The sequence below is a fragment of the Herminiimonas contaminans genome (assembly GCF_015645465.1).
GTDB classification, from domain to species: Bacteria; Pseudomonadota; Gammaproteobacteria; order Burkholderiales; family Burkholderiaceae_D; genus Oxalicibacterium; species Oxalicibacterium contaminans.
Map to the genome: position 1 here is coordinate 113,897 of NZ_JADOEL010000007.1, position 52,370 is coordinate 166,266.

The 52,370-nt window shown below is 54.9% G+C and carries 50 protein-coding genes, 1 pseudogene and 1 riboswitch (1 of these 52 cut by a window edge); of the genes and pseudogenes, 25 read left to right on the top strand and 26 right to left on the bottom strand.

Annotated features, from left to right (window positions below; all coding sequences use genetic code 11):
- The 6 genes from IXC47_RS10685 to IXC47_RS10710 form a co-directional block, all read left to right on the top strand.
- Positions 1 to 780, top strand: the 3' portion of a protein-coding gene (locus IXC47_RS10685; protein WP_195875626.1) for a PQQ-dependent sugar dehydrogenase. 360 nt of this gene lie to the left of the window's left edge; 780 of the gene's 1,140 nt are visible here — the last part of the coding sequence; its start codon lies beyond the left edge, outside the window; it ends in the stop codon at positions 778 to 780.
- Positions 781 to 846: 66 nt separating this feature from the next.
- Complete coding sequence (locus IXC47_RS10690) at positions 847 to 1,125, top strand: hypothetical protein (RefSeq protein ID WP_195875627.1); 279 nt, start codon at positions 847 to 849, stop codon at positions 1,123 to 1,125.
- A gap of 13 nt (positions 1,126 to 1,138) precedes the next feature.
- A complete protein-coding gene (locus IXC47_RS10695) occupies positions 1,139 to 1,333 on the top strand; it encodes a DUF1653 domain-containing protein (protein WP_175624358.1) in 195 nt (64 codons plus the stop codon).
- A 97-nt stretch (positions 1,334 to 1,430) separates the two neighbouring features.
- Positions 1,431 to 2,114, top strand: coding sequence for a response regulator transcription factor (locus IXC47_RS10700; RefSeq protein WP_175624359.1), 684 nt, complete (start codon positions 1,431 to 1,433; stop codon positions 2,112 to 2,114).
- Positions 2,104 to 3,348: a sensor histidine kinase gene (locus IXC47_RS10705; protein WP_195875628.1), complete on the top strand. Its 1,245-nt coding sequence runs from the start codon at positions 2,104 to 2,106 to the stop codon at positions 3,346 to 3,348. Before IXC47_RS10700 ends, IXC47_RS10705 begins: the two co-directional genes overlap by 11 nt.
- A 97-nt stretch (positions 3,349 to 3,445) precedes the next feature.
- Positions 3,446 to 5,155, top strand: a complete 1,710-nt coding sequence (locus IXC47_RS10710; protein ID WP_407651110.1) for a phosphoethanolamine transferase — start codon at positions 3,446 to 3,448, stop codon at positions 5,153 to 5,155.
- Positions 5,156 to 5,159: 4 nt separating this feature from the next.
- On the opposite strand, the gene IXC47_RS10715 is transcribed toward IXC47_RS10710, so the two are convergent.
- Positions 5,160 to 6,260 (bottom strand): acyltransferase family protein, encoded by a 1,101-nt coding sequence (locus tag IXC47_RS10715; protein ID WP_175624362.1) that lies wholly within the window; start codon positions 6,258 to 6,260, stop codon positions 5,160 to 5,162.
- A 198-nt stretch (positions 6,261 to 6,458) separates the two neighbouring features.
- Here IXC47_RS10715 and IXC47_RS10720 point away from each other — a divergent pair, with 198 nt between their 5' ends.
- Positions 6,459 to 6,944, top strand: coding sequence for a hypothetical protein (locus IXC47_RS10720; RefSeq protein WP_195875630.1), 486 nt, complete (start codon positions 6,459 to 6,461; stop codon positions 6,942 to 6,944).
- 30 nt (positions 6,945 to 6,974) lie between these two features.
- Here the strand turns inward: IXC47_RS10720 and IXC47_RS10725 are convergent, their stop codons facing one another.
- The 8 genes from IXC47_RS10725 to IXC47_RS10760 all read right to left on the bottom strand — a co-directional run bounded on the left by IXC47_RS10725 (position 6,975) and on the right by IXC47_RS10760 (position 15,146).
- Entirely contained in the window at positions 6,975 to 7,229 is a 255-nt protein-coding gene (locus tag IXC47_RS10725; RefSeq protein ID WP_230089501.1) for a hypothetical protein, read from the bottom strand.
- Complete coding sequence (locus tag IXC47_RS10730; RefSeq protein WP_195875631.1) at positions 7,207 to 7,962, bottom strand: PIG-L deacetylase family protein; 756 nt, start codon at positions 7,960 to 7,962, stop codon at positions 7,207 to 7,209. Before IXC47_RS10730 ends, IXC47_RS10725 begins: the two co-directional genes overlap by 23 nt.
- Positions 7,962 to 11,090: an efflux RND transporter permease subunit gene (locus IXC47_RS10735; protein WP_195875632.1), complete on the bottom strand. Its 3,129-nt coding sequence runs from the start codon at positions 11,088 to 11,090 to the stop codon at positions 7,962 to 7,964. Before IXC47_RS10735 ends, IXC47_RS10730 begins: the two co-directional genes overlap by 1 nt.
- A gap of 8 nt (positions 11,091 to 11,098) precedes the next feature.
- On the bottom strand, positions 11,099 to 12,289 hold the full coding sequence (locus IXC47_RS10740) for an efflux RND transporter periplasmic adaptor subunit (RefSeq protein WP_195875633.1): 1,191 nt from the start codon (positions 12,287 to 12,289) through the stop codon (positions 11,099 to 11,101).
- A 32-nt stretch (positions 12,290 to 12,321) separates the two neighbouring features.
- On the bottom strand, positions 12,322 to 13,776 hold the full coding sequence (locus tag IXC47_RS10745) for an efflux transporter outer membrane subunit (protein WP_195875634.1): 1,455 nt from the start codon (positions 13,774 to 13,776) through the stop codon (positions 12,322 to 12,324).
- Entirely contained in the window at positions 13,773 to 14,507 is a 735-nt protein-coding gene (locus IXC47_RS10750) for a CerR family C-terminal domain-containing protein (protein ID WP_407651109.1), read from the bottom strand. The genes IXC47_RS10745 and IXC47_RS10750 overlap by 4 nt, the downstream gene beginning before the upstream one ends.
- 143 nt (positions 14,508 to 14,650) lie before the next feature.
- The gene (locus IXC47_RS10755; protein ID WP_175624369.1) at positions 14,651 to 14,809 is read right to left on the bottom strand and encodes a hypothetical protein; all 159 of its coding nucleotides are present in this window, start codon (positions 14,807 to 14,809) and stop codon (positions 14,651 to 14,653) included.
- A 136-nt stretch (positions 14,810 to 14,945) separates the two neighbouring features.
- Positions 14,946 to 15,146, bottom strand: coding sequence for an oxidoreductase-like domain-containing protein (locus IXC47_RS10760; RefSeq protein WP_195875636.1), 201 nt, complete (start codon positions 15,144 to 15,146; stop codon positions 14,946 to 14,948).
- 162 nt (positions 15,147 to 15,308) lie between these two features.
- Between IXC47_RS10760 and pnuC the strand changes: the two genes are divergently transcribed.
- From pnuC to IXC47_RS10775, 3 genes are all read left to right on the top strand, one after another.
- Entirely contained in the window at positions 15,309 to 15,917 is a 609-nt protein-coding gene (gene pnuC / locus IXC47_RS10765; protein ID WP_195875637.1) for a nicotinamide riboside transporter PnuC, read from the top strand.
- A complete protein-coding gene (locus tag IXC47_RS10770) occupies positions 15,914 to 16,438 on the top strand; it encodes an AAA family ATPase (RefSeq protein ID WP_195875638.1) in 525 nt (174 codons plus the stop codon). The genes pnuC and IXC47_RS10770 overlap by 4 nt, the downstream gene beginning before the upstream one ends.
- 78 nt (positions 16,439 to 16,516) lie before the next feature.
- Positions 16,517 to 16,936 carry a hypothetical protein gene (locus IXC47_RS10775; RefSeq protein WP_195875639.1) on the top strand — a complete coding sequence of 140 codons (420 nt, stop codon included), beginning with the start codon at positions 16,517 to 16,519 and terminating at the stop codon, positions 16,934 to 16,936.
- On the opposite strand, the gene IXC47_RS10780 is transcribed toward IXC47_RS10775, so the two are convergent.
- The 6 genes from IXC47_RS10780 to IXC47_RS10805 form a co-directional block, all read right to left on the bottom strand.
- Positions 16,879 to 19,068: a TonB-dependent siderophore receptor gene (locus IXC47_RS10780; RefSeq protein ID WP_195875640.1), complete on the bottom strand. Its 2,190-nt coding sequence runs from the start codon at positions 19,066 to 19,068 to the stop codon at positions 16,879 to 16,881. The two genes, IXC47_RS10775 and IXC47_RS10780, sit on opposite strands and share 58 nt — an antisense overlap.
- 60 nt (positions 19,069 to 19,128) lie before the next feature.
- Positions 19,129 to 19,232: riboswitch (TPP riboswitch) on the bottom strand.
- Positions 19,233 to 19,362: 130 nt separating this feature from the next.
- A complete protein-coding gene (locus IXC47_RS10785; protein ID WP_195875641.1) occupies positions 19,363 to 19,659 on the bottom strand; it encodes a hypothetical protein in 297 nt (98 codons plus the stop codon).
- A gap of 63 nt (positions 19,660 to 19,722) precedes the next feature.
- Complete coding sequence (locus IXC47_RS10790) at positions 19,723 to 20,250, bottom strand: GreA/GreB family elongation factor (RefSeq protein ID WP_195875642.1); 528 nt, start codon at positions 20,248 to 20,250, stop codon at positions 19,723 to 19,725.
- Between the two features lie 85 nt (positions 20,251 to 20,335).
- Positions 20,336 to 21,433 (bottom strand): DNA glycosylase AlkZ-like family protein, encoded by a 1,098-nt coding sequence (locus IXC47_RS10795; RefSeq protein ID WP_195875643.1) that lies wholly within the window; start codon positions 21,431 to 21,433, stop codon positions 20,336 to 20,338.
- 73 nt (positions 21,434 to 21,506) lie between these two features.
- Entirely contained in the window at positions 21,507 to 21,692 is a 186-nt protein-coding gene (locus IXC47_RS10800) for a 4-oxalocrotonate tautomerase (RefSeq protein ID WP_011979267.1), read from the bottom strand.
- Positions 21,693 to 21,726: 34 nt separating this feature from the next.
- A complete protein-coding gene (locus IXC47_RS10805) occupies positions 21,727 to 22,485 on the bottom strand; it encodes a class II aldolase/adducin family protein (RefSeq protein WP_195875644.1) in 759 nt (252 codons plus the stop codon).
- Between the two features lie 328 nt (positions 22,486 to 22,813).
- Between IXC47_RS10805 and ahpC the strand changes: the two genes are divergently transcribed.
- Positions 22,814 to 23,377 carry an alkyl hydroperoxide reductase subunit C gene (ahpC, locus tag IXC47_RS10810; protein ID WP_175624378.1) on the top strand — a complete coding sequence of 188 codons (564 nt, stop codon included), beginning with the start codon at positions 22,814 to 22,816 and terminating at the stop codon, positions 23,375 to 23,377.
- A gap of 94 nt (positions 23,378 to 23,471) precedes the next feature.
- Positions 23,472 to 25,067 (top strand): alkyl hydroperoxide reductase subunit F, encoded by a 1,596-nt coding sequence (gene ahpF, locus IXC47_RS10815; protein WP_195875645.1) that lies wholly within the window; start codon positions 23,472 to 23,474, stop codon positions 25,065 to 25,067.
- Positions 25,068 to 25,136: 69 nt separating this feature from the next.
- Here the strand turns inward: ahpF and IXC47_RS10820 are convergent, their stop codons facing one another.
- Positions 25,137 to 25,502 carry a hypothetical protein gene (locus tag IXC47_RS10820; protein WP_195875646.1) on the bottom strand — a complete coding sequence of 122 codons (366 nt, stop codon included), beginning with the start codon at positions 25,500 to 25,502 and terminating at the stop codon, positions 25,137 to 25,139.
- A gap of 194 nt (positions 25,503 to 25,696) precedes the next feature.
- Between IXC47_RS10820 and IXC47_RS10825 the strand changes: the two genes are divergently transcribed.
- Both IXC47_RS10825 and IXC47_RS10830 read left to right on the top strand, forming a co-directional pair.
- A complete protein-coding gene (locus tag IXC47_RS10825; protein WP_195875647.1) occupies positions 25,697 to 26,638 on the top strand; it encodes a GGDEF domain-containing protein in 942 nt (313 codons plus the stop codon).
- A 139-nt stretch (positions 26,639 to 26,777) separates the two neighbouring features.
- Positions 26,778 to 27,497 carry an OmpW/AlkL family protein gene (locus IXC47_RS10830; RefSeq protein WP_195875648.1) on the top strand — a complete coding sequence of 240 codons (720 nt, stop codon included), beginning with the start codon at positions 26,778 to 26,780 and terminating at the stop codon, positions 27,495 to 27,497.
- Positions 27,498 to 27,500: 3 nt separating this feature from the next.
- On the opposite strand, the gene pncB is transcribed toward IXC47_RS10830, so the two are convergent.
- Positions 27,501 to 28,694: a nicotinate phosphoribosyltransferase gene (pncB, locus tag IXC47_RS10835; RefSeq protein ID WP_195875649.1), complete on the bottom strand. Its 1,194-nt coding sequence runs from the start codon at positions 28,692 to 28,694 to the stop codon at positions 27,501 to 27,503.
- Positions 28,695 to 29,018: 324 nt separating this feature from the next.
- On the opposite strand from pncB, the gene IXC47_RS10840 reads away from it, so the two are divergent.
- The 3 genes from IXC47_RS10840 to IXC47_RS10850 all read left to right on the top strand — a co-directional run bounded on the left by IXC47_RS10840 (position 29,019) and on the right by IXC47_RS10850 (position 32,611).
- Complete coding sequence (locus IXC47_RS10840; protein WP_195875650.1) at positions 29,019 to 31,001, top strand: methyl-accepting chemotaxis protein; 1,983 nt, start codon at positions 29,019 to 29,021, stop codon at positions 30,999 to 31,001.
- A 166-nt stretch (positions 31,002 to 31,167) separates the two neighbouring features.
- Positions 31,168 to 32,307, top strand: coding sequence for a DSD1 family PLP-dependent enzyme (locus tag IXC47_RS10845; RefSeq protein ID WP_195875651.1), 1,140 nt, complete (start codon positions 31,168 to 31,170; stop codon positions 32,305 to 32,307).
- Positions 32,308 to 32,386: 79 nt separating this feature from the next.
- Positions 32,387 to 32,611, top strand: a complete 225-nt coding sequence (locus IXC47_RS10850) for a hypothetical protein (RefSeq protein WP_175624386.1) — start codon at positions 32,387 to 32,389, stop codon at positions 32,609 to 32,611.
- Positions 32,612 to 32,684: 73 nt separating this feature from the next.
- Here the strand turns inward: IXC47_RS10850 and IXC47_RS10855 are convergent, their stop codons facing one another.
- From IXC47_RS10855 to IXC47_RS10880, 6 genes are read right to left on the bottom strand one after another with little or no spacing between them, the layout of a single operon-like run.
- Positions 32,685 to 32,912 (bottom strand): hypothetical protein, encoded by a 228-nt coding sequence (locus tag IXC47_RS10855; protein WP_175624387.1) that lies wholly within the window; start codon positions 32,910 to 32,912, stop codon positions 32,685 to 32,687.
- A 46-nt stretch (positions 32,913 to 32,958) separates the two neighbouring features.
- Positions 32,959 to 34,350, bottom strand: a complete 1,392-nt coding sequence (locus IXC47_RS10860) for a heavy metal sensor histidine kinase (protein ID WP_175624388.1) — start codon at positions 34,348 to 34,350, stop codon at positions 32,959 to 32,961.
- On the bottom strand, positions 34,347 to 35,030 hold the full coding sequence (locus tag IXC47_RS10865) for a heavy metal response regulator transcription factor (protein ID WP_175624389.1): 684 nt from the start codon (positions 35,028 to 35,030) through the stop codon (positions 34,347 to 34,349). Before IXC47_RS10865 ends, IXC47_RS10860 begins: the two co-directional genes overlap by 4 nt.
- A 39-nt stretch (positions 35,031 to 35,069) precedes the next feature.
- Complete coding sequence (locus tag IXC47_RS10870; RefSeq protein WP_195875652.1) at positions 35,070 to 36,497, bottom strand: efflux transporter outer membrane subunit; 1,428 nt, start codon at positions 36,495 to 36,497, stop codon at positions 35,070 to 35,072.
- On the bottom strand, positions 36,494 to 37,753 hold the full coding sequence (locus IXC47_RS10875; protein WP_195875653.1) for an efflux RND transporter periplasmic adaptor subunit: 1,260 nt from the start codon (positions 37,751 to 37,753) through the stop codon (positions 36,494 to 36,496). The genes IXC47_RS10870 and IXC47_RS10875 overlap by 4 nt, the downstream gene beginning before the upstream one ends.
- Before the next feature lies 1 nt (position 37,754).
- Positions 37,755 to 40,958: an efflux RND transporter permease subunit gene (locus tag IXC47_RS10880; RefSeq protein WP_195875654.1), complete on the bottom strand. Its 3,204-nt coding sequence runs from the start codon at positions 40,956 to 40,958 to the stop codon at positions 37,755 to 37,757.
- Between the two features lie 412 nt (positions 40,959 to 41,370).
- Between IXC47_RS10880 and IXC47_RS10885 the strand changes: the two genes are divergently transcribed.
- The 8 genes from IXC47_RS10885 (at position 41,371) to IXC47_RS10920 (ending at position 50,645) form a co-directional block, all read left to right on the top strand.
- Entirely contained in the window at positions 41,371 to 41,931 is a 561-nt protein-coding gene (locus IXC47_RS10885) for a hypothetical protein (protein ID WP_195875655.1), read from the top strand.
- A 324-nt stretch (positions 41,932 to 42,255) separates the two neighbouring features.
- Entirely contained in the window at positions 42,256 to 43,884 is a 1,629-nt protein-coding gene (locus IXC47_RS10890) for a methyl-accepting chemotaxis protein (RefSeq protein WP_195875656.1), read from the top strand.
- Between the two features lie 128 nt (positions 43,885 to 44,012).
- Positions 44,013 to 44,381, top strand: a complete 369-nt coding sequence (locus IXC47_RS10895; RefSeq protein WP_326838397.1) for a chemotaxis protein CheW — start codon at positions 44,013 to 44,015, stop codon at positions 44,379 to 44,381.
- Positions 44,378 to 45,658 (top strand): CheR family methyltransferase, encoded by a 1,281-nt coding sequence (locus tag IXC47_RS10900; RefSeq protein ID WP_195875657.1) that lies wholly within the window; start codon positions 44,378 to 44,380, stop codon positions 45,656 to 45,658. The genes IXC47_RS10895 and IXC47_RS10900 overlap by 4 nt, the downstream gene beginning before the upstream one ends.
- Positions 45,651 to 46,325 carry a chemotaxis protein CheW gene (locus IXC47_RS10905; protein WP_230089502.1) on the top strand — a complete coding sequence of 225 codons (675 nt, stop codon included), beginning with the start codon at positions 45,651 to 45,653 and terminating at the stop codon, positions 46,323 to 46,325. The genes IXC47_RS10900 and IXC47_RS10905 overlap by 8 nt, the downstream gene beginning before the upstream one ends.
- Positions 46,322 to 48,589 carry a hybrid sensor histidine kinase/response regulator gene (locus IXC47_RS10910; RefSeq protein ID WP_195875658.1) on the top strand — a complete coding sequence of 756 codons (2,268 nt, stop codon included), beginning with the start codon at positions 46,322 to 46,324 and terminating at the stop codon, positions 48,587 to 48,589. The genes IXC47_RS10905 and IXC47_RS10910 overlap by 4 nt, the downstream gene beginning before the upstream one ends.
- Positions 48,590 to 48,591: 2 nt before the next feature.
- On the top strand, positions 48,592 to 49,602 hold the full coding sequence (cheB, locus tag IXC47_RS10915) for a chemotaxis response regulator protein-glutamate methylesterase (protein ID WP_195875659.1): 1,011 nt from the start codon (positions 48,592 to 48,594) through the stop codon (positions 49,600 to 49,602).
- Positions 49,603 to 49,619: 17 nt separating this feature from the next.
- Positions 49,620 to 50,645, top strand: coding sequence for a diguanylate cyclase (locus tag IXC47_RS10920; protein WP_175624399.1), 1,026 nt, complete (start codon positions 49,620 to 49,622; stop codon positions 50,643 to 50,645).
- Between the two features lie 69 nt (positions 50,646 to 50,714).
- Here IXC47_RS10920 and IXC47_RS10925 read toward each other — a convergent pair whose 3' ends face one another.
- From IXC47_RS10925 to IXC47_RS10935, 3 genes and pseudogenes are all read right to left on the bottom strand, one after another.
- On the bottom strand, positions 50,715 to 50,870 hold the full coding sequence (locus IXC47_RS10925) for a hypothetical protein (protein ID WP_195875660.1): 156 nt from the start codon (positions 50,868 to 50,870) through the stop codon (positions 50,715 to 50,717).
- Positions 50,871 to 50,963: 93 nt separating this feature from the next.
- Positions 50,964 to 51,857: a FecR family protein gene (locus IXC47_RS10930; protein ID WP_195875661.1), complete on the bottom strand. Its 894-nt coding sequence runs from the start codon at positions 51,855 to 51,857 to the stop codon at positions 50,964 to 50,966.
- Positions 51,826 to 52,370 (bottom strand): annotated as a pseudogene (locus IXC47_RS10935) (hypothetical protein); the annotation flags it as partial. The pseudogene IXC47_RS10935 and the gene IXC47_RS10930, both read right to left, overlap by 32 nt.

Sequence of the window (52,370 nt, forward strand, 5' to 3'; positions counted from 1 at the left end):
AACTCAACTGCGCTGGCATCGGCGCGCCTGTCGAGCGATTTGAAAAAACTGGAACAAGTCAAAGTACTGTTCAGCCAGCAACCTAAATTTGCCAGCCGCGCACACTTCGGCTGCCGCATCGTCGAGCGCCCGGACGGCACCCTGTTCCTGACGCTGGGCGATCGTTACAGCCGCATGCAGGATGCGCAGACACTGGACAACCATCACGGCAAAGTCATACGCATACGCAAGGATGGCACTGCACCACCGGACAATCCCTACGTCGGCAAAGCAGGTGCACTGCCGGAGATCTGGAGCATAGGACATCGCAACTCGCAAGGTGCAACGCTGGGTGCAGACGGCAGATTATGGATGCATGAACACGGGCCGCAAGGCGGCGATGAAATCAACCGGCCGGAAGCAGGCAAGAACTACGGCTGGCCCGTTATTACCTACGGTGAAAACTACGGCGGCGGAAAAATCGGTGCCGGGCTAACCGCACAAGCAGGCATGGAGCAACCGCTGTATCAGTGGACACCATCGATAGCACCGTCCGGCATGACTTTCCTGCGCAGCACGCGTTATGGCAAAGCATGGCAGGGCAATCTGTTCGTCGGCTCGCTCAAATTCCGCTACCTGGCGCGACTGGAACTCAAGGATGGCAAAGTCGTGCGCGAAGAACGCCTGCTACCCGATCTGGAACAACGTGTACGCGATGTACGTGAAGGACCGGATGGCTTGCTGTACATCCTGACTGATGAAGGCAACGGGCAACTGATACGCTTGCTGCCGCCGCAATAAAACTGCACGCATCCCCTGAGCACGGCCTTACTCACTTACAATAGCGACTCTATAAATGGAGTTACTATGTTTTCAAGTAAATCGCTGGACGAACTGTTGGCGCAAAAGAAGGTCAGGCTCGCACTCACCGCGCTGTGCACTTACTTCGCAGTCATGGGTGTTTATCAATTACTCACAGGCGTGAACCAGGTGGACTGGTTGCGCGGTGGCGGCAATTTGCTGGTGTGGGGTGGATTTGCGGTGTCAAATGCAATGAAAGCGTATGGCCGTACGCAGCCCGGCATCAACATTCCTATCAATATCGGCGTCGTGCTGGTGGTCGCGAGCTGGATCGTCCGCATGTAAGCTGGGAGTCATCATGCAATTCAGACATTTCAAAGGCGGCATCTACGATTTCGTGTGCGCCGCCAAACTGGAGTCCGATCCGACGGTCACCATGATTGTGTACACGGCTGCCGACGGCTCCTACTGGACACGTCCGGAGAGCGTGTTCTTTGAGAAAATCGAACACAATGGACAGACGGTGCAACGCTTCACGCCCATAGACGAGTAAGTAACCCAGGCTTGCATTTCCACTCGTGGTACAGGGCAGGCTACAATCACTGCACACCGTTACGATTCCCAACCAGCAGGCAGACCGAGAAGAACACGTGTACGCACTGATCATCGAAGATAATCCCGATATCGTCGCCAATCTGTACGGCTTCCTGGAGCCATTGGGTTACACGCTGGATGTCGCACTGAGCGGCACTGCCGGCGTCACCCGCGCCACCAGCGCGCACTACGATGTAATCGTACTCGACCTCGAATTGCCAGGACTGGACGGGGTCGAAGTCTGTCGCCAGTTACGCAAGGAACAACGCCTGGCAACCCCCATCCTGATGCTGACCGCACGCGACACAGTGAAAGACAAACTGGTCGGCTTTGAAGTCGGCGCTGATGATTATCTGGTCAAACCTTTTTCGCTGGTTGAACTGGAAGCCCGGCTCAAAGCACTGGTTCGACGTGCCCGCAATGAAACGGTGGAACACATCCTGGAATTCGGCGAGCTGCGCCTGGACCTTAGCCGCAACGAAGCCACCCGCGCCGGACACAAGCTGGCACTTACACCGACCGGCTATAAATTGCTGGAAGCATTGATGCGCAAAGCACCTGCCTTAATTACAAGAGATGAAATACTGCGCGAGATATGGGGTGACGATCCGCCGGACAGCGATGCCTTGCGTACTCACATTCATGCACTGCGCCAGGCGATGGATAGATCTTTTGCCCAACCCATGTTGCGTACCCTGCCGGGTAGCGGTTATCGCCTGATCAATAACGATGAAAGCTAGTCAATCACTCAAGAACCGTATAGCCGGTTCCTTCGTCTTGCTCGCTTTCGTACTATGCAGCTTCTTTACGCTGGCTGCCTATACTGCGGTCGAGCTGGCCGAGTCACAACTGATAGATCATAACCTGGATAAGCTGGCGACCAATCTGATTACCCAGCACATCAACAAGATCACGTTGGAGTTACCGCCGGATATCAGCTTCTACGTCAACGAAGAAATCCCGCCAACCTTCCGTAACCTGCCAGTCGGCATACATGAAATAGAAACCGGCGAAACCGAAGCGCATCTGGTGGTACGCAAGGTCGGCGATCAACATTTCGTGGTGGTCGATGACACCAGCGACTTTGAAGAAACGGAACTGCTGATCTTTATCTCACTGGGCGTTGGTTTCGTCACCAGCATCCTGCTTTCGATCGCATTGGGCGTGACCTCGGCCAAACGTCTGGTGGCACCGGTGACGGCATTGGCCGAAGCAGTCGAACGCAACGACGCACCCGGTGATCTGCCGTCGCTGGATAAAGAAAACGAGATAGGCATCCTGGCGCGTGCATTTGCCAAACGCACCGATGAATTGCAGCGCTTCCTTGCGGATGAAAAATTGTTTACAGGCGATGTCAGCCATGAACTGCGCACACCGCTGACCATCATGCTGGGCGCTTCCGAGCTTTTGAAAACGAAACTGGCCAATGCACCGGATGAGCTGGAGGTGGCCGAACGCATACGTCGCGTCGCGAGCGAAGCTTCTGAGCGGGTTGGTGCCTTGCTGCTGCTATCCCAGTCGCCGGATATGCTGGGTGGTTCACAGCTGTCGCTGACGCACCTGATAGACCGTGAGATCGAGCGCTGCCAGCAAATCCTGGGCGATAAGCCAGTCACACTGCAGTTCCATGCCGCACAGGATGTCTGGGTCCATGCCCGCACTGAACTGGCCGGGATCGCGATAGGCAACCTGCTGCGCAATGCCTGCCAATACACGGAACAAGGCACGGTCCAGGTCTGGCTGACCCCTGATGATTTAACAATTGAAGATGACGGCCCCGGCATTCCGGAAAATGTACGTACGCGTTTGTTCGATCGCTTCGTTCGTGGACACGACAATCAGCACGTCGGTTCCGGCCTGGGACTGGCAATTGTTAAACGGGTCATCGATCACATGGGCTGGGACATACGCTACGAAACACCTATCGGTGGCGGTAGTCGTTTCATTGTTACATTTGCAAGCGCTCTTCAATAACCAAATAACAACCTGATGTAATCAGCAAGCATTTCCTGGTCTTAACGCGGCATTAACGGCGCTCTCGATAGCGTAGCGGCTTCATTCCTTGAAGTCGGTGCTCGCCTTGAAACTTCCTCTAGCTGCCGGTACTCCCGGTGCAGTATTAGAAATCCGTGGCCCTCGCTCTTACGTTAGCGCGTTCTTTAGCCGCCTGCCTGCAATCCGGGTCGAATGGCTGGCCATACTCGCGAGCCTGTTCTTCTCGTTGAGCTGCAATTATTTATTCTTCGCTGCCGCACTAGCCAACCGTGACTGGAGCAGCCCGTCTTCGTGGTTATTTGGTGCGGGCCTGTTTGTTTCCATCACCGCACTGCAAGCGATCGGTCTATTGGTGCTGCTGAATCGCTGGACCAGCAAACCTTTGCTGACGGTACTGTTCCTCGTGACCGCAGCGGCTACCTACTATATGAATAAGTACACCGTGTTCTTCAACACGGAAATGGTCAGGAACATCCTGCGTACCGACGTCAAGGAAGCGAGCGAACTATTCTCGTTTAATTTCTGCGTACACATGCTGGTCTTTGGCATCCTGCCTAGCGTACTGGTATGGAAGCTCCGTCTGCGCACCACGCCTCTGCGTCGCGCGATCCCGATCCGCCTCTTATATATAGTCGGCGCTATCGTGGTCGCGGCTGGTTCGACCATGCTGATCTTCCAGGATTTCTCTTCATTGATGCGCAATCAAAAAGAAGTCCGCTTCCTGATCACACCTAGCAATTACCTGTTTTCCCTGTCACGTGTAGTCGCTGCGGATACCGCCCAGGCCAATACCCCACGGATCAAAATCAGCGATGATGCCAAACTGGCTGCAGGCTGGGGTGGTCGCACCAAACCAATGCTGTTTGTACTGGTCGTCGGAGAAACCACACGCGCTGCCAACTGGGGCCTGAACGGTTACGAACACCAGACCACGCCACAGCTCAGCAAGCTGGACGTCGTCAATTTCCCGCACGCGACTTCATGCGGCACCAATACCGAAGTCTCGGTACCTTGCATGTTCTCCATCTATGGCCGTCACGACTATGACGAAGCAAAGATACGCGGCCATGAATCGCTGCTGCACATCATAGACAAAGTCGGCATCAACACCGTGTGGCGCGACAATCAATCTGGTTGCAAAGGAGTGTGTGACGGACTGGAAGAACAAATGCTGGGTGCCAGCAAGGATCCGAAGCTGTGCGACGGCGAACGCTGCCTGGATGAGATCATGCTGGAAAATATGGATGGCGTGATACAGAAAGCCAAGAACGGCAATCTCTTCGTCGTCATGCATCAACTCGGCAATCACGGTCCGGCCTACTACCGTCGCTATCCGGCGGCGATGCGTACCTTCACGCCGACTTGCGATACCTCAGACCTGAGCAAATGCACACGCGAACAGATTACCAATAGCTACGACAACGGCGTGCTCTACACCGATCACTTCCTGGCCAAAACGATAGCCTTCCTGAAAACGCAAAGTGATTCGTATGACACCGCGATGCTGTATCTGTCCGACCATGGCGAATCGCTGGGTGAACGTGGCATCTACCTGCATGGTTTGCCATATTCGATCGCACCAAAAGAGCAGACTGAAGTGCCTATGGTGATGTGGATGTCATCCGGCTTTGCATCCAGCTTCGGCGTCAACAAGGACTGCATGCAACGTCGCGCCGGTAATGCAGTCAGCCAGGACAATCTGTTCCACTCGATACTCGGTATGCTGCAAATCGAATCCAAGTACTACGATAAAGCCCTGGATATGACTGCAGGCTGCCGTATCTGAACGATCAGCTAATCTGGTGGGCGACTATTATGCCGCCGACCAGGAAACCGGTCGGTGCCAGCAAGCGCTTCTTGCTGCCCGGCCGGTTCTCTACCCAGCGGAACAACAAAGCACCACCGCCTATGCTGATGCATACCGCGATCAGCATGCCGATAATGTTAGCAATCGGCTGCTGCGGGAAGAAGTGAAAGAACACTGCATTCACGAGCATGCACAAAGGGAAATGTATCAGGAAGACTGAATACGAAATGCGCCCGAGGTAAGTCAGGAAGCCCGGCATCATCCAGCGCTCCAATGCACCAGATTGACGCGCCACACCCAACAGCAGCATCACGCAACCCGCCACCAGGATGCGGCCACGGAACTCCACCAGCAACGCGGCCAATACCACCGCGCACAGTACGGCCAGCCATGCCATGCCCTTAGGTCGGCGCGTCGCCCAGTATGCCAATGCACCGAGGCCATAAGAGCCAAAGAAATACAGGGCGGTTTCGTCCAGTCCCTGATTACGGTTAAACACAAATAGCGAAGCCAGCGTCAGCAACGTGATGAACAGTGGTCCGAGTATGCTCAGGCGCGGATAGTGCGCTTCGATTTTCCCTGCCAGCCACAAGAGCAGGGCAGCCAATGCAAACAACTGAAAATCGATGGCGACATACCAGACCCCTGCCGACAGCGCTTCCTGGTCCAGCAAATCCTGCAACAGGAAAATATGCGGCAACAATTGTGCAAAGCTGGGTGCATCCGGAATCGAATCATTGCTTACCCACTCACGTGCCAGCGCGGCGCACACAATGGCAAACACCAACGCCACCAGGTAGGGGATGACCAGACGCAGATAGCGCTGGTAAATCGCATTCAGCGGACGACTCACAGTGGCCGCACCTTCCGGTGCAAATTTGGTCGCCAGCAGGAAACCGGCGATCACAAAGAAGGCTTGCACTGCCATCCGGCCATATTGATACAGCAGGTCTATCACAGTTGGCATGAGCGGATAAGCGATATCCGACATAGGACCGTAAAACGCGAGGTGATGAAAAACAATCAATAAGCAGGCAACGGCCTTGAGTGCATCGACGCAAGGCATTCTTGAAACAGTGGACATGAACTCTGACTTGGTGGAATTTAATCTTGGTGCAGGCGCGCCATCCGGGGATGGGCGACGGGCAGCGGAAAAGCGCCGCAAGGGCGCAAGTCTACACGCTGTGAGGCTTTTTTGCAGCGGAGCCTGGTCTCACAGCGGCAGCGGAAGCCAATACCAACTATGATATGCACCCCGGTAGCCAACCATAAAAGATTGCAGATGTACAACGAAGACGCAGAACACGACGCCCCTATCAATGAGCCACGCCTGTGGCGCGACAACGGCTGGACCGCGCGCGTCATCAAGAATGAAGATGACGAAGGCTGGGCGGTAGAAATGATCAAGGATGGCGAATCCGAACCGGCGCTGGTCGGACCGTGGACCATGGGACGCGATAAAAAGAATCCGAAACCGCTGGATACACCCGCGTTCCACACCCTGGTCAAAACTGCATCCGAAGTCTTGCGCCGCCACGAACAACAATTGCACGCAGACCTGCACAAGAGCGTGATCATCAACACGGCGACCGCCAGCATCACGGTAAAACTCGATATCGTGCCGGATGAAGATGATCCTTATGCGACCTTGAGCGCGGTCGACGAGGACGGTGAACCGATCGCCGAGGTACGCGTCGCACCCCACTTTAAATTGACGCGCAGCAGTGCGGCGGACTGGATCGCAGCGGAATACCGCAGGCCACGCTAAGGCCGGATAGAGAGCTACCGAGGGGAAGGATTACAGGCGGCTATACAAGCGCTGAAATTCTTCTTCCAGCGTATTTTTAGGCAGGCTGCTATTGCCACGGCCATACCAGTAACGTGCATTGCCGAGGTCGCCTTCAACCCGGTGCAGATAGCCGTGGATCTGACACGAGAACTCATCCGAGTGCACTTGTACCAAAGCATGTGCTTCTTCCCAGTTTCCCGCTTTTTCCAGATCCAGCACTTTTTTGTGATCGCAAGCCATTTCAATTCTTTCCTGTTGTTTCATGTTCCGGTCCGTAACGCTCCAGTTCAAAGGCCTCCGCATACGCTGCGTTAAGACCTGACCCGGTACGACGATTCACGGCCAGCACGCGCTCATCAAAACCTTGCGCGCGTGTATTCAAATTCCGTTGATGCTGTGATGCATGCAAACGCAGCAACTCAGCCTTCCACTCTGCATCCGCTGTGCCAAACGGCGTGTACAAATCCGTGCGCATCGCCACTGTCTTGGCATCCTGATTCAGTACTGCCCACAGCTTCCATTGCTCGGCCAAGGCAACAGCGCGAAACAAGGCATACGTACGCTGGTGCGTGACATTGCTGTCATTACCATGCGGCATGAAGACCAGGTCGGGCTGACGTGCCGCCAGGTAATCACGTATGCATCGCTGATTCACCTCATCCAGTCGCGGATTACCTTTTTCATCCGGTGGCAGGCGCAGGAAACTCAATCGCTCCGGCGGCAAACCAAAGAATGCGCAACTCGCCGCCTGTTCCTTTTCACGCAAAGCCGCCTTGTCATCAGCAGTATACGCTTCACCGTAACCATCTTCCACACCGCTGGCACCGGTCGTCAGCACCGCCAGATGTATGGCGTCGCCACGCTGATGGAAATAACGCAGCGTGATAGCAATCGCATCGAAGTCATCCGGATGCGGTGCCAGCACCACCAGTGTCAGTGGCGCTGGCAACACTAACTGCGCTAACTGTAGTGGACGTTCAGCAGGCAAGTGCAACATCAATGTTTCTCCGTACCCAGTTGCTCTGCAGGCTTGGCTACGTCATGCGCATCGTGATGCGTCATCCCGCGCGCCTTGCGCATCATGCGCTTCAGCCAGTGCTCCAGATCATCGATATAAGTAAACACCGCAGGCACCACCAGCAGACTCAACAGCGTCGACGTAATCAAACCACCGATCACGGTAATCGCCATCGGCGAGCGGAAGCTGGGATCGGCACCCCAGCCCAGCGCCAGCGGCATCATGCCTGCACCCATCGCGATCGTCGTCATGATAATCGGACGACTACGCTTATGACAGGCGTCAACCAATGCATCGAAGCGATTCATCCCTTGCTGGCGCGCCATGATGGCGTAGTCGACCAGCAGAATCGAGTTCTTGGTCACGATACCCATCAGCATGATCAGGCCGATCATCGACGGCATCGATAAGGCACGGCCAGTGATCAGCAGCGCGACAAAAGCACCACCGATGGAAAGTGGCAGGGCAGCCAGAATCGTGATCGGTTGCATGAAGTCCTTGAACAGCAGAACCAGCACGCAGTAGATACACAAGACACCAATCGCCATCGCCAGGCCAAAGCTGTTGAACAACAGCATCATCTCTTGTGCATCACCCAGTTCCGCGATCTTCACCGCAGGCGGCAAATTGCGCATGGATGGCAAGGCACGTGCTTCGGTATTCAATTCGCCCAACGAGCGTGAACCGAGTTCCACATCCAGCGTGACGTTACGGCTGCGATTCAGCCTATCGATCTGCGCCGGACCGCTATCCATATAGACAGACGCCACATTACCCAGCATCACCGGGCCATTGCGGCCTGGTACTGTCAGGCGCTCGATTGCAGCCAGGTCGGCACGCATATTGTCCGGCAACTTGACGCGTATCGGCACCTGGCGTTCGGACAGATTCATCTTCGGTAGATTCATATCATAATCACCGGCCGTCGCCACGCGCACTGTTTCACCGATGGCTGAGGTAGTCACGCCGAGATCACCGGCACGTGCCGGATCCGGACGCACGATGATTTCCGGACGCACCAGCGAGGCGCTGGAAGTCACATTACCTATGCCTTTCAGGCCACGCAGTTCACGTTCCACTTTCTTCGCTGCTTCCGACAAGGCCAATGGATCTTCACTGCGCAAGACCAGTTGCATCTTGACGCCGGTATCCGGTGTGCCGACAGTAAAACGTGCACCAGGAATGTTCGCTATGCGCTCACGTATCTTGGCTTCGATATCCGAGATCTTTTCCTTGCGCTCGCTGCGATGTACGGTCGTCAGCGTCATCACGGCACGACGTGCTTCCGCCGATGCGCCCGGTGCAAATGCATCACCGCTGGAACCGCCACCTATCGAGCTGAAAATGCTGATGATGTTTTTATCCTGCGCCACCGCCAGACGTACCCGCTCGGTGACCGCCATCGTTTCCTTCAGCGTACTACCCGGCGGCAATTCAATATTGATTTGCGTCTGTGCACGATCAGTAGGCGGCACGAAGCCGGTCGGCAGCAAAGGCACCAGCATGATGGAACCGATAAAAAACACACCGGAAGCAATCGCGGTTTTCAGGCGGTTGGTCAGACACCAGCGCATTACTTTGATGTAACGCTGCATCAGCCAGCCATCTTCCTGCTCTTTGTGCTTCTTCGGCTTCAGGATGTAAGCCGCCATCATAGGTGTCAGCAATCGTGCGACGACCAGCGAGGCCAGTACCGCCAGCACCGCTGTCCAGCCAAACTGCTTGAAGAACAGACCCGGAATACCCGCCATGAATGCAGTCGGCAGGAACACGGCAACCAGTGCAAAGGTCGTCGCGATCACCGCCATACCAATTTCATCAGCGGCTTCCATCGCTGCCTGCATAGGCGTCTTGCCCATGCTCAGGTGGCGTTCGATATTTTCAATTTCCACAATCGCATCATCGACCAGCACACCCACCACCAGCGCCAGCGATAGCAGGGTCACCATATTCAGCGTGTAGCCGAAGTAAGCAAGGCCGAGGAAAGTCGGGATCACGGATAAAGGCAAAGCGGCAGATGCCACCAGCGTCGCACGCCAGTCACGCAGGAACCACCACACCACCAGCACAGCCAGCAATGCGCCTTCGTACAGCAAGGACATGGAACCATCAAAGTCTTCCTTGATCGGCTTGGCGTTATCGATGGCTTCCTTGAAGACGATATTGCTATTGTTCTTTTGCAGTTCGGCTACCGCTTCTTTCGCGCCTTTGGCGACAGCCAGTTCACTCGCGCCCTTGGTACGGAATACTTCGAAACCGACCACAGTCCGGCCATCCTGCGATGCCGAGGTACGGCGCTCAGCGATGGTATCCGTCACGGTTGCCACCTGCTCCAGGCGGATGTGATGACCATCGGTCAGCGGGATATCCATCTTCGACAATTCGGCAGCGGTCTTCACGGTCGCGATGGTACGCACTGCTTGCTCCGCACCACTGACATCGCCACGTCCACCCGGTGCTTCCTGCTGTACCTGACGCAAACGACGCGAGACATCAACCGCCGCCACATTCAGCGCTGACATCTTGGCCGGATCAAGTTCTATCCGGACTTCACGCGTCACGCCGCCGACACGTTTGACCGAACCGACACCAGGCACCGCCAGCAAACGTTTGGAGACCGTGTTGTCCACGAACCAGCTGAGTTCCTGTTCATCGACGAAGCTGCCCGGAGCAGCTGCTGCGGTGAAGGTAGTGATCACTCGTCCGGCGGTAGATACCTTGGTAACCGACGGATCGCGCAAATCGGCAGGCATGTCTGCACGTACCAATGCGACTGCATCGCGCACATCATTGACTGCGTCTGAAATATTTTTTTCCAGGATGAACTCCACCGTCACGGTGACCGTGCCGTCGAGTACCTTGGTATAGATATTTTTAATGCCTTGCAGCGTTGCAACCGAGTTCTCTATCTTGCGCGCCACTTCCGTTTCCAGCTGCGCCGGTGCAGCACCAGGCAAGGAAGCGTTGACGATGACGATAGGCAGTTCGATATCAGGGAAGTCCTGTACCGCACTCGATTTGAACGCGAGCAAGCCTCCGAGTCCCAGCAAAAAGAACAACATAATTGCCGGGATCGGGTTCTTGATGGAAAGCGAGGAAAAATTCACGCGTGCTCCTATTTGGTCGCAGCGGTCGCGCCCACTGGCGGCGTCGCTACTTTTTGTTCTTTAGTGCTGTCTGCGGTTGCAGGCGTATCCACGACGACTTTCACCAGATCGCCATCGTTCAGGAAGCCTGCGCCATTAGCCACCAGCACTGCATCCGTCGGCACACCGGAGATGATCTCGATGCGATCCGCCAAACGACGTCCCGGCTGCACCTTGATCTGCGTCACACGGTTATCCGGATTCATGCGAAACACATAGCTGAAGCCGTCGCGTATCACGATGGTCTGCTGCGGTACCGTCACCGCGGTCGAGTTGCCCAGATCAAACTGACCTGTCGCAAACATACCGGCACGTACCGGCGCCACATCCGCTGCGGTTGGCGCGAGATCGACATACACTAGCGCCGCGCGATTCTGTGCATCCACGGTCGGCGCAATCATGCGCACCTTGCCTTTGACTTGTGTGCCGTTGGCAGCGGTAATCAGAGCGACTGTGCCGGTTTTAATACGGCCAAGCTCAGCCGACGTCACTTCTGCACGCCACTCCAGGCGTCCTTGTCGTATCAGGCGGAACAATTCGGTACCGGCGCTGACGACGGCACCCACCGTCGCGCTGCGTGCAGAAATCACACCATCATCCGATGCCACAACCTGGGTCTGCGACAAGCGGACTTCCTGCACTGCCAGCAATGCTTTCGCTGCTTCAGCCTTGGCCTTGGCGGTTTGCTCGGTGGTCAGGTATTGGTTGATCTGTTGCGTGCTCAACGCACCAGTGGTTTCCAGTGTGCGTGCACGCTCTGCATTGTTCTTCGCATCAGCCGCATTTGCTTCGGCTTCCATCAGGCTGGCACGTGCTTGCGCCAACTCGGCGTTCACTGATGCAACCGAGAAGGTCGCCAGTACCTGACCGCGCTTCACGACGTCACCGACGTTGACCCGCACATCGGTCAGCTTCAGGCCGTTCGACTCACTGCCTATGATGGCTTCCTGCCACGCCGTCACGGTGCCGTTCGCCGTCAGGTAAATCGGCAGGCTGGCTTGTGATGGCTGGACGGTGGTCACCGCCAATGCCGGTTTAGGGCCGGTTTCGTCTTTCTTCTTCGCGTCGGATTTACCTCCACCGACTACGAGTACTATCCCTGCCAGCACCAATACGGCGACCACAGCGATAACGATGGTTTTTTTGTTGAAACGTTTCATGTATGCGTCCGTCAATTAAATTCAGGATGGTTTTATTTCGTTGTTGTGGCGGCCGTACTTTGCGGATTAACCCAGCCACCGCCAGCAGCGCGGTACAAGGCGATCCAAGCCGACATGCGCTCACGCTCCAGCGTGGTGGCGTTCAGTTCTGCGGCAAGACGGGTACGACGTAAATCTTCGAGGTCGATCAGGCTGGCCAGTCCGTTCTGATACAGGCTTTGTGTGCCGTTGAACGAAGCGCGATAACCCTCAACCGCGATGCGTGCATCTTCACTACGCGACGCAGTGCTCTGTAGATTGACCAGCGCTTCTTCCACTTCGCGCACTGCCTGCCGCACGCTGGCACGGTAAGCAACGACCGCCTCTTCATAGCGCGCCTTGGCTGCTTCCACATTCGCCACCCGCGTACCACCGTCAAAGATAGGCAAAGACAAAGAGAGTGGACCTACTGACCAGGTTTCCATATTGGTGGTCGTGCCACCCGAGCGGAAACTACCAGCGCCGATCGAACCACTCAGCGTCAGGCGCGGATAACGTTGTGCTTGTGCGTTACCGACTTCAGCACTGGCAGCTGCGACTTCACGTTCGGCGATGAATACGTCCGGGCGCTGCGACAAGGTTTGCGCTGGCAGGCTGTCGATATTCAGTACCGTTGCATCGACCGATGGCGCAGTGCTATCGGCCAACTTGCGACGCAAGACCGGTTCATCCATCGCAGTGAGGTAAACCAAAGCCTTGACGTCCAGATCGCACAGGGCGCTTTGCTGAGTTGCACGACCCTGGCCTTCCGCTGCGCTGGCGCGTGCCAATGCTGCGGTGGCCGGTGCCTGGAAACCTGCTTTCGCGCTCAGCTCCGACAAACGTGCTGTTTCCGCGCGTGAATCTGCATCCGCACGGGTCACGATCTCCAGCTTATTGCAGGTACGCAGACTGTAGTAACGATTCGCGACTTCTGCTGCGACCGAAACACGTGCGTCGTGCCAGTTCGCCTGCGCACCTTGCAGACGTGCTTGTGCTGCACGCGCAGTCGCACGATTCGCACCAAACAGGTCTATTTCCCACGAGGGCTGCAAAGCTGCTTGCGAAGTGGTTCCCAATGGCAGCGGTGGTTGTGAGTTAGTACGCTGCACACTCGCCGTGACATCCAGCTTGGGGCCCAGCGCTGCACCAGCAGATACACTGGTCGCACGCGATTGCTCTATGCGCGATACCGCAGTTGCCACGGTTGGGCTAACCGCTTGTGCCGACTGGATCAACTCGACCAGCAGCGGATCGTTCTGCTGCTCCCACCATTTTGACAAATCGGTGAGAGTACCGTGATGCGGCAGGTTCTCGACTTCAGGTGCAGCAGCAACCGATTTGACTGGCAGCGGTGCAAACCATTTGTTCGGTGTTTGCACGCTAACGCTATCCGGCGGTGCAGTCAGTGCGCAACCAGCGAGCCAGATAGGCAAGCTCAGGCAGGCAAGTAATTTTGTGTTCTTCATGATTTTTTCTTACTGATCAACGCACGACGACGTTGCGCTTCAAACTCGGTCATTGCTTCGGCATAGGCGGTGATTCTCTCAGCCCATTCATCAATTTGAGCAGGGCTCGCCATCAAATTAGGACGAATCGCATCGATCACATCGCGTGCAATATACATTTGCAGTGGCAGGCCGACGATGGAGAAAGCGAGTCTGTGGATTTCATCATCGGCTTCTTTTACTTCCAGATACCGCGCCAGCATTGCTACCATCGCTGCATGTGCAGGCTTGATGTTGTTATCGATATCCTCGGCCCATAAACCTGTGGGCTCCAGCATTTCGCGGAAATGCAGACGCACGCATAGCTGCACCAGATCACCCTGCTTCAATGGCTCGAGGAAACCGGCAAAGAAACCCCGCAACGATTCACGCAAAGTCATATCCTGCTCAACCAACATCATGAAGTCACAGGGATTGCCCATAGGCTCAGTAAAAACCGCGCGATACAAACCCGCTTTATCACCAAAGTAGTATTTGATCGCGGCGATATTCACGCCCGCGGTCTGGGCGATGTCACGCGTCGAAGTTTTGCTGAAGCCTTTATCGGCGAACAAGCGCAAAGCTGCCAGCAGCAAGCGCGCACGCGCTTCGGCACCATCGGAACGCTGCTTACGCGCGTCACCATCGACGGAAGAAGACTCGGCACCTTGCTGGGCGGCTGGGGGAGGGGTTTTATGGTCGGCAGAATTCATGCCTCGCATTAGAACACATAAATCAAACGTTTGATTTAATTAAATCGTTTGATTGTGTTTATTTGAGAAGAATGGTTGCCAAACAGGAATTGCTCCGGAGAGCAGGACACGCTATCTGCATGCCGTGCGCCCGGATGCAAGACTTAGCGGGTGCTATCTGCGCGGACAGGGAGGAAAGTAATCATCAGGGCAGACAATGACAAAATGCCGAGTAATACCGCAGCAAAATCCGGTTTCATGGCAAACCAGCCTATGGAGGAAATAATTCCCCCGGTAGATAAAAGCTTGGCAATAGATAACATCGTGTCCCCCTGTCTCAATCTGGCAGATCCGGCATTTCTGGATCAGATGCCAATGTAGCCAAGATGGGTTCGGGAAACTATAGGATTAACAGCCGACTACGTGTCAGCGCAGTCCTACGTAGCCAACAGCTGTTAATCAGGAACGGCGGGCCTTCCTCGGCAATGTGCGCACTTTCGGTACATGCTTCTTTTCCCACTCCGCCAGCGCGGCGCGATACTTCTCCATTTCGAGTTCATACAAATCGAAGATACAGGGCTCGCAACCGCTATGACAGCACTCGTCGTTATCGGGACGTACGGGCGGAACTGGCGCAGTCGTATCGCTGGTTTTACTCATAGACCTCGTTAGCGGATTCCGGAAAATCGCGGAAATAAATTCGCACTCGTGTTTTCTTTAATATACTGCGGACTCTGATGTCGGGGCGTAGCACGCTTCGAGCTATCCACCCACGCATACAGCGCCGTCAAACTGCGCATATCTAAATATAGCCCACTGCGCATGAATGACACGTTTACGATTTTCGGTCTGGTCGACACCACCGCGCTGGAACTGGTTTCCTTTGCGCTAGCGCTATGCATGGTATTGCTCAACATCCGTCAATCACCTTGGGCATGGTTATTCTCCATCATATCCGCCGCGACGTACGCAGTCGTGTTCTACGACAGCAAGATATATGGCGACATGTCGCTACAATTCTTTTTCATCGCAGTCTCGCTGTGGGGCTGGTATCAATGGCTGTTTGGCGGCACCACGCATCACGGCATCCAGGTGTCACGTATGGCGCCACGTTCCTGGCTGTATTCAGCAGCGGCATGGCTGGTCGGCTTCTTCGCCATTGCCGCCTTCCTGCGCATGTTCACCGATACCGATGTTCCGCACATAGACGCCTTCCTCACTGCAGGTAGCCTGGTCGGTCAAATCCTGCTCTCGCGCAAGAAGCTGGAGAACTGGTACGCATGGATAGTGATCGACCTGATCTACATCGCCTTGTATCTGCATAAAAACCTCTACCTCACCGCACTGCTGTTTGCGATCTTTGCCGTGTTGGCGGTAGTCGGCTTGCGTGCATGGGCGAAATCGCTGCGTGAACAGGAGCCGCAGCAATGACCAGCCCGGTACGGCGTATCGCATTACTCGGCGCAGAATCGACCGGCAAATCGACACTGGCTGCGGCATTGGCAGATCACTACCAGACCGTCTGGGTGCCTGAGTATCTGCGTGAATTTGTGGAAGTGAATAAACGCACGCCGCAAGCACACGAGCAGATACTGATTGCGCAAACCCAGATCGCGCGGGAAGACTTGGCCATTGAGCAAGCAAATCGCTATCTGTTCTGTGACACCACGCCGTTGATGACGGCGCTCTATAGCGAATTCTATTTTGGTGCAGCTGATGCGGCACTCATGGAGTTGGCGCGTGAACATCGCTATGAGTGCACCATCGTGGCTGAACCGAGTAATCCTTGGGTTGCTGATGGATTGCAGCGGGAATCGGATAGTGTGCGGCAGGAGGTGCACAGGCGTTTGCTGCGGCAATTAGATAGCGAACGGATAGCCTATTTGCTGGTTGCCGGGGATACTGAAGAGCGGGTGAAGCAAGTTGCTGCTTACTTATTAACACAGAGCTAGCTTTGCCGTACATGCGTAACGAGCAAAGAGGCTGTAGATCTTGTCCACTATGACGATGCCGTTTGTGCGGGACAGAAAATGGAAAAAGAAGTGGATGTGTTTGAGGTGTCGCAGAGAATTTACGGAACACTGTTCCGCGCCTGCGTAACGGTATCCGCTTGCAAGCGGATACGCGCCCTGCAAGGGCAGCGAGTTTCATCCACGTCCCATTTTTGTCCCGCACAAACGGAAACCCCGCAGGGGCAGCGGTGCCGTGGTCGCCTTTCTTTGCTCACTTTCTTTGGCGAAGCAAAGAAAGTGAGTGGCCGCCGGGCCACCCCCGGCAACCCCACTCTCTACGGAGAGAGAGCCGAATCAGCAACAATCAATACACAAACCAAGCACCCAATAAAAAATGCCACCGGAGCTACGGTGGCATTTTTAAAATCAAACAAGCCGAATCAGAAATCCACTTGTGCCGACAATCTGGCCAAACGCGGGGCACCTGGAATCAGATAGCCACCAAACGCATTCGCTGCATCACCCCAGTAGAATTTATTAAAGACATTATCGATGCCAAAGCGGAAGGTAGTCGTCTTGCCGCTGATCTTAGTCGCATAACGCGCACCCACGTTCAGGACGTGATAGCCATCGACTCGTTTGTTCAAAGCAGCGATCTCACTATTCGGTGCAAACACCTTGCTGGTCGAATAAATCCAGGTCGCATTCAACTTGACTGCTGGCATCTGTGGCAACGCATAGTCTACATATACCGCTGACTTGAACTTAGGCACATTACCAACGCGCTTGCCTTCGACATTCGCGTCACCGGTACCTTCCATATTTGCCTGCAATGCCGTAAAGCTCGCACCCAACATCAAGTTACGCGTCGCACGTCCTTGTGCCGCCAACTCCAGACCTCGATGAACCTGCTTGCCCGCGACTACATACAAAGAAGCTGGGTTCAGATACTCGTTATCGCGTTTGATCTGGAACAATGCAGCAGACACGCTGATGTCCGCTGTAAGGTCGGTCTTGATCCCAACTTCCACCTGCTTGGATTTATTCGGATCCAATACAGATTCGGCATTCGTATTACCGGATGGAATTTCCCCTCCCGGTTCCAGCCCTTGCGAGTAGGATGCATACAAAGAGAGATTTGCTTTGGGGCTATAAACTAAAGCGACGTTCGGCAATATGTAGTCACCGTCCGTATTTCTGATGTTCGCACCATCTTTATCAAACTGAACCCGCTTCAGTTTCGTGTAACGCAGACCTGCGTGCAACTTGAATTGATCATTCAAGCTCAAGATGTCTTGCACAAATATCGAACGCTCTTCGTCTTTGCGGCGTAACACAACCGGATTCGTCGGACCAAGTGAGTACGTATAAGGAACGGTGTTATATATGTTGCCGTAACCGACAAAATCAAAAAGATAATCGGCAAAATTATCACGACGATTCAACGTCGAGATACCAGTAGTCAAAGCATGCTTGATTCCACCGGTTGTAAAGTTACCCTGCAACATTGCCTGGGTCGTCATCACCGTTCGTTTGTCATTCTCACGACGCAAATCGTACATGGCAAAATCACCGTTTGCGTTGTAACCAACAAATGGATTGCCACAACCGCTAGGAATGACCATAGGATCTGCGTTGATATTCGCGCAACCGGAGGCCAGTGCCACCGCATCATCACGACGCAGTTCGAATTTGTTTGCCTGCAAAGTGGTACGCCAATTGTCGTTGAGTTCGTATTCAAACTTTATACCGAGATTGTTCGTATCATCCGTTACCGGTCTGCTCCATGGCTGATTATTCAACATGGTTTTGCCGCTCACCCCAGTAGGAATGCGATTATCCGGCCCCAGTAACTGGAAACCCGGCACTGTCAGTTGCGACTTGTGCTGGTAATCCATATCGACCTGCAGCAAAGCTCGCGGGCTGATACGCCAGTCAAACGCACCAGAAACAAAGCGACGATCGCCGTTAGAACCCTTCACATAGGATTTAATGTCTTCCGCTGCTGCATTAATGCGATAACCAAAACGTTTGTCTTCCGAACGGCCACCCAAATCTATTGCGCTATAAATCGTGCCACGTTCGCGCACTTCAAATGTAGCCGAACGCAGTGGTGTGTCGGTTGGCCGCTTCGTTACATAGTTAAGAATGCCGCCCGAAGATGCAGTACCTGCCTGCAAACCCGCCAGGCCCTTCAAGATTTCCAGACGCTCCTTGTTTTCCATCGGGATCGCGGAATGCGCGAGGATGACCATGCCGTCCTTGCGATAGTTCGAGCCCATGTCCAGCGTGAAGCCGCGGATCGCGAACCAGTCGGACAGACCGACCGCGTTATAGGAGTTCTGTACGCTGGCATCGTATTTCACCGCATCGGTTGCGGTACGTATGCTGCGTTCCTGCATCTGTTCAGCAGTGATGACGCTAATGGATGCGGGTGTCTGCAACAAAGGTGTTTCCGTGAAACCGCCAACGCTGGCATTGCGTGCGATACCGTCAGGTGCCGATTCGGAAGTGACGACCACTTCGGGCAAGACGTTTTCAGCAGACTCTGCCATGGCGACAGGCGCAAACGCACAGGCTTGGGCAACAGCCAGGGCAATCAGGGAACGACGGGAATGTGGTGCAGACATGTTTTGTTCAATCAATCGCGTTAGAAAAACCAATGCGCGCGAAGGAATGGACAAAGAAATTGCGTGGACTTTGCGCTTCCCTACGCTGGCATTATCCAGGTCAGGTACGGAGGGTTTTATCTCACCCGAAGACGTTTAACTCTTCAGGACCCCTAGCGTGGCCGAATGGTAACACGAAAGAAGAAGCGGACGGAATGGCATTTTTGCTGCAAGTTGCCGCAAATTTCGCCGATCTTAACCGAGGTCAACAAAACGGCGGGACCTGCCCGCCGGATCGTCAACAGCTGATACGGCTTATTTGACCTTTTTGGTGATCGCCGATGTGCCCTGGCGGATACGCGTAATACCGGAGGTTACAGAGATGGGATCGCTGGCAGGGAAGCTCAGATCCAATGCCGTATCAAGCAATTCGTCCTTCGCTTTTTCCTGCTTGGACGGTTCGCTGTCATGCGGCATTTCTGCCACCGGATCACTGGCAGGAAATGTCGCCTCCAATGCATCGTCCAGCAGCTCTTCGTCATGTGTATGCATTGTTACGTCGGACGGTTTACCTGCAACTGCCTGTTTCGCTTTGGAACTGTGCTCTGTCATGTGAGACTCCTTGCGATGGTAGATAGTGCGCTTAACTATAGGACAACGTGCAACAACACACGTTCAACTGCTGCGCGGATAACGTACTGTCAACACTTGCAACTCTTCGTCACCGGCTGGTGTCTCTAACGATACCGCATCGCCTTCGTGCGCACCCAGCAGGCTTTGCGCGAGTGGTGATAACCAGCTGATTCGCCCTTGCGCCGGATCCAGCTCATCCAGGCCCACGATAGTGACTCGATGCCGTTCACCAGCAGCATTGTCGTATTCCACCGTTGCACCAAAGAATATCTGGTCGCCATCTGCATGCACACTGGCATCGACTATCTCTGCCGTTTCCAGGCGAGTCTGCAAGTAATGGATGCGTGTATCAATTTCGCGTAGCGATGCTTCCGGCGCGGATTCCATATCGGCACTTTCAGCGTCTGCCTGCAAAGCCGCAGGTCGTGCGACATCCAGCAAATGCTGCAATTCTGTTTGCAGTGCGTGATAACCGTCCGGCGTGATGTAGTTCCTGACGCCGACTGGCATCTCCGGCATTGGCGATACCGCATCGTCGTCATTCGTTTCTTTTACAAATGCCTTGTTCATGATCGCACTCCTGCCACTACACATGCATAGACGACTACCTTAGCGCATCCTGGGAGAAACTGCTGTACGTTGCAGCACGAAGGCATCAACGTGGACTAAGGAAGAGTTCCATACGATGTAGCTCTTCGTCCAATGCATTGCGGAAAGCGGCCGCTTTGGGTGCTGGACCTGCCACATAGCCGAATGTAGCTTCCGGTTGACCATCACGCACTGACACATTCGCCCAGCCTATGACCTGATCACGCCAGAGCATGGGCAACGCGTAGTAACCGTACTGGCGTCGGGCTGGCGGCGTATAGGCTTCGAATTTGTAGGTCCAGTCCCAGAGCAAGGCGAAGCGACGCCGATCCCAGACCACCGGATCAAAAGGTGCGAGTAATCGCACACTATCGTCGACAGCATAACGACGTGAACGAGGGTTTTCATCAACGGGCCAGTACCAGGTGGTGCCATCAATACGACAGCTGGCCAGATGCTCACGTGCCAGTCGCAGTGCTGCTTGCGTCTGCGCCGCCAGATGGGGTGCTCCGTAGCCTAGCAAGCGCGCCAGGTAAGTCAGACTGGCGGCTGGCAATGGCGCGTATTTGCGCAGTATCAATTCGAGCAGGGCTGCCGCACGTAGTGCACCGGCCGTGGGGCTATCATCCGCAGGTGGATGCGTCGCCACTTCGTAGACACGTGTACCACTATCGCGTCGCTTCACCCGCAACAGCCCGCGGTAATGCATGCCATCCAGCAATTGCGTGCTGGCATTGCTGGAGCCACCCCAATAGTTTTGCACACGTCCGTGCGCGAAATGTTGTTCGACCTCGCGTGGATGAACCACACCGCGCTCACGCACGAAGGCCAGTACGTCAGCCGCCTTGCGCTGAGTTTCGGCATTCCAGGTTTTCTTAGGCTGGCGTGGATGCATCAGCGCCAGATGTGCACGTGGCAGAAAGCCGTAGTTGACGAAGCAGTCTTCGTCGATCGCGAGACGCGCATAGCGACGCTCCAGATCGCCGGCACGGTAATCCTTGACGCGATGACGCAGCGTCAAATCTTGCGCCCGGGCTGGCGCTCGTATCGGATCTGCCTGTACAAAACCCAGACGCTGGATCGCTGCTGGCAGCGTGGTCGGCCTGAACAAAGTCCGCGCAACCGCGTAGCGACGCAGGTCTTCCAGACTCGGTTGAGTGGACATGGGAGAGTGAAAGTGCTGATGTACTGCGGACTAGAAGTGCACGCCTGTAAGCGCGTGCACTTCAGCATCGGACTTAAACGTCAGACCAGAGTTTGCCGCCAGTCGCCCAGTTTTCACGCTTCACGTCTTCGATGATGATATCGACGGATTCAGCGCTGGAACCCAGAGTCGCGACCGTCGCTTCGGTCACCGCTTTGACGAATGCACGTTTTTGTTCAACGGTACGACCTTCGAATAATTGCACATTGATGGTAGGCATGAGTTTTCCTTTTTAGTTAGTAGTATTAAAACGATTAGTTACGATAAGACGGCGACACTGCATCCAATTTGCGCAGCAGCGCAGGCCATTCGAGTATGCCTTCCGGCGAGCCGTCGCCCAGCAATTCCTTGTAGGTCTTGGCGCAGATTTCTGGGGCCGGTATATTCAGCGGACCGCCGCCGGATTGTGCTTTCAGCTGAAAAGAGCAGGCTTTGTCCAGCGTATCCATCAGCACATAGGCTTCCGCTATCGTGCGACCGCTGATCAGCGTACCGTGGTTACGCAAGAGCATGGCCGGGTAGTCACCCAGGCGTTCTATCAGACGCACCTGCTCCACTGGCGACAGGGCCAGGCCTTCGTAGTCGTGATAACCGATCTGTTGATAGAAGCGCATCGCGTGCTGCGACAAGGGCAACAAGCCCCCTTGTTGCATGCCGATCGCGACCCCATTTTCATTATGCAGATGCATGACGCACATCGCATCTGCGCGTGCTGCATGCACCGCACCGTGGATTGCGAAGCCAGTGACATTCACGCGATAGGTCTGGTCGCCGATGATATTGCCCTGCAAGTCGATCTTCACCAGATTGGATGCGGTGATTTCATCGAAGCGGAAGCCAAAAGGATTGATCAGGAAACGACCTTCTTCGCCCGGTACCGTCGCCGAGATGTGTGTATAGATCAGGTCGTCCCAATTCTTGAGGGCACATAAATGGTAGCAAGCAGCGAGGTCTATGCGGACCTGCCATTCGGCGGCGCTCATGCCTGCGGGTGGAGTTGCTGGGGTAGTCATATCACCTTGCCAAGTATTTGAAGCAAACGACGCCGTACCGGCGTCACCAAGGGTGAAATTATAGAGCCATAGCGTGCAGCCCGCCGATTCCGGCTGAAATCCGTCGATTTCACATCGATTTTTCTTTAAAAACCGGCTTGTCACACCGGAGTCGCAGTAAGACTGCATAATAGTGGATTCGATATCGGCTATGGCTTCGCCTTCTTGATAGCGAAAATAAATTGATTTGCAAAATTAAATCAATTATGCAAATGATGGATACTTGTCTATCATTCGTACTTGTGCAGTAACGAACCCTCTTTTTTTAACCCAACTAAGGAAATACGACATGTCCCTTATTAATACACAGGTCCAGCCATTCAAGACCCAAGCTTTCCACAACGGCAAGTTCATTGAAGTTACCGAACAATCGTTGAAGGGCAAATGGTCCGTGCTGATTTTCATGCCAGCAGCGTTCACATTCAACTGCCCAACCGAAGTTGAAGATGCAGCTGACAGCTATGCAGAATTCCAAAAATTGGGTACCGAAGTTTATATCGTTACAACCGATACCCACTTCTCGCACAAAGTTTGGCACGAAACATCGCCAGCAGTTGGCAAAGCTAAATTCCCATTGGTTGGCGACCCAACTCACCAACTGACCAACGCATTCGGCGTGCACATTCCTGAAGAAGGCCTGTCGCTGCGCGGTACGTTCGTAGTCAATCCAGACGGCGTTATCAAAACCCTGGAAATCCATTCGAACGAAATCGCTCGTGACGTTTCGGAAACTCTGCGCAAGCTGAAAGCTGCTCAATACACAGCTGCTCACCCGAACGAAGTTTGCCCGGCAAAATGGAAAGATGGCGAAAAAACCCTGGCTCCATCGCTGGATCTGGTCGGCAAAATCTAAGTTGTAATTAAGAAGTAGTTGCAAGACTGTCCGGGCCGTGTGGCCCGGACATGCAGGACTTTATTTTTAAACTGAATAGAAAGCAGGGACCATCATGTTAGATGCCAATCTCAAAACCCAATTAGCCGCTTATTTGGAAAAGATCGTGCAACCGATCGAGATCGTTGCGTCACTCGATGGCAGCGACAAATCTCGTGAATTGCAGGAGTTGCTGCAAGAAATCGTCGTGCTGACCGACAAGATCACACTGGTCGAACGCACCGATGACAACGAGCGCAAACCTTCTTTTGTAATCAAGCGCCCGGACGCACACGCAGGCATACAATTCGCCGCGATTCCGATGGGACACGAATTCACTTCTCTGGTCTTGGCCTTGCTGCAAACCGGCGGCCACCCATTGAAACTCGAAGACTCGGTCATTGAACAGATTCGTAACCTGGACGGTGACTACACCTTCGAAACTTATATGTCTTTGTCTTGCCATAACTGCCCGGAAGTTGTGCAGGCGTTCAACGTCATGGCTTTGATCAATCCGCGCATCCGCGCCATCACGATTGATGGTGGTTTGTTCCAGGACGAAGTCAAGGACCGCGAGATCATGGCTGTGCCGACGACCTTCATGAACGGGCAACCGTTCGAGTCTGGTCGCGTCAGCATCGAACAGATCCTGGCCAAGCTCGACACCGGCGGCAACAAACGCAAAGCCGAAGAGCTGAGCGCGAAAGCACCGTATGACGTGCTGATCGTCGGCGGCGGACCTGCAGGTGCAGCAGCAGCGATTTATGCAGCACGCAAAGGCATACGTACTGGTGTAGTCGCTGAACGCTTCGGCGGTCAGGTGCTGGATACGCTGTCGATCGAAAACTTTGTTTCGGTACAGGAAACCGACGGCCCGAAATTCGCCGTCGCGCTGGAACAGCACGTACGCAGCTATGAAGTCGATATCATGAACGTACAGCAGGCGTCCGAGCTGGTACCGGGCAAACTGATCGAAATCAAGTTGAAAGATGGCGGCTCGCTGAAAAGCAAATCCGTGATCCTGGCAACCGGTGCACGCTGGAAAACCATCAACGTGCCGGGCGAAAACGAATACCGTAACAAAGGTGTTGCGTACTGCCCGCACTGCGACGGCCCATTGTTCAAAGGCAAACGTGTAGCAGTCATCGGTGGTGGTAACTCCGGCGTCGAAGCAGCAATCGACCTGGCCGGTATCGTCGGTCATGTGACCCTGATCGAATTCGGCGCAGAATTGCGTGCTGATGCAGTCTTGCAACGCAAGTTGCATAGCCTGGCCAACGTTACTGTGATCACGTCAGCACAAACGACCGAAATCACCGGCGACGGCAAACGCGTCAACGGCCTGGTCTACAAGGATCGCAAAACCGAAGAAAGCAAATCGGTGGAACTGGAAGGCGTCTTCATCCAGATCGGCCTGGTGCCTAACACCGAATGGCTGAAAGGTACGGTTGCCTTGTCGCGTCATGGCGAAATCGAAGTTGACTCGCATGGCCGTACCTCGATACCAGGTGTGTTTGCAGCTGGCGACGTGACCACGGTGCCGTACAAGCAAATCGTGATCGCGGTCGGTGAAGGTGCGAAGGCATCGTTGAGCGCCTTTGATTACCTGATCCGCAGTTCGGATACGGATGAAGTCGAAGCACCAGCGAAGACGGAAGCCGTTACGGCCTAAGCCTGAGTAATACGTAGCTCAATAAAAAAGCCGCAGCAATGCGGCTTTTTCTTTGGCTGTAGCCATTACTCAAAAGTTGTATTCACCAAAGACATACTTATCAAAACTGAACTTGGTTCCGCCCGGTAGCGTATCAACCAGGCGCTTGGGATTCTTGGCCGAGATAAAGACATCAGCCGTCTGATCCTTGCAGCGGAACTTGGTGGCAGGACTCAATATGGTATTGGCCTTGATACGGATGTGACGGAAGCTCTTGGCCTTTTCGCTACAGATCAGGAAATGCCGCTCCTGGCGAAAACCCGATAAAGGGATATTCAGCCACCAGCCTTCGTCACCCGCGTAGGGCACGACTGTCGACCATTGTGTATTTTTATCATTCAACAGGTTGGCGTGCAGCTCTTCATTTACCCGTTTCATGGCTTCATTCTTAGTCATATTTCTTCCAGCGATTTGAATACCGACAGCTTATCCATTTTTAGCCGAGAAAAGCACGCAACACTTCATATTTATTGGCTTTACGCGTGATAGAGTGATCGGCAGCAGCATAAGATTTCCATATATAAAAGCCGAAGATGGCGGTAAACAGCTGTACGCCGACTCATGACGCTAAACTATCGAAGCTGGAAAAGATGAACGATATTGCACCAAAGGTGGAGCTGGATAGCTCCGTCTATAAGACTTTGCTTGAGTCCACCAAAGCCATACCGTGGAAGATAGACTGGGCCACCATGCAGTTCACCTACATCGGCCCGCAGATCGAAGGCGTGCTCGGCTGGCCGCAGGATAGCTGGGTTTCGGTGAACGACTGGGCATCGCGCATCCACCCGGATGAACGCGACGCCATCGTCAACTTTTGCGTCGCGCAATCGCAAGCCGGTGCCGACCACGAAGCCGACTATCGGGCGCTGGCGCAAAACGGCGACTACGTCTGGATACGTGATGTCGTGCACGTGGCGCGCAAACCGGATGGCACAGTCGATGCGCTGATCGGCTTCATGTTCGATATCAATGAACGGAAAAAAACCGAAGCCAAGCTGATCGACCTGCAAAAGGAACTGGAAACCCTATCCTTCAAGGATGGCCTGACCGGCGTTGCGAACCGCCGCATGTTCGACTCGGTCATGGAACTGGAATGGGCGAATGCCAAAAATGACAAGCGACCTATCTCCATCATCATGTTGGATATTGATTACTTCAAGCAATACAACGATCACTACGGTCACATCCAGGGCGACCATTGCCTCAAGCAAGTTGCACAAACCCTGAGTAGTGCGGCGAGCCGCTCACGCGATTTCTTCGGCCGCTTTGGCGGCGAGGAATTCATCCTCGTCCTGCCGGAAACCAATGAAGTCGCGGCCCTGACTGTAGCCGAACGTTGCCGCAAGCTGATCGCAGATCAATGTATCCCGCACGAAAAATCCGGCATCAGTCAACGCCTGACCATCAGCCTCGGCGTGCATACCGTCATCCCATGTTATGGGGATGAGCCGCTGCAATTCATAGAAGAAGTAGACCGCAGACTTTATCGGGCGAAACAAAAAGGGCGCGACTGTATCGCCACCGACGCGTAAATTTTACAAATCCCGATTATGTGACTGTTGCGAAATCGCTTAATCATTCAACCAGCAGTTGTAGAACTTTTTTGAAGAGGGTAATGTAAGAACGCATTCCAAAAAACTGCCGAAGCATAACAACATGAGGGGACTAATAATGACAAAACCTTTAAGTGTGCTATCCAAACTTGCCGCTGTATCTGTACTTGCGGCAGTTGCTTTACCCGCAGCAGCGCAGCAAGCCGGCGACAACATCGTCAACGTAGGTTGGTTTCATTTGCGGCCCGATGAAAAAAGTGAACCTCTTACTTTTAGAACCCCTGCTCTCGGTCCTATCGCTGGTAGCAGCGCCACCATCAGCAATGCAGACACTTTAGGGATCGCCTTCACCCACTTCTTTACCGATAACTTTGCGCTTACGGCTGATTTAGGCATCCCACCAAAATTCAAACTGTATGGCGGCGGCACACTTGCCAACCTCGGAAAGTTAGGCGAAGCAAAACAATGGAGTCCAGCACTTATTGCGAAGTGGTACTTCGGCGATAAGAACTCTCAACTCCGTCCCTTCGTTGGTCTTGGTGTCACCCGGGTCTGGTATTCAAGCGTAAACCTCACACCATCATTGCAGGCTGCAATTGCAGGCCCAGGTGGCAGAGCATCCGCAGATCTCAGTTCGTCATGGGCACCGGTAGCCAATGTGGGTCTCACCTACAATTTGACGGAAAAATGGTCGCTGGGATTGTCTGTTGCGTACATCCCGCTTAAGACCGACGCAGATATTACCGGCACAACGGCTGGCGGTGCTGCACGCAGAGCCACCACCAAACTGACCCTCGACCCACTAGTCACCTTCCTCTCAGTAGGTTACAAGTTCTGATCATCAGTTGACTTGTGGATGATGAAACACCTGGCGCAAATAGGCCAGGAAGGTTTCATCAGTACATAAAGTCTTGCCTGGAGAATCGGACAGCTTGGCGACAGGCTGTCCGTTGCAGGACATCAGCTTCATCACGATATTCAAAGTCTTGATCCCGGTATCATTCGACAAGTTCGTCCCTATGCCGAAGCCGGTCATGACGCGATCAGCGAAATGACGATACAGCGCAAACGCCGTCGGCAAATCCAGCGCATCAGAAAACACCAGCCGCTTGGTCATCGCATCTATCCTCAGCTTCGCATAATGCGCGAGTGCTTTCTCACCCCATACGACCGGATCGCCGGAATCATGGCGCAAGCCATCGAATAGCTTCGCAAAGTACAAATCGAAATCGCCGAGGAAAGCATCCATGCCAACTACATCGGTTAATGCGATCCCGAGGTCACCGCGATATTCCTGCACCCAGTCTTCCAGCGCTGCCTTCTGGAAGTCGCGCAAACGCACGCCAAAGGATTGATAGGCCTGCAGGTATTCATGTGCCATGGTGCCTATAGGCGTCAGTCCGTACTTCTTCGCCAGATACACATTCGAGCTGCCTTTGAAGTACTGCGGCACTTCACGCGCCAGCGTGAGCACCACCTCTTCCTGCCAGGCTGCGGAGTAACGACGGCGCACGCCAAAGTCAAAAAATTCAAACGGATGCTTGCGTGTAGCTTCACTGTCTAAGGCGCGCAGCAGCTCTATCTTCGCTTGCAGTCGTAGCCGTCCTTCGGCCAATGCGGCTTGCTGGTCGAAGCGACGGAAATACAGTTCATTGACTATATAGAGTACGAAGATCTCAAAGCCCATCACATGCACCTGCGGCCCGGCCGCATATATGTTCAGGGTATCGCCATCGCTACTGACCGTAATGAATTTGCGCTGGAAACGAAACACGGTGAGGAAGTCGACAAAGTCGCTTTTCATGAAGCGCAGGCCACGCAGGTAAGCCAGTTCATCTTCGGCAAAGTACAAGGTGCACAGATGATCCAGCTCGCGCTCGACATCTGCTTGCAACTCACTCAAGGGATAAGCCGGGGTATTGCGACAGACAAACGCATATTCAGCCTGCACGCCCGGATGGCTGTGCAGCAGCGCCTGCCACATCGTGAACTTGTACAAATCGTTTTCGAGCAGGCTGCGAACAATAGGAATCATTTGATTTATATCAAGTTTTGGAAGGGACTTGCCCGTTATTGTTGCCGGGCAAATGCCGATAGTAAAACGATTACAAAAAATATATGGCCTTAATAAACCTCTCGCTATTCCGAAACATTACACGCTAACTGTTTGAATCGTTGGCTTTTAATGTTCACCCGCAGTCCTTAGCCGGTTTTATCGTAGTGCGGACGCACAACATCGTGCAATGCAGCATTACTTGATTCCTGCGGAAATCAACCGTTATACAGTTATGATGTTTCCACAGGGCATCATCGCCAGTCGCAGTTTTTCGTACAACCTCATCATGGATGGAAGTAAGAAATGAACAGCCTTAAGCGTTACTTAGCCAAGCTCAGCGTCGGTGTCCGACTTTCCGCCATTTCCTTCCTGCTGATCGCGCTCAGCTTCGGCGCATTTATCTGGCTCAGCGGCCAGGTGACCACCGACCTGCTGCTGCAACGCGCGACCGCCGACGTCAACGCAAAAGCGCAGCTGGTACTGGGCATGAGCAACGACCCCGTCCTCATCAAACAAAAACTGCTGGCACTGAAAGTAGGCCAGAGCGGACAGTACTCGGTACTGGACGCGAGCCAAGGTGCAGGCTACGGCAAACTGCTCATCGCTGCGCAAGGGCCTAATGCACTGGGCGGCAAAACTGCTGACGGACGTGAACTCGCCAAGGAAATCCTGGCGCAGAAAGAAGGCAGCCTGCGCTACGCAGATGCGAGCGGCGAAGAACGCATCGCCATCTTCAGCGCGGTGCCGGATAAAAATTGGGTGGTCGTAGGCGACACTTACCTCAGCGAATTCACACAAGAAGCGACCACCCTGCGCAACATCTCTGCCGCTGTTGCGCTCGTCGCCACACTGATCCTGGCGGCATTGCTCTACGGCGCAATCCGCAGCATGCTGCTGCGTCCGCTGGCACAAGCTACGCACACTGCACGCAAGCTGGCGACCGGCGACCTGACCGTACGCCTGCACACCAAACGCACCGACGAAGTTGGGCAACTGCTGACTTCGATCAACAGCATAGGCCAGGGCCTGGCCAATGTCGTATGGAATATCCGTCACGGCACCAAGACGCTGTCCACCGCGACCAATGAAATTGCCGCAGGCAACCTGGACTTGTCTTCGCGTACCGAGCAGCAAGCCAGTTCGCTGGAAGAAACTGCATCTGCGATGGAAGAAATGACTTCCACCGTCAAGGAAAACGCCGCGAATGCCGAACAAGCCAATCAACTCGCGCGCACCGCGTCCGAAGTTGCGGTCAAAGGCGGCAACGTCGTATCCGAAGTCGTCAACACCATGGATTCGATCAACCAGTCTTCGAAGAAAATCGTGGACATCATCAGCGTCATCGACAGCATCGCCTTCCAGACCAATATCCTCGCGCTGAATGCGGCAGTCGAAGCGGCACGCGCAGGCGAACAAGGTCGCGGCTTTGCTGTGGTAGCAGGTGAGGTACGCAACCTGGCACAGCGCAGCTCCGCTGCTGCCCGTGAAATCAAGGGCCTGATCGAGGACTCGGTGCACAAGGTGCAAAGCGGCAGCAAGCTGGTCGCGCATGCCGGTGAAACCATGAGCGAAGTAGTTGCCAGCATCAAGCGTGTCGATAACATCATGCATGAGATCAGCTCTGCCAGCCGCGAGCAAAGCATAGGCATAGAACAGGTCAACCAGGCAATCGCACAAATGGATCAGGTCACCCAGCAAAATGCGGCACTGGTCGAGCAAGCTGCAGCCGCTGCCGAATCGCTGCAAAGCCAGACCACCGAGCTCAACAATGTCGTCGACGTCTTCAAGATCAAGAGTGATGGCCACGGCACCGCCGATGAGGCAACAGAAATGGTGACACGTGCAATCGCGACCATGCATGAAAAAGGCAAGGACGCGACCTTCGCTGAAATCAACAACAAACTCGGCCCGTTCTGTGATCGCGACCTGTACGTCGTGGTCTACGATATGACTGGTAAAAACCTGGCGCACGGCGCCAATCCAGCGCTCATAGGCAAAGACCTGATCAATGCCAAGGATGGTGCAGGCAATCTCTTCATCCAGGAACGCCTATCCATCATCAAGACACATGGCAGGGGCTGGCAGGATTACCTCTTCCTCAATCCGATCTCGAAACAGATGGAAGCCAAGTCCATGTACCTCGACAAGTACCAGGACCTGATCATCGGTTGTGGTGTCTACAAGGATGAAGGCGCCGCAAAGAAGTCCGATAGCAAGGCCATAGCTGCCAGCACCACTTTGCGTATCAGCAGCGATACCAGACGCCTGGAGCGCAAAGCTGCATAAACTTTAGTCGCTCCATCAAAAGCCGCTGCCCGCCTGAGGTCAGCGGCTTTTTTATGTGCGCACCATAGCGAGCGTTAACACCTGCCACACAGATGTAACACATGAAATCGCATTTGCACGTAAAGTACGGGCTAGCTCTCCACTACTTATGCACATGAAGGACAACATGGGTCACAAAGAATTATCGTTTGCTTCGCAAGCTGCACCGGCACTCCCTGGCGATTCGATAGATCACGTAGACACACCAGCCTTGCTGGTCGATCTCGATGCCTTTGAAGACAACCTGACCCGCGTGCATAACCGTGTGCTGCAAGCAGGCCTCAAAGTAAGATCACATGGCAAGGCACACAAGAGTCCGGCGATTGCGCACCGCCAGCTGGCGGCGGGCGCCACCGGCATCTGCTGCCAGAAAGTCAGCGAAGCAGAAATCTTCGTGCAGGCAGGGATACAGGATATTCTGATCACCAACCAGATCGTCGGTCTGCGCAAGGTCGCGCGGGTAGCCGCTCTCGCCGCGCACGCAAAGATAGCTATCTGCGTCGATCATCCTTTACAGGTCGAACAAATCGGTGATGCTGCCAGCAAGCAGGGCAGCCATCTTGATGTCCTGATCGAAGTAGACATCGGCCACCAGCGTTGCGGCATCAGCAATGCGCACCAGGCCATAGACCTGGCACGCACCATAGAGCAATACAGTCCGCACCTGCGTTTCGCTGGCATCCATGCCTTCCGCGGCTCGGCACAACACATGCGCCTGCCACAAGAGCGCGCAGCAGCAGTCAGCAGTGCAGTGGAAAAAGTACGCGGCATCATCCGTGAACTGGAAGCTTCCGATTTTCACTGCGACATTGTTACCGGCGGCGGCACCGGCACTTATATGCTGGAAGCCAGCTCGTCGCTATACACCGAGGTGCAACCCGGTTCCTATGTATTAATGGATACCGACTATGCGGCCAATACACCGGCAGCGGATAGTCCGCCTTTGCGTCATGCGCTATTTGGTTTATGTACTGTCATCAGCGTACAGGCCGGACATGCGGTACTGGATGGCGGGCTGAAAGCATTTGCCGTCGATCACGGCTTGCCGCGCCTGCAATTGCCAGGCTGGTCGGTGCAAACCTTATCCGATGAGCACACGGTGATCGTGCCGGAAGTGGGTGCCGCACCGGTACACGTCGGTGACAAAGTACGCCTGATTCCCAGCCATTGTGACCCTACCGTTAACCTGCATGACTGGCTCATCGCTTATCGCGGCCAGACCGTGCAGGAAGCTTGGCCGGTATCTGCGCGTGGCGCCTTGTTCTGACAGGAAACGCTGAACGAATGGCAGGCCTCGCAGGTCCCAAGCTACGTGCTAAGATAAATTATTCTTCGAGGAGGGTGCCATGGCTTTGAAAAAACTCAACAAGCAAGAATTCCTGGATGAACTCAATCGCAACCTGAAAGATCATCCCGGTTACGAAGACTGGATGCAGTTCGTACCACCGCCTGAAGGGGTAGAACCGAATACGGTGGAAGGTTTTGAACGTGCCGGTCCGGAACCGCGCCATTCACTGTACGACCTCGTCGCACTGAAAGTCGGCGAAGCGTTTGAAATGTTTCCCAAGTAGTTTTCTACCTGCTCCCAACTATTTCCCGTCCGCTGCAGGGACGGGAAATTCATAGTCGCCAGACTTTAACGAATCAGGCTTCAGAGATCAGAACACCGCGCGCGTATGCCCAGTGATCTTTCGGTGCAGGTCGCGCCTCGCCTTCATCCATCAAGTAAGCTTCTGTCACTTCACGCGGGAAATATTCCAGGTGCACCCAGAAATTGCGGGTCTTGCCCTGGTAACCGGCAGATGCAGTTTCGCCCGATATGGAGTCTTGATACCAGACGATGCGCACGTTTTGCAGTTCTACTTTAGTCATTTCTATACTCAGCGAAATCGGATGACATCATTCTACGCGAACTGACTTAAGCGTCGTAACTGTCCGCTATAGTAAAACCTATACTGGTGACACCCGTATTGCTGGCAGCAAACACTGTCCCGCCATGCATATGCGCAATCGCCTTGACGATAGCCAGACCCAGGCCGTGGCTATTGCCGCTATCGCTACGTGCGGAATCAACACGATAGAAGCGTTCGAATAGTCTATCCAAATGGTGCGCCTCGACTGACGATCCCTGATTACTGACCTTGACCGCCACTGCATGCTCCGCACGCTCGATGTGCACGCGGATAGTCGACAATCGTTCACTATGCTGGATTGCGTTGTACAGCAAATTGGTAATCGCACGGCCGAACAATGAGCGATCTATACGCGTATCGGCATCACCTTCTATCTGCAGCGAGACGCCAGCATCTTCAATCAGCATGTCCAGGAACTCCGCACTCTTCAATACTTCGGATGCAATCGATGTCTGCTCCAGGTTAGCCGCACGTATGCCGCGATCAGCCTGCGCCAGGAACAACATATCATTGATGATGGTGCGCAAGCGTTCCAGCTCTTCCAGGTTCGATTGCAATACTTCGGTCAATTCTTCCACCGAACGTTCACGCGACAACATCACCTGCGTCTGCCCGATCAAATTCCCCAAAGGTGTACGCAACTCATGTGCGACATCGGCATTGAAAGTCGACAGCTGTACATAAGCCTGCTCGACCCGCTCCAGCGCACCATTAAAAGAGAGAACCAGGCTGTCCAGTTCAGTCGGCAAATCGCGCGCGGGTATACGTTCAGCCAGATTGAGCGGGCTCAGTCTGGCGGCGTGACGTGATAGCTCGTCGACCGCTGCCAGCCCGCGTCGCGCTATCCACCAGCCCAGTCCGGCCACCACCACCACGCCAAACAGGAAGGCGATCACCAGCGCAGCGTTGATGGCGCGGCTGGTACTATCAAACGCACTGGCATCCAGTCCCACCGTCAGGAATACTGCAGGCCGTTCGCCGGAGGCGGGGATCTCGCCACTCAGGGTCAGGTAGGTACCGTTCTCGGTAACGATGCGACGTACACCATTACCTTCGTTACTGATCTTCGCATCGCTGGCGAATGGCTTGCCCAGGCGAAACTGTGGATTATTGCTTTCCACCAGATAAATGATGCTGCCATCCTGCGGCATCAGCTCCGTCATTTTGCCTTCCAGCAGTGTCCACTTCTCCGCATTGTTAATGCGACGCACGATCAGACTTTCGACGAATTCAAAACGTGTTTTGATTTCCTGCAGCTGATGCCGCCGCAACTCTATGCACTGGAATTGATACAGGGCGTAACCGGTGACGGAGAATACCGCCGCAGCCGCCAATGCAAACATCAGCGTCAGGCGGCGGGCTATCGAATGTGTACTGACGAGGGCGCGTGCGTTCATGTTTCCGCCTTGCTGCGCTCTTCCAGCAGATAGCCCATGCCGCGTATCGTATGCAGAAGTTTGATTTCAGATGGCTCATCCAGCTTGGCGCGCAGACGTTTGATCGCAACCTCCACCACATTGGTATTACTGTCGAAGTTAACGTCCCACACCATTTCGACAATCACGGTTTTGGACAATACCTGGCCACGATGACGTGCCAGCGCCGCTAGCAGGGCAAACTCTTTGGCAGTCAGGTCCAGTCTGCGCGTACCGCGCGTGGCACGGCGTGCGATCAGGTCTATATGCAGATCGGCAATACGAATATGTGTCGACTCCTGTGGACGACCACGTCGCCCCAGCGCCTGCAAGCGCGCCAGCAATTCGAGGAAAGAAAATGGTTTGACCAGATAATCGTCGGCGCCAGTCTGCAGACCGTGTATACGATCATCGACTTCACCGCGCGCGGTCAGCATGATGACCGGCGTACTTTTCTCACGCCGCAATGCCTGCAGCACCGCAATTCCGTCACGCTCAGGCAACATGATGTCGAGCACAATGGCGTCGTAATCACCCGTCAACGCAAGATGCTGACCGTCGATACCATTGCTGGCGACATCAACGATGCAGCCTTGCTCGGTCAATCCGCGCTGCAGGTAGGCAACGGTTTTGACTTCATCTTCGATCAACAGGATTTTCATAAGATAAGCATCTTTCCTTGTGCTGCCTTATAGGCGACCCTACTCATGCGCGTGCCAACCGCCACCCAATGCCTTGATCAGTTTCACTGTATTTACCAGACGCTGTCCGTTCAACTGTACTTCCTGCCGACGATAGTTGAGGAAGGTCTGCTGCGCAACTACCACCTCCAGATTGGTAGTGATACCGCTCTGATATCTATCCGTCGACAAACCCAGCGACCTGTCCGCACTGTCAGCCGCCACCTTGGCCGATGCGATTGCCTGCGCCAGTGCCAGGTCGCTATTCAAGCCATCCTGCACTTCCTGCATCGCGACCAATACGCTTTGTCTATACGTCGCCACTGCCTGCTGGTAACCAGCCTCGGCAAATGCAACATTGGCTTTTGTGCGACCACCATCAAATATGGTTTGCGTGGCGCTGATACCGATAGACCATAACAATGCCGGTGCACTAAACAGATTACTGAGCTGGTTCGCATCGCTGCCATACAAACCCGACAAACCCAGCGACGGGAAGTAGGCACTGCGAGCCACACCGATTTGCGCATTGGCCGCAGCCATTGCACGTTCAGCCGCGGCAATATCCGGACGACGCTCCAGCAATGCAGCAGGAGCCGTCAGCGGTATCGTCGGCACTTCAGTTTTCGCCAGTTTTACCGGCAATTTGAAATCAGGTGCAGGTACACCGACCAACGTCGCGATCGCATTCTGATAACGTGCGCGCTGATCCTGCAGCAAGGTCAGCTGCGTCTGCGTCGCCGCCGTCAATCCTTGTTGCTGGTTCAAATCGAGACCGGAAGCCGCGCCCAGTTCATGACGTGCCGAAATAAAATCGAGCGCCTTGGTTTGTGCCGCCAACGTTTGCTGCAACACATCGATCTCTGCATCAGTCTGGCGCAACACCAGATAATCGGCAGCCAGCTCGGCCGTCAGTACCAGACGGGTATTTTCAAAATCAGCCTTCGCCTGTTGTGCACTGGCACCAGCGCCTTCAGCCGCGCGTCGCACGCGACCAAACAAATCGAGCTCATAGCTGACCGTAAACGCAGCATTGAAATCGTTCTGGATGACGGAAGAATTCTGCGAGTTGTAATTGGTCAGCGGACGTTCTGCCGAAGTACGGTTACGTGCAGATCCGGCCTGCGCGCCTATTTTCGGAAAGAAGGAGCTATTCGCAACATTTGCCTGCGCACGTGCCTGGTCGACGCGTGCCTGTGCGATGACCAGAGTTTGTCCGTTGGTCAGCGCTTGCTCCTGCAAGGCATTCAGTTCTGCATCGCCGAATATCTTCCACCATGCGCCTTTTAATTCATCGTCACGCGGATTGCTGGCTTGCCAGCCGGGCTCGGTTTTCCACGCTTGCGCCACCGGTGCGGCAGGGCGCTGGTAGTCGGGACCAAGCGCACAGCCGCCCAGGATCAGCAGCGCCAGCACGGACGCATAGGCCGGAGGTCGACGTATGATCACGACGCTTTCCCCTTACCGGCGGCAGGTGCAGCCGGCGTAGCTGCCTTGTCAGCTGGCGGCGTAATCACGCTCACTGCGTCGCCACTGCTGAGCGAGTCAGCCGGATTGATGATCAGCTTGTCTTGTGCGGTCACACCACTCGCCAGTTCGATATCCACACCAAGTTCACGTGCAATCACGACTGCTTGCAAGCGTACCTTGCCATCGTCACCAACGACTGCGACACGCGGACCTTCAGGGCGGAACAACAAAGTGTTATTCGGTATCGTCAACGAATTCGCATCACCACCGCTGGCCTTGATCGCGACCTGCGCGTATGCACCTGGCAACAGCACGCCATCAGGATTCGGCAAATCGATGGCGACCTGCAAGGTACGGGTGACCGTATCGATCGCGCCTGCGGTACGGGCGATCTTACCGTCAAATACTTTGCCCGGGATTTCATTGAGCGTAATGCCTACCGTGTTACCGGCCTTGATCTGGGTGGAATAGCTTTGCGGCACATAAACATAGACACGCAATGGATCGCTTTTCGCCAGCGTGAACAGCACGCGCGTGCTGCCGCCTGAATCGACCAGGGTACCGATATCAATATTACGGCGCGTAACGATGCCGTCGAACGGAGCAACGATACGGCTGTAACCCAGTTGATCCTGCAGGCGTTGCACTGCCGCTTTGCTGGAGTTATCCGCTGCCACCGCGACTGCCAGTGCATTGCGCTTCTCATCCAGATCCTGTTGCGATACCGCATCGCGCTTGCGCAGCGCGTCCCAGCGTTCAAAGGTGCTCTTCGCCAATTGCAGGTTAGTCGTAGCTTGCGCCTGTGTTGCCTTGGCTTCATTCAATTGCTGTGCGACTTCCGGTGTATCAATCACGGCCAGCAAATCGCCGCGCTTGACCGGATCACCGATGTCTTTTACCCAGCGGCTGACATAACCATTAGTGCGTGCATTGATAGGCGCCTCGATAATTCCCTGCAGCGTACCCGGCAGACGCAGCACATTGTCCGTCGCCGAACTGCGCGGGCTGGTCACCGAGACATAGCGCGTGGCTTGCTGCTTCGATACCTCGGCCAACTCAGTCGCTTTCGCGAAGCGCAGGCCGATGACTATGGCAGCGCCTATCAGCAGGACGGCAACGACGATCAGTGCGAACTTCCGCGTGCGTGACAACAGATGCAAACGCTGTATCCCGTGCGCAGCCTGATGCGCGTGCAAGCCGTGGATACCAATATCAGAGTGGCGATCTTGAGTCATATCAGCTATTTCCTTCGAGTACTGCAGTATGGGGCGGCGGCAAACCTTTTTTGGCTGCGCGCTGCGCCAGGAATTGATGGACACCGGCAAATACCAGCGGCACAAAAAATAGGGTGGAAGCAGTCGCAAACAAGAGACCGCCGATGGTGGCGCGGCCTAGCGGTGCATTTTGCTCGCCGCCCTCGCCAAAGCCCAAAGCCATAGGCAACATACCGATGATCATCGCCAGCGCCGTCATCAGCACCGGACGCAGACGCGTGGCACCCGCTTCCAGCGCCGCTGACAATGGCGGCTCGCCAGCCAGCAAGCGTTGCCGCGCAAACGACACCATCAGAATACTATTTGCCGTCGCCACACCGACCGTCATGATGGCACCTGTCAACGCCGGCACACTGAGCGTGGTACCGGTCAGGAACAGCATCCATGCGATCCCGGCCAGCGCAGCAGGCAGGGCGGTGATAATGATCAGTGGATCTATCCACGACTGGAAGTTGACCACGATCAGTAGGTAGACCAGCACGATCGCCATCAACAAGCCTATGCCGAGGCCGACAAAGGACGACTGCATGGTTTCGACCTGGCCACGCATATTGATCTTCGATCCCTTAGGCAATTGCGCACGTATCGGTTCTATCGCTTTTTCCACTTCACGCGCTACCGAACCGAGGTCACGTCCGCTAACGCTGACGTACAAATCGATCACCGGTGTGATGTTGTAGCGCGATACGACTGATTGTTCACGACTGGTTTTGACGTCCACTAGATTGCTCAGCAATTGGGTAGGCGTATTCGCATTGCCGGTGCCAACCGGGATTTGCATCAGCGCATCCAGGCTGTCTATCTTGTACTGCGGCGTCTGCACCGTGATGTTGTAGGCAATGCCATTGGCAGGATTCAGCCAGAACGCCGGTGCCGTCTGCGAACTGCCGGACAGTGGGATCAACAAATTCTGCGCCACATTCGAAGCACTCAAACCCATTTGCTGCAAACGACTACGATCCATCGTCAATTGCATCGCCGGCTGGTCGATACGCTGACGGATGTAGACATCGACTGCACCCGGGATTTGCTTCACCGCATTCTGCAACTGCGCAGCCAGGCGATAGTTTTCCTTGATGTTGTTCCCGGCGAACTGCACGTCGATGGCGGCAGGCAAACCAAAGTTCAGGATTTGCGTCACCACATCGGCAGGCTGGAAGTAAAACTCTATGCCCGGGAAACGCTTGGGCAATTCGGCCCGCAATTGCTTCACATAGTCATTGGTCGGTGCATGGCCTTTCTTCAGCGCGATCTGGATTTCACCGTCGAAGGTACCTATGGTGCCGGCGTTGCTATACGACAGATTGATACCGCTATACGGCAAGCCCAGGTTGTCCAGCACGGTTTCCAGTTCATTGGCCGGGATGGTTTCGCGTATTACCGCTTCTATCTCATCTGCCAGGCGGGCGGTTTCCTCGATGCGGGTGCCGGTCGGTGCGCGGAAATGCAGACGCGCCAGACCAGCATCGACACTAGGGAAGAAGTCTTGTCCCAATGTGAAATACAGGCCGCTGGACAACACCGTGAAACCAAGGAAAACCGCGGCATAAAAGCGGCGACGCGGCAGCAGTGCACTCAGAACCAGGATGTAGCCGCGACGCATACGCTCGAAACGCGCATCGAAACTCAGGTATACACGTTGCAACAAATTCGGTTTGTCCTGCACCGCAGGCTGGCCAGCACCGTGCGATTTACGCATGAACAGCATCACCAGCGTCGGCACCAGCGTACGCGACAGGATGTAGGACGCGATCATCGCAAACATCACTGCCTCGGCCAGCGGCACGAACAGATAACGTGCGACACCAGTCAGGAAGAACATAGGGACGAAGACGATACAAATACACAAGGTCGCAACCAGGGTCGGAATTGCAATCTCACCTGCACCTTCCAGGATCGCCGTTTCCAGGTCATGTCCCAGATGCAGATAGCGTTCTATGTTTTCTATGGTGACGGTCGCGTCATCGACCAGGATACCAATCGCCAGCGCCAGTCCGCCCAAGGTCATGATGTTAATAGTCTCGCCCAGCGCATGCAGCGCCAGTATCGAAGACAACACCGACAATGGAATCGAAATCGCGATAATGCAGGTGGTGCGCCAGTTGCCAAGGAAAAGCAGGATCATGGTCGCGGTCAGGCAGGCTGCGATCAGTGCTTCATGCATCACGCCGCTGATTGCCGCCTTGACGAAAACCGACTGGTCGAACAAGGCAGTAACCTTCACGTCATCCGGCAGGGTCGGGATGATTTCCGCCAGCGAAGCACGCACTGAATCGACAATCTCCAGGGTCGAGGCACCGCCATTTTTCAGTAGCGACAAGAGCACGCCGCGCTGGCCATCCTGTCTGGCGATATTGGTTTGCGGCGTGAAGCCGTCGCGCACATGTGCCACTTCGCCGAGATACGTAATAGCGCCATTCACGGTGCGCACCGGCAAGTCATTCAGCTCATCCAGTACGCGCGGTGAACCATTGATATTGACGGTGAATTCGGTGCCGCCAAATTTGGCCGTACCACCCGGCAGGATCAGGTTTTGCGCATTGACCGCATTGACAACATCGGTCGGCGACAAACCTTTGGACTGCAAGGCCTGCGCATCCAGGTCGACTGAAACGACACGGCTCTTACCACCGTAAGGATAGGGAATTGCGACGCCGGGGATGGTCACCAGCTTGGTACGTACCGAGTTGAGGGCGATATCGAACAAACCCTGTTCCGACATGGTCGGGCTGGATAAGCCCAGCTGTATGACTGGAATGCTGGACGCAGAATACTTGATGATGAGCGGCGGCGTCATGCCGGGCGGCATCTGGCGCAGGATGGCTTGCGAAACCGAAGTCACCTGGGCAATCGCGGTCTGGATACTCGCACCAGGCTGGAAAAAGACCTTGATGACAGCCACCCCGGCCACCGTTTGCGATTCTATGTGCTCGATGTCGTTGACGGTCGTCGTCAACACCCGCTCATTAACAGCCGTCACCCGCTGCCCCATCTCCTGGGCGGACAAACCGTTGTAGTTATAGATAATGCTGATGACCGGAATATCGATTTCCGGAAGAATGTCGGTGGCCATGCGCGTCAGCGCGACAGGCGTGGCAAGAAAAATCAGCAGCGCCATCACGAGGAAGGTATACGGCCGCCGCAAAGCGATTCTGACAATCCACATCGAATAATTTCCGTTCTTGTTTGGGATACCGCTGGAGCTGCATCTCAGTATGACAATCCTGCTACAGCATACTGCGAGAGCCTTGGACATAAAGCGCCACTAGGCCGCCAATATACCGCGCTGTCCATGTCTGCTTGCTGACCAGAAACTGACAAATTTGTCAGTTTGGTACTGTTTTAGGTTGTAAACAGTGCGAGGACAGCGATTCTACGCCTATCGCGCAAAATATTTCCGTCCATACATTTTTCCGTAACTTGCCTGCAAAAAGGCGCTGAAAACCGCACAAAACCCGCAAATAACATGCCTGATTGGTGTAATCTGGCGAAAACGCGGAGCTTTTGAGGCCGCACAAAAAATATAAAGACACACCAGACAGACAGGGCCAGCGCGTAGCGAGGGCCACGGAGGAGACATGAAGACGATAACGTGCGCCTTGCTGGCGTTATGTTTAGTCGCCTGCGGCAAAGCAGTCGAAACCCGGAGCAGCGATGCGCCGGAGCGCCATAGCAGCCTGAACCGGGAAGCTGAATTCGAACTGACGACAGAACAGTTCGCCAGTGCCTTCAATGCGGCATCCCGCGCTTACGGCCAGTCGTTCAAAATCAACAAGGTCGAAGTACAGCACGGCCCCGTGCATGACTACTTCCAGCAAACCTTCCCGAGTGGGATCTCGTTGACGGCCGCAATTTCCAAGGACAGCGGTCACATCACCAGCGTCACCGCTCTGGTCGCGGAAAATAGCGCCGCGGCTGAAAACCGCAGCAATGTCCTGGCGATTTCTGAAGTCGTCGCGGCCGCAGTCAATCCGCGCCTGAGCCAGAGCAAGTCCGCCGAACTGGTGCAGAGCATGTTGCAGGAAGTCGGCAGCAGCCAGGATGCAGGCAAATTCCCGCAACGCTTCATCAATAACGTCCGTTATGTTTTGCGCAGTGGCAGCGGCATAGGCTATTGGTGGATCGCTAATCCGGTCTGAAGCCGGATCTGGCACACCCAGATAATCAGCTCTGACTGGCGGCCTGGCCGCCAGAACTTCCCATAGTCCGCCCCCTCTGGTGCACATCCGCTGCACCGGCATCCAGCCGTTTTACCAAAAGTGTTGTGCCGTATCCGCGCGCAAGTTGATTTGCCCCCGGAATTACCCCAGTATTTACTCACTTTTGTTAACGCTTGCGGCGCACTTAAATATGGCATTCGACTACCTATTCCGCCATAATGCCCAGAGGCAAGACACATTAAAACAAAGCCGCGCTCCTACCTGCTCACCTTATAAAAACCAAACGCCAGAAAGTCTGCCCACATGAAAAATTGGACAATCAAACAACGGATCCTCGGAAGCTTTGCGCTCATTCTGCTGGTGATGGCCCTGATGGCGGCGGTAGCCTGGGTACGACTGGCAAAAATCGATGACGCAGCCAGCAGCCTGCAGGAAGACTCGACACCTGGTTTGCATGCCAGCGCGATGATCAATGCCTACTGGTTTGAAAACTATATGCTGACGCAGCAGATCGCGGAAATCGCTGATAGTGAAGCGAACCGCAAGAACGATCTGGCCAAGCTGCAAGTCAACAGCGACCACATCAACAGCTTGCAGGCGGAGTACGAAAAATCGATCTTCGCTGCCGATGACAAAGCGCAATTCGAAGAATTCAAACAGGCACGCGCAAAGTATCAGCAGGTCCAGCAGGAAATCCTGCGTCAGGACCTGAGCCGTTCCTCGCCGCTGGTACACAAATTATTCATCGAGCAATTGCGCCCGGCATGGAAAGACGCGCATGCGTTGATCCAGAAAATCACAGAGAACAACAAAATCATCGCTGATCAATCGGCGCAGCACATCATAGACTCGGTGCATCAAGCCAAGATCAATATGATTGCGGCACTCGTCGTCGCACTGCTGGCGGCGATCATCTGGGGTTACTTCCTGCTGCGTGCGATTACCGTGCCTATGCAAAAACTGATCGGCATACTCGACGTCATGCGCTCCGGCGATTTCTCGCAACGCCTGCATCTGGAACGCAAGGATGAATTCGAACACCTGGCCTCCGGTTTCAACCGCATGACCGACGAGCTCACCATCCTGGTCGGACAAGCGCAAAAATCATCCGGACAAGTGTCAACTTCGGTTACCGAAATTGCCGCCACTTCCAAACAGCAGCAGGCAACCGCAGCGGAAACCGCAGCTACCACGACGGAAATCGGCGCGACTTCCCGCGAAATTTTTGCCACCTCGCGCGACCTGGTACGCACCATGAATGAAGTGTCGCTGGTATCGGAACAGGCAGCAACACTGGCGGGCAGTGGCCAGACCGGCCTGACCCGGATGGAAGACACGATGCAGGCGGTGATGGATGCTGCTGGTTCGGTCAGCGGCAAGCTGGCGATCCTGAATGAAAAAGCAGGCAACATCAATCAAGTCGTTACCACCATTACCAAGGTCGCCGATCAAACCAATCTGCTCTCGCTGAACGCCGCGATCGAAGCAGAAAAGGCCGGTGAATATGGCCGTGGCTTCTCGGTAGTCGCCACCGAAATCCGTCGTCTGGCCGATCAAACTGCGGTCGCTACCTATGACATCGAACTGATGGTCAAGGAAATCCAGTCTGCGGTTGCAGCGGGTGTGATGGGTATGGATAAATTCTCCGACCAGGTACGTCGCGGCATGCAGGAAGTACAGCAAGTCGGTAGCCAGCTCTCGCAAATCATTGCGCAGGTGCAGGCACTGGCGCCACGCTTCCAGGTCGTCAACGAAGGCATGCAGGCACAAGCCAACAGCGCCGAACAAATCAATCAGGCATTGGTACAGCTGAGCGAAGCCGCCCAGCAAACCGTCGAGTCCTTGCAGCAATCCAGCCAGGCCATCGATGAATTGCATCTGGTCTCCAACGGTTTGCGTAACGGCGTGTCGCGCTTCAAGGTTTCGGCCTGACGGAAGATTGATATGACCTCCGGTAACGGACAAAAAATGCTCTTCCTGCTCTTTCAGATCGGGCGTGATCGCTATGCGCTGGAAGCGGCGCAAGTCGCGCTCGTGTTGCCGCCGCGCAGTTCAAGAAAGTGCCAGGCACGCCGGCATGGGTGCAGGGCTTGTTCAATTACAACGGTCAACACGTTCCGGTCCTCGACATCAGTTTGTTGGCAACCGGTCAGCCAGCGGCAGCGCGCCTCAGCACCCGACTGGTGCTGGTGCACTACACACCGGCAGGACAGGCGACACAATTGCTCGGACTGGTGGTGGAAAAAGCCACCGACACCCTGCGCTGCGATCCGGCTGACTTCAGCCACTCGGGACTATCTAACGAAGATGCTGCGTACCTGGGGCCGGTCTTGCGCCGTGATGACGGTTTGATCCAACGCATCAATGTGCAGGACTTGCTCGATGCATCGGTGCAAACCTTACTCTTTCCGGAAGCGGCCAGCGCATGAGCACGCTCAACCGCATCGCCAGTCTGCTCCGGCACAGCATGGGGCTGGACGTCGCCTCCGTCGGCATGGGGCTGATAGAGCGCGCGGTCAGTGAACGCATGGCGACGCTGGGACTGAATCAGGACGCCTATCTGCTGGCCTTGCAATCAGCACCGGCGGAACTACAGGAATTAATCGAACTGGTGATCGTGCCGGAAACCTGGTTCTTCCGTGATCGCGAAGCCATACTATCGCTGGCACGCATGGCGCGTGCGCAGATCGCCGAACAGCCGGAGCGTTGCGTACGCGTGCTCAGCCTGCCGTGCTCTACCGGCGAAGAACCGTATTCGGTAGCAATGGCTCTGCTCGACGCAGGCATCCCGCCAGCCAACTTCCATATTGATGCGATCGACATCTGTCACCGTTCGCTCGCGACTGCGGAACGTGGCGTATATGGACGCAATTCCTTCCGCGGCAAATTGCTCGACTATCGCGACCGTCACTTCAGTACTGAGAAGGAAGTATCGACCTTATCGGAAGAAGTGCGCCTGCGCGTGCACTTCCGGCACGGCAATATGTTCGCGCCTGACTTCCTCATCAATGAAAAAGCGTATGACTTTGTGCTGTGTCGCAATGTCCTGATCTACTTCGATCGCGAGATGCAACAACAGGCGGTGGAAGTACTGGACCGACTCCTGCATACGCAAGGCACCATCTTCGTCGGACCGGCAGAAGCAGGCGTGATGCTGCGACCTAATCTGGTCTCAGCCGGAATACCACTCGCATTCGCTTTTAAAAAGCGCAGCACGCCTTTACCTGCCGCCGCTATTCACAAGCTTAAAAAAATCGATGTACCTCCATCGATCAAGATGCAGGCGCTGCCACCGGTACCGCCCATCCGCAAACCGTTTGCGAATGTGCCGCCGCTGGCACCTGCTGCACCCCAGGCCAGTCCATCTGTGGAAACTCCTTCCAGCGACGCCATACTCGCACGCGCCATGCAATGCGCGAACCAGGGTGAACTGATAGAAGCCGCACGACTGTGCAAGGAATACATGCAGCAGAACGGCCCGAATGGCGCCGCTCACTACCTGATGGGATTGATCAGCGACGCCAGACAAGATACCAACGACGCCATGCAGCACTATCGCAAGGCGATCTACCTGCAACCGAATCACTATGAAGCATTGACGCATCTGGCGGCACTGCTGGCCGCACAGGGTGATGCTGCCGGTGCCCGCCTGATGCAACAACGTGCACAACGCGTAGCAGGTACACAGGAGCAGCCGCATGCATGAACAACTGCAAACAGGTAATGCGGCCATGAGCATAAAAATCGATGATTGCTGGAATCGCATCGGTGTACGCGGCGACAGCACTTGCCCGAAACTGCAAGACTACTTCCGCTGCCTGAATTGCCCGACCTATGCGGCGGGTGCTTCGGCTCTGCTCGACCGTCCCATGACGGCAGAAGATTTAATCAGCGACTGGGGCCAAGGTGCACAAAGCCTGGCTCGCAGCGAAACTGCTGTATCTGCATTGATCTTCCGCGCCGGTGTTGAATGGCTGGCCTTGCCGACTGACGCCATCATCGAAGTCGCCGAGCAACGCACTATCCACACACTACCGCATCAAACCAATCGCGCGATCCTGGGCTTAAGCAATATACGCGGCTCGCTGCTGTTGTGCGTCTCGCTGACGCAAATGCTGGGCGCGGAACGTGGCGAAGCAGCTGACATCCAGCGCCTGCTGGTAGTCGGACACCAGGGACAAACACTGGTCTTCCCGGTAGACGAAGTACTGGGCGTGCAACGCTACACCCAGGCCGAATTGCAAACGGTGCCATCGACCGTGGCGCAATCACACACGACCTACACGCAAGCGATGATCGTCAGCAAGGACAAGAAGATAGGCCTGCTTGATTGCAATCTCTTGTTTTACGCGCTGAACCGGAGCCTGACATGAGCTCGCCCGACCTGAGCCAAATGTCCATGCTGGAGCTGTTCCGCCAGGAAGCGGAAAGCCAGACGCATGTCCTCAGCATAGGCTTGCTGGAACTCGAACAAAATCCGCGCTCGGCCGATCAGCTCGAAGCCTGCATGCGCGCTGCACATTCGCTCAAAGGCGCGGCGCGCATCATCGGCCTCGCCGCAGGCGTTGATGTCGCGCACGTGATGGAAGATTGCTTCGTGCTGGCGCAGCGTGGCGAATTGCTGCTGCATCGCAAGCAAATCGATGTCTTGCTCAAAGGCGTCGATCTGCTGACGCGCATCGCCAATCCACCAAACAATGATGAAACCTGGGGCGACCACGCGGGCAAACCCGAGATCACGGCGTTCATCGCCAAACTGACTACCGCAATCGCAGAGCCGGATGATGGTGGCAGCATGGCAGAGCAGGCCGCAGAAGTAATTGAAGCTGTTATCCCTGAAACCGACACACGACCAACAGGTAATGGTACAGCGCTGTCGGATAGCCGCGAAAGCAGCATACGTTCGGTGCGCGTCAACGCAAAGAATCTTGATCGCCTGCTCAGCCTGAGCGGTGAATCACTGGTTGAATCACGTCGCCTCAAACCATTCACTGCCTCCATCCTGCGCCTCAAACGTACACAGCGTGAAGCAGGCCAGGCACTCGATCTGCTGCATCAACAGTTATCCGCACAAACTGCGGATGAAGCAACGCAAGCCGCGCTATCCGAAGTGCGCACGCTGATGATGCAGTGCCAGCACATGGTCGCCGACCAGCTGGGTGAACTGGAAACATTTGACCGCCGCTCGGTGAATTTATCGCAACGTTTATACGACGAAGCACTGGCCTGCCGCATGCGCCCGTTTGCCGATGGTACGCAGGGTTATGCGCGTATGGTGCGCGACGTTGGCCATGCGCTGGGCAAATCAGTACGGCTGGACATCATAGGTAACGCAACACAGATAGACCGCGACATCCTGGAAAAACTGGAAGCGCCTATCGGCCATCTGCTGCGCAATGCCATCGACCACGGCATAGAAAGTCCGCAACTGCGCAAAGCTGCAGGCAAACCGGAGCAAGGCACGATCACGCTGGAAGCACGTCATAGTGCGGGTATGTTGCTGGTAAACGTGAGCGATGATGGCGCCGGTATCGATCTCGATCAATTGCGCGCGACCATCATCCAGCGCAAGCTATCGAATGCCGACACGGTCGCGCAGTTGAGCGAAGCCGAATTGCTGGAATTCCTGTTGCTGCCCAGCTTCAGCCTGCGCGATACCGTCACCGATATCTCCGGTCGAGGCGTCGGCCTTGATGTCGTCAGCAATATGCTTAAGCAGGTGCGCGGCACCATACGTATCTCCAGCACCGTGCAGCAAGGAACCCGCTTCCAGCTGCAACTGCCGTTGACACTATCCGTCATCCGCAGCCTGCTGGTGACCATCAACGATGAACCTTATGCATTCCCGCTGGCATACGTAAATCGCACGCTGGAACTACGCCGCGATCAGCTCGCCATGCTGGAAGGACAGCAGCACTTCACTTTCGATGGTCGTCAGATCGGCCTGGTCAGCGCGCATCAGATTTTGCAAAAGGGTGAACTGCGCGCCAAGGATGACCTGGTCTCGGTCGTTGTCATCGGTGACCACGAACACACTTACGGCCTGGCAGTCGATGCCTTCCTCGGTGAACGTATGCTGGTGGTACAACCTCTCGATAGCCGTCTCGGCAAGATACCGGATGTACTGGCCGGTGCGCTGATGGAAGATGGTGATCCGGTATTGATACTCGACGTGGCCGACATGGTGCGCTCGGTAGAAAAGCTGACCGCCGCCGGCAAGCTGGATGTGGTCCAGCATGGCAACAAGAATCTGAACGACGTCAAACGCAAAAAAGTACTGGTGGTCGACGACTCGCTGACCGTGCGTGAACTGGAACGCAAGCTGTTGAGCAATTGTGGTTACCAGGTTGTCGTCGCGGTCGATGGCATGGATGGCTGGAACGCGGTCCGCACCGAACACTTCGACCTCGTCATCACTGATATCGACATGCCGCGCATGGATGGCATAGAGCTGGTGTCATTGATACGACAAGCGCCTAACCTGCAAGCACTGCCGGTGATGATCGTGTCATACAAGGACAGGGAAGAAGACAGGCAACGCGGCCTTGATGCCGGGGCTGATTACTACTTCACCAAGAGCAGTTTCCACGACGAGAGCCTGCTGCAGGCTGTCACCGACCTGATAGGAGCGGCCTGAGCGTGAAAATCGGCATCGTCAATGACGTCCCCATGGTGGTTGAGATATTGCGCAGGGCGCTGGCAGAGCACCCCGCACATCAACTCATCTGGGTCGCTCAGGACGGTGTACAGGCAGCAGAGATGTGCGCATGGCAATTACCCGATGTGGTTCTGATGGACATCATCATGCCGAATGCGGACGGCGCCGAAGCAACGCGTCGCATCATGCAAAAAACACCTTGCCCGATACTGCTGGTGACAGCTGATATCAGCGCGAATGCCGTCAAGGTGTATGAAGCACTCGGTTACGGCGCGCTGGATGTGGTCACCACGCCAGTCATGACCGGTGGTAACTTCCAGCAGGGCGCGGCCGCATTAATTGCGAAGATAGAAAAAGTCGCACGCATGAGCAAGAAGGTGGAAGCACCGGCTCCTGCAAAGAAGCCGGTGGCCATCCGTGCACCAGATCTGTCCAACAAACTGGTCGTGATCGGTGCTTCTGCCGGCGGCCCGGCAGCCCTGGCCGAACTCTTGCGCGGCCTGCCTGCCGACTTTCCGGCCGCAGTCGTTATCGTGCAGCACATCAATCCAGCCTTTGTCGATGGCATGGCGGACTGGCTGCAACAACAAACCGCCTTGCGTGTGCGCGTGGCGAAAGAAGGCGATCAGCCGCTGAGTGGCACCGTCTTCATTGCTGGTACCAACCAGCACCTGCAAATCAAAAATCGCGACAGCCTTGGTTATGTCGCAGAGTCACCGACGGATATTTATCACCCGTCTATCGATGTGTTGTTTCACAGCGTGGTGCAGCAATGGCAAGGGAAGGCCGTGGGAGTACTGCTGACCGGCATGGGACGCGATGGCGCGCTCGGCCTGAAGGCGATGCACGATCATAAATATCACACCATCGTGCAGGATCAGGAAAGCAGTTCTGTATACGGGATGCCGAAAGCTGCCGCTGCACTGAATGCAGCGACAGACATACTGCCCGTATCCTGCATTGCACAAAAATTAGTCCATCTGTTTAATTGAATCTAGGGGTAAAAAATATGGAATCTTCCGCACTGAGCGACAGCGAACTCGGAATCCATCTACCGGCTGAAGAATACAAAATCATGGTTTTGCTGGTAGATGACCAGCCCATGGTCGGCGAAGCAATACGGCGCGCCTTGCTGAATGATCCGAACATCGACTTCCACTACTGCGCTCGTGCAGATGAAGCTTTACGCGTCGCAGAAAAAACCAAACCCACCGTCATCCTGCAGGATCTGGTGATGCCTGGTGTGGACGGCCTGACGCTGGTACGCCAGTACCGCCAGAACGCAACGACTTGCGACATTCCTATCATCGTGCTGTCGACCCGCGAAGATGCTGAAGTCAAACGCGATGCTTTCGCGACAGGCGTCAACGACTACATGGTGAAGCTACCAGATACGATAGAACTGATCGCACGCATCCGTTATCACTCACGCTCGTACAACAATTTGTTGCAACGTGATGCGGCTTATCGTGCCTTGCGCGAAAGCCAGCAGCAACTGCAAAAAAGTAACTTCGAACTGCAGCGCCTGACCAACACCGACGGCCTGACCGGCATTGCCAACCGTCGTTACTTCGATGACTACCTCAGTGCAGAATGGAAGCGCGCACGGCGTGAGCAGCAAGAGCTCTCCATCCTGCTGATCGACGTCGACAACTTCAAGTTGTACAACGACACCTATGGCCACGTCGCCGGTGACCAGGTATTGAAGCAAGTCGCTAAATCGCTGGAAGCCAGCGCCATGCGTCCAGCCGATCTGAGTGCACGCTTCGGCGGCGAAGAATTCGCCATCATCCTGCCAGCGACCGGCATCAATGGCGCCGTCATCTCGGGCAAGAAAGTCTGCGCCGCAGTGGAAACCCTGCAAATCCCGCATGCACATGCTGCATCGGGAGCATGGCTCACCGTCAGCATAGGCGTCGCCACCATGACGCCGCAATCGGATGACGCACCTAGTGACTTGATTGAGCAGGCGGACAAACGCCTGTATCGCGCCAAGGAGCAGGGCAAACATCGGGTGGTGTGGGAAGACGCATAAGTCTGCGTCTTGCTAACGGATGAAACAAAAAAGGCTTCCATCTGGAAGCCTTTTTACTTTGCTCTTCATTTACGGACTGCCGTGTTGCACGCCGACATCGATGACACCGTAGGCTTCAACACTGGAACTACTATTGGGTGTGCGGGCATAAGCACCGCATCCGGCCAATGCCAGCGTAACAGGCATTAGCAAAAGCAAAATCAATTTGCGCAGTAATTGTTTCATTGCATCACCGTATCAGATTTGCCTGCCGGGATTTGGCATGCTGGACTCATACGACATCACAACTCAATAAACATTCCCGCTGCATCATCAAACCTAACGCACCTCGCAATCGACCGCATTGGATTTAGGAGCGTTACTTGTTCCTGATACGGGAGGAGGCGCGCTAAACGCCGGTGGTAGCGTAACTTGCAAGCCCGGGTTTTTCGGCACAAGCACTGGCGCCTGTCTCGGATTCGGTGTAAAGCCGAACTGTCCGGCCGAAAAATTCTGCGCCCCTCCCGTATTTGTCACGGCAATCAAACCATCAATTACCTGCACATACAAACCCGGCGGCAACGGTGGCGTTGAACCAGTAGCGGTCGGCGTCACTCCTGTGGGCAAAGGTATATTGAGTTGCGCCAGCAGCAAAGGCTGGATAACTGCAGGTGCTGGCATGTCGCTACGTGTCGCTTGCATGGATACATCAAGTGCTGCGGTGCTCGCCAACAAATATGCGTGGCGCGCAGCCGCGACTGCTTCCGCTGTCGGCTTGACATACTGCACGATCACATTCGCGGCTTGCATGTTGATACTGGCACTTGGCGTCACCATCTGCACGCTGTCCTTGCTGCGCTTGCCGAGCAAACCCGCATTGGAACGTACGCCACCTTGTACCAGCGTGAAGGCAACACTATCTGCCACAGGCTTGGCCGCGTCGTACGAGAACTTATCAATGGTCAGCGTGGTATCCGGCTGCAAGATGAGCGTGCTGCCGTCGCTGAATCTGACTTGTGCATAACCCTTACCCTGGGTGGATAAAGTATCACCCGCTTCTACCGATGACTTCGCACCCAGCACGCGCATGCTGCCGTTTGCTTTCTTTGCCAGCAAGGATCCACTCAACAACGTGACCTTGCCGACTTCTGCCGCCTGAACCACTGTTGCTGTACACAAGACGGCCAGCAACAGGGCTGACTTAATTACAGTACATTTTTTTGGTCGGTTCATTTTTAGTTCCACTCTTGTCATTGGATGCGACTTCTTTGGTGTCGGCTTTCTTGTCATCGGATTTTTTTTCATCTGGCGTCGAGCTACTTGCAGATGGTCCCGAACCGCCAGATGAACTATCGCCTTGTTTTTTAGTATCGAGGAAAGCTAGCTGATCGAAATCAGTCTTAGGTGTAGATGAATTAATCGTCTTGATGATTTCATTGCTTGCCTGCTGTATAGGCTTGACTGGTTCACTGGCGGTCGGTGGTGATAGCACCTGGCACAAGGCCGAGTTGGGAGCGATGGTACAGATGTCAGCGGAAGGAGGAGGTGAAGGTGGATTCGTACTCGAATCTCGAATGGTCACCGTACCTCCGTTATTGGAGCGAACCAGCCCGCCGTTGGAGCCTGTCAGATTTTTTGTGTGCCGAAGGTCATGAGATGATACCGAAAGGGAAACACCATGACTACATCGATGAGCACAGTAAAAAAGCCCAAGAAACCGAAAGCCCTCAAACTTTTTTCCGACGA

Bases quoted from the DNA above. Each gene is read 5' to 3' on its own strand.
- IXC47_RS10730 (WP_195875631.1), bottom strand. From the start codon at position 7,962: ATGTTGCACTTGCCTGCTGAACGTCCACTACAGTTAGCGCAGTTAGTG.
- IXC47_RS10740 (WP_195875633.1), bottom strand. From the start codon at position 12,289: ATGAAACGTTTCAACAAAAAAACCATCGTTATCGCTGTGGTCGCCGTA.
- IXC47_RS10720 (WP_195875630.1), top strand. From the start codon at position 6,459: ATGTACAACGAAGACGCAGAACACGACGCCCCTATCAATGAGCCACGC.
- IXC47_RS10825 (WP_195875647.1), top strand. From the start codon at position 25,697: ATGAACGATATTGCACCAAAGGTGGAGCTGGATAGCTCCGTCTATAAG.
- IXC47_RS10845 (WP_195875651.1), top strand. From the start codon at position 31,168: ATGGGTCACAAAGAATTATCGTTTGCTTCGCAAGCTGCACCGGCACTC.
- IXC47_RS10930 (WP_195875661.1), bottom strand. From the start codon at position 51,857: ATGAACCGACCAAAAAAATGTACTGTAATTAAGTCAGCCCTGTTGCTG.
- IXC47_RS10690 (WP_195875627.1), top strand. From the start codon at position 847: ATGTTTTCAAGTAAATCGCTGGACGAACTGTTGGCGCAAAAGAAGGTC.
- IXC47_RS10780 (WP_195875640.1), bottom strand. From the start codon at position 19,068: ATGTCTGCACCACATTCCCGTCGTTCCCTGATTGCCCTGGCTGTTGCC.
- IXC47_RS10900 (WP_195875657.1), top strand. From the start codon at position 44,378: ATGAGCACGCTCAACCGCATCGCCAGTCTGCTCCGGCACAGCATGGGG.
- IXC47_RS10795 (WP_195875643.1), bottom strand. From the start codon at position 21,433: ATGTCCACTCAACCGAGTCTGGAAGACCTGCGTCGCTACGCGGTTGCG.
- ahpC (WP_175624378.1), top strand. From the start codon at position 22,814: ATGTCCCTTATTAATACACAGGTCCAGCCATTCAAGACCCAAGCTTTC.
- IXC47_RS10760 (WP_195875636.1), bottom strand. From the start codon at position 15,146: ATGAGTAAAACCAGCGATACGACTGCGCCAGTTCCGCCCGTACGTCCC.
- IXC47_RS10805 (WP_195875644.1), bottom strand. From the start codon at position 22,485: ATGACTACCCCAGCAACTCCACCCGCAGGCATGAGCGCCGCCGAATGG.
- IXC47_RS10725 (WP_230089501.1), bottom strand. From the start codon at position 7,229: ATGAAACAACAGGAAAGAATTGAAATGGCTTGCGATCACAAAAAAGTG.
- IXC47_RS10905 (WP_230089502.1), top strand. From the start codon at position 45,651: ATGCATGAACAACTGCAAACAGGTAATGCGGCCATGAGCATAAAAATC.
- IXC47_RS10920 (WP_175624399.1), top strand. From the start codon at position 49,620: ATGGAATCTTCCGCACTGAGCGACAGCGAACTCGGAATCCATCTACCG.
- IXC47_RS10925 (WP_195875660.1), bottom strand. From the start codon at position 50,870: ATGAAACAATTACTGCGCAAATTGATTTTGCTTTTGCTAATGCCTGTT.
- IXC47_RS10705 (WP_195875628.1), top strand. From the start codon at position 2,104: ATGAAAGCTAGTCAATCACTCAAGAACCGTATAGCCGGTTCCTTCGTC.
- IXC47_RS10830 (WP_195875648.1), top strand. From the start codon at position 26,778: ATGACAAAACCTTTAAGTGTGCTATCCAAACTTGCCGCTGTATCTGTA.
- IXC47_RS10790 (WP_195875642.1), bottom strand. From the start codon at position 20,250: ATGAACAAGGCATTTGTAAAAGAAACGAATGACGACGATGCGGTATCG.
- IXC47_RS10755 (WP_175624369.1), bottom strand. From the start codon at position 14,809: ATGTTATCTATTGCCAAGCTTTTATCTACCGGGGGAATTATTTCCTCC.
- IXC47_RS10850 (WP_175624386.1), top strand. From the start codon at position 32,387: ATGGCTTTGAAAAAACTCAACAAGCAAGAATTCCTGGATGAACTCAAT.
- IXC47_RS10770 (WP_195875638.1), top strand. From the start codon at position 15,914: ATGACCAGCCCGGTACGGCGTATCGCATTACTCGGCGCAGAATCGACC.
- IXC47_RS10855 (WP_175624387.1), bottom strand. From the start codon at position 32,912: ATGACTAAAGTAGAACTGCAAAACGTGCGCATCGTCTGGTATCAAGAC.
- IXC47_RS10785 (WP_195875641.1), bottom strand. From the start codon at position 19,659: ATGACAGAGCACAGTTCCAAAGCGAAACAGGCAGTTGCAGGTAAACCG.
- IXC47_RS10890 (WP_195875656.1), top strand. From the start codon at position 42,256: ATGAAAAATTGGACAATCAAACAACGGATCCTCGGAAGCTTTGCGCTC.
- pnuC (WP_195875637.1), top strand. From the start codon at position 15,309: ATGAATGACACGTTTACGATTTTCGGTCTGGTCGACACCACCGCGCTG.
- pncB (WP_195875649.1), bottom strand. From the start codon at position 28,694: ATGATTCCTATTGTTCGCAGCCTGCTCGAAAACGATTTGTACAAGTTC.
- IXC47_RS10820 (WP_195875646.1), bottom strand. From the start codon at position 25,502: ATGACTAAGAATGAAGCCATGAAACGGGTAAATGAAGAGCTGCACGCC.
- IXC47_RS10885 (WP_195875655.1), top strand. From the start codon at position 41,371: ATGAAGACGATAACGTGCGCCTTGCTGGCGTTATGTTTAGTCGCCTGC.
- IXC47_RS10715 (WP_175624362.1), bottom strand. From the start codon at position 6,260: ATGTCCACTGTTTCAAGAATGCCTTGCGTCGATGCACTCAAGGCCGTT.
- IXC47_RS10750 (WP_407651109.1), bottom strand. From the start codon at position 14,507: ATGAATTCTGCCGACCATAAAACCCCTCCCCCAGCCGCCCAGCAAGGT.
- IXC47_RS10875 (WP_195875653.1), bottom strand. From the start codon at position 37,753: ATGACTCAAGATCGCCACTCTGATATTGGTATCCACGGCTTGCACGCG.
- IXC47_RS10775 (WP_195875639.1), top strand. From the start codon at position 16,517: ATGGAAAAAGAAGTGGATGTGTTTGAGGTGTCGCAGAGAATTTACGGA.
- ahpF (WP_195875645.1), top strand. From the start codon at position 23,472: ATGTTAGATGCCAATCTCAAAACCCAATTAGCCGCTTATTTGGAAAAG.
- IXC47_RS10840 (WP_195875650.1), top strand. From the start codon at position 29,019: ATGAACAGCCTTAAGCGTTACTTAGCCAAGCTCAGCGTCGGTGTCCGA.
- IXC47_RS10800 (WP_011979267.1), bottom strand. From the start codon at position 21,692: ATGCCTACCATCAATGTGCAATTATTCGAAGGTCGTACCGTTGAACAA.
- IXC47_RS10860 (WP_175624388.1), bottom strand. From the start codon at position 34,350: ATGAACGCACGCGCCCTCGTCAGTACACATTCGATAGCCCGCCGCCTG.
- IXC47_RS10910 (WP_195875658.1), top strand. From the start codon at position 46,322: ATGAGCTCGCCCGACCTGAGCCAAATGTCCATGCTGGAGCTGTTCCGC.
- IXC47_RS10745 (WP_195875634.1), bottom strand. From the start codon at position 13,776: ATGAAGAACACAAAATTACTTGCCTGCCTGAGCTTGCCTATCTGGCTC.
- IXC47_RS10880 (WP_195875654.1), bottom strand. From the start codon at position 40,958: ATGTGGATTGTCAGAATCGCTTTGCGGCGGCCGTATACCTTCCTCGTG.
- IXC47_RS10695 (WP_175624358.1), top strand. From the start codon at position 1,139: ATGCAATTCAGACATTTCAAAGGCGGCATCTACGATTTCGTGTGCGCC.
- IXC47_RS10865 (WP_175624389.1), bottom strand. From the start codon at position 35,030: ATGAAAATCCTGTTGATCGAAGATGAAGTCAAAACCGTTGCCTACCTG.